This window comes from Telluribacter roseus (genome assembly GCF_017355915.2).
Lineage (GTDB): Bacteria > Bacteroidota > Bacteroidia > Cytophagales > Spirosomataceae > Telluribacter.
The window spans coordinates 1-57,671 of record NZ_JAFEUV020000022.1 but is presented as its reverse complement, the minus strand read 5'-3'; the positions used below and the strand labels follow the sequence as shown (position 1 = coordinate 57,671).

38 protein-coding genes (1 of these 38 running past the window's edge) are annotated in these 57,671 nt (G+C 47.2%); 22 read left to right on the top strand and 16 right to left on the bottom strand.

Going from position 1 to position 57,671, the window contains the following annotated elements; genetic code table 11:
- The 3 genes from porU to JTN23_RS24430 all read left to right on the top strand — a co-directional run.
- Nucleotides 1-2,118 carry the 3' portion of a type IX secretion system sortase PorU gene (gene porU / locus JTN23_RS24440; protein WP_247237741.1) on the top strand. Its footprint begins 1,293 nt before the window's first position, so 2,118 of the gene's 3,411 nt are visible here — the last part of the coding sequence; its start codon lies off the left edge, out of view; the stop codon is at nucleotides 2,116-2,118.
- 109 nt (nucleotides 2,119-2,227) lie between these two features.
- A complete protein-coding gene (porV, locus tag JTN23_RS24435; RefSeq protein ID WP_247237740.1) occupies nucleotides 2,228-3,421 on the top strand; it encodes a type IX secretion system outer membrane channel protein PorV in 1,194 nt (397 codons plus the stop codon).
- Nucleotides 3,422-3,517: 96 nt separating this feature from the next.
- Nucleotides 3,518-4,801: a M16 family metallopeptidase gene (locus tag JTN23_RS24430; RefSeq protein WP_247237739.1), complete on the top strand. Its 1,284-nt coding sequence runs from the start codon at nucleotides 3,518-3,520 to the stop codon at nucleotides 4,799-4,801.
- A 194-nt stretch (nucleotides 4,802-4,995) separates the two neighbouring features.
- On the opposite strand, the gene JTN23_RS24425 is transcribed toward JTN23_RS24430, so the two are convergent.
- Nucleotides 4,996-5,736, bottom strand: a complete 741-nt coding sequence (locus JTN23_RS24425; RefSeq protein ID WP_247237738.1) for an MIP/aquaporin family protein — start codon at nucleotides 5,734-5,736, stop codon at nucleotides 4,996-4,998.
- A 155-nt stretch (nucleotides 5,737-5,891) separates the two neighbouring features.
- Between JTN23_RS24425 and purB the strand changes: the two genes are divergently transcribed.
- Nucleotides 5,892-7,247, top strand: coding sequence for an adenylosuccinate lyase (gene purB, locus JTN23_RS24420; protein ID WP_247237737.1), 1,356 nt, complete (start codon nucleotides 5,892-5,894; stop codon nucleotides 7,245-7,247).
- Nucleotides 7,248-7,648: 401 nt separating this feature from the next.
- Complete coding sequence (locus tag JTN23_RS24415) at nucleotides 7,649-8,386, top strand: hypothetical protein (protein ID WP_247237736.1); 738 nt, start codon at nucleotides 7,649-7,651, stop codon at nucleotides 8,384-8,386.
- A gap of 92 nt (nucleotides 8,387-8,478) precedes the next feature.
- Here JTN23_RS24415 and proC read toward each other — a convergent pair whose 3' ends face one another.
- The 11 genes from proC to JTN23_RS24360 all read right to left on the bottom strand — a co-directional run bounded on the left by proC (nucleotide 8,479) and on the right by JTN23_RS24360 (nucleotide 20,914).
- A complete protein-coding gene (gene proC, locus JTN23_RS24410) occupies nucleotides 8,479-9,282 on the bottom strand; it encodes a pyrroline-5-carboxylate reductase (protein WP_247237735.1) in 804 nt (267 codons plus the stop codon).
- Between the two features lie 189 nt (nucleotides 9,283-9,471).
- Nucleotides 9,472-10,608: a TlpA disulfide reductase family protein gene (locus JTN23_RS24405; protein ID WP_247237734.1), complete on the bottom strand. Its 1,137-nt coding sequence runs from the start codon at nucleotides 10,606-10,608 to the stop codon at nucleotides 9,472-9,474.
- A 68-nt stretch (nucleotides 10,609-10,676) separates the two neighbouring features.
- Nucleotides 10,677-12,173, bottom strand: a complete 1,497-nt coding sequence (gene gatB, locus JTN23_RS24400) for an Asp-tRNA(Asn)/Glu-tRNA(Gln) amidotransferase subunit GatB (RefSeq protein ID WP_247237733.1) — start codon at nucleotides 12,171-12,173, stop codon at nucleotides 10,677-10,679.
- A gap of 147 nt (nucleotides 12,174-12,320) precedes the next feature.
- Nucleotides 12,321-13,412: an alginate lyase family protein gene (locus JTN23_RS24395; RefSeq protein ID WP_247237732.1), complete on the bottom strand. Its 1,092-nt coding sequence runs from the start codon at nucleotides 13,410-13,412 to the stop codon at nucleotides 12,321-12,323.
- A gap of 139 nt (nucleotides 13,413-13,551) precedes the next feature.
- Nucleotides 13,552-14,946 (bottom strand): NAD(P)(+) transhydrogenase (Re/Si-specific) subunit beta, encoded by a 1,395-nt coding sequence (locus tag JTN23_RS24390; protein ID WP_247237731.1) that lies wholly within the window; start codon nucleotides 14,944-14,946, stop codon nucleotides 13,552-13,554.
- A gap of 42 nt (nucleotides 14,947-14,988) precedes the next feature.
- Nucleotides 14,989-15,273 carry an NAD(P) transhydrogenase subunit alpha part 2 gene (locus JTN23_RS24385; protein WP_207503451.1) on the bottom strand — a complete coding sequence of 95 codons (285 nt, stop codon included), beginning with the start codon at nucleotides 15,271-15,273 and terminating at the stop codon, nucleotides 14,989-14,991.
- Between the two features lie 50 nt (nucleotides 15,274-15,323).
- Nucleotides 15,324-16,463: a Re/Si-specific NAD(P)(+) transhydrogenase subunit alpha gene (locus tag JTN23_RS24380; protein WP_247237730.1), complete on the bottom strand. Its 1,140-nt coding sequence runs from the start codon at nucleotides 16,461-16,463 to the stop codon at nucleotides 15,324-15,326.
- A gap of 212 nt (nucleotides 16,464-16,675) precedes the next feature.
- Nucleotides 16,676-17,527: a phytoene/squalene synthase family protein gene (locus JTN23_RS24375; RefSeq protein WP_247237729.1), complete on the bottom strand. Its 852-nt coding sequence runs from the start codon at nucleotides 17,525-17,527 to the stop codon at nucleotides 16,676-16,678.
- Between the two features lie 93 nt (nucleotides 17,528-17,620).
- Nucleotides 17,621-19,105, bottom strand: a complete 1,485-nt coding sequence (crtID, locus tag JTN23_RS24370; RefSeq protein WP_247237728.1) for a bifunctional phytoene desaturase/3,4-desaturase — start codon at nucleotides 19,103-19,105, stop codon at nucleotides 17,621-17,623.
- A gap of 160 nt (nucleotides 19,106-19,265) precedes the next feature.
- Complete coding sequence (locus tag JTN23_RS24365) at nucleotides 19,266-19,778, bottom strand: RNA polymerase sigma factor (RefSeq protein WP_207503447.1); 513 nt, start codon at nucleotides 19,776-19,778, stop codon at nucleotides 19,266-19,268.
- Nucleotides 19,779-20,065: 287 nt separating this feature from the next.
- Complete coding sequence (locus JTN23_RS24360) at nucleotides 20,066-20,914, bottom strand: NAD(P)H-binding protein (RefSeq protein ID WP_247237727.1); 849 nt, start codon at nucleotides 20,912-20,914, stop codon at nucleotides 20,066-20,068.
- Between the two features lie 146 nt (nucleotides 20,915-21,060).
- Here JTN23_RS24360 and gldB point away from each other — a divergent pair, with 146 nt between their 5' ends.
- The 8 genes from gldB (at nucleotide 21,061) to JTN23_RS24320 (ending at nucleotide 33,667) form a co-directional block, all read left to right on the top strand.
- Entirely contained in the window at nucleotides 21,061-22,086 is a 1,026-nt protein-coding gene (gldB, locus tag JTN23_RS24355) for a gliding motility lipoprotein GldB (protein WP_247237726.1), read from the top strand.
- Between the two features lie 61 nt (nucleotides 22,087-22,147).
- Nucleotides 22,148-23,965 (top strand): ABC transporter ATP-binding protein, encoded by a 1,818-nt coding sequence (locus tag JTN23_RS24350; protein ID WP_247237725.1) that lies wholly within the window; start codon nucleotides 22,148-22,150, stop codon nucleotides 23,963-23,965.
- A gap of 132 nt (nucleotides 23,966-24,097) precedes the next feature.
- Nucleotides 24,098-25,882 carry a MutS-related protein gene (locus JTN23_RS24345; protein WP_247237724.1) on the top strand — a complete coding sequence of 595 codons (1,785 nt, stop codon included), beginning with the start codon at nucleotides 24,098-24,100 and terminating at the stop codon, nucleotides 25,880-25,882.
- Between the two features lie 11 nt (nucleotides 25,883-25,893).
- The gene (locus JTN23_RS24340; RefSeq protein WP_247237723.1) at nucleotides 25,894-26,586 is read left to right on the top strand and encodes a response regulator transcription factor; all 693 of its coding nucleotides are present in this window, start codon (nucleotides 25,894-25,896) and stop codon (nucleotides 26,584-26,586) included.
- Nucleotides 26,576-27,934: a sensor histidine kinase gene (locus JTN23_RS24335; RefSeq protein ID WP_247237722.1), complete on the top strand. Its 1,359-nt coding sequence runs from the start codon at nucleotides 26,576-26,578 to the stop codon at nucleotides 27,932-27,934. The genes JTN23_RS24340 and JTN23_RS24335 overlap by 11 nt, the downstream gene beginning before the upstream one ends.
- 107 nt (nucleotides 27,935-28,041) lie before the next feature.
- Entirely contained in the window at nucleotides 28,042-29,358 is a 1,317-nt protein-coding gene (locus JTN23_RS24330) for a TolC family protein (protein WP_247237721.1), read from the top strand.
- A 47-nt stretch (nucleotides 29,359-29,405) separates the two neighbouring features.
- Nucleotides 29,406-30,524: an efflux RND transporter periplasmic adaptor subunit gene (locus tag JTN23_RS24325; protein WP_247237720.1), complete on the top strand. Its 1,119-nt coding sequence runs from the start codon at nucleotides 29,406-29,408 to the stop codon at nucleotides 30,522-30,524.
- A gap of 8 nt (nucleotides 30,525-30,532) precedes the next feature.
- On the top strand, nucleotides 30,533-33,667 hold the full coding sequence (locus JTN23_RS24320; protein WP_247237719.1) for an efflux RND transporter permease subunit: 3,135 nt from the start codon (nucleotides 30,533-30,535) through the stop codon (nucleotides 33,665-33,667).
- 76 nt (nucleotides 33,668-33,743) lie between these two features.
- On the opposite strand, the gene JTN23_RS24315 is transcribed toward JTN23_RS24320, so the two are convergent.
- The gene (locus JTN23_RS24315; protein ID WP_247237718.1) at nucleotides 33,744-36,047 is read right to left on the bottom strand and encodes a DUF7133 domain-containing protein; all 2,304 of its coding nucleotides are present in this window, start codon (nucleotides 36,045-36,047) and stop codon (nucleotides 33,744-33,746) included.
- Between the two features lie 721 nt (nucleotides 36,048-36,768).
- Nucleotides 36,769-36,969 (bottom strand): helix-turn-helix domain-containing protein, encoded by a 201-nt coding sequence (locus JTN23_RS24310; protein WP_247237717.1) that lies wholly within the window; start codon nucleotides 36,967-36,969, stop codon nucleotides 36,769-36,771.
- A gap of 1,920 nt (nucleotides 36,970-38,889) precedes the next feature.
- On the opposite strand from JTN23_RS24310, the gene JTN23_RS24305 reads away from it, so the two are divergent.
- The 8 genes from JTN23_RS24305 (at nucleotide 38,890) to JTN23_RS24270 (ending at nucleotide 52,421) form a co-directional block, all read left to right on the top strand.
- Nucleotides 38,890-40,161: a site-specific integrase gene (locus JTN23_RS24305; protein ID WP_247237716.1), complete on the top strand. Its 1,272-nt coding sequence runs from the start codon at nucleotides 38,890-38,892 to the stop codon at nucleotides 40,159-40,161.
- 3 nt (nucleotides 40,162-40,164) lie between these two features.
- Entirely contained in the window at nucleotides 40,165-40,857 is a 693-nt protein-coding gene (locus tag JTN23_RS24300) for a hypothetical protein (protein WP_247237715.1), read from the top strand.
- 786 nt (nucleotides 40,858-41,643) lie between these two features.
- Nucleotides 41,644-42,744, top strand: coding sequence for a DNA/RNA non-specific endonuclease (locus tag JTN23_RS24295; protein ID WP_247237714.1), 1,101 nt, complete (start codon nucleotides 41,644-41,646; stop codon nucleotides 42,742-42,744).
- Between the two features lie 89 nt (nucleotides 42,745-42,833).
- Complete coding sequence (locus tag JTN23_RS24290; protein WP_247237713.1) at nucleotides 42,834-45,350, top strand: alpha/beta fold hydrolase; 2,517 nt, start codon at nucleotides 42,834-42,836, stop codon at nucleotides 45,348-45,350.
- A 10-nt stretch (nucleotides 45,351-45,360) separates the two neighbouring features.
- Nucleotides 45,361-46,785, top strand: coding sequence for a DNA/RNA non-specific endonuclease (locus tag JTN23_RS24285; protein ID WP_247237712.1), 1,425 nt, complete (start codon nucleotides 45,361-45,363; stop codon nucleotides 46,783-46,785).
- Between the two features lie 74 nt (nucleotides 46,786-46,859).
- Nucleotides 46,860-49,655 carry a TIR domain-containing protein gene (locus JTN23_RS24280; protein WP_247237711.1) on the top strand — a complete coding sequence of 932 codons (2,796 nt, stop codon included), beginning with the start codon at nucleotides 46,860-46,862 and terminating at the stop codon, nucleotides 49,653-49,655.
- A 120-nt stretch (nucleotides 49,656-49,775) separates the two neighbouring features.
- Nucleotides 49,776-51,119: a TRAFs-binding domain-containing protein gene (locus tag JTN23_RS24275; RefSeq protein WP_247237710.1), complete on the top strand. Its 1,344-nt coding sequence runs from the start codon at nucleotides 49,776-49,778 to the stop codon at nucleotides 51,117-51,119.
- Between the two features lie 21 nt (nucleotides 51,120-51,140).
- Entirely contained in the window at nucleotides 51,141-52,421 is a 1,281-nt protein-coding gene (locus JTN23_RS24270; protein ID WP_247237709.1) for a toll/interleukin-1 receptor domain-containing protein, read from the top strand.
- Nucleotides 52,422-52,506: 85 nt separating this feature from the next.
- Here JTN23_RS24270 and JTN23_RS24265 read toward each other — a convergent pair whose 3' ends face one another.
- Both JTN23_RS24265 and JTN23_RS24260 read right to left on the bottom strand, forming a co-directional pair.
- A complete protein-coding gene (locus JTN23_RS24265; RefSeq protein WP_247237708.1) occupies nucleotides 52,507-54,174 on the bottom strand; it encodes a serine protease in 1,668 nt (555 codons plus the stop codon).
- A gap of 125 nt (nucleotides 54,175-54,299) precedes the next feature.
- The gene (locus tag JTN23_RS24260; protein ID WP_247237707.1) at nucleotides 54,300-55,295 is read right to left on the bottom strand and encodes a TIR domain-containing protein; all 996 of its coding nucleotides are present in this window, start codon (nucleotides 55,293-55,295) and stop codon (nucleotides 54,300-54,302) included.
- 400 nt (nucleotides 55,296-55,695) lie between these two features.
- Here JTN23_RS24260 and JTN23_RS24255 point away from each other — a divergent pair, with 400 nt between their 5' ends.
- On the top strand, nucleotides 55,696-57,609 hold the full coding sequence (locus tag JTN23_RS24255) for an NB-ARC domain-containing protein (RefSeq protein WP_247237706.1): 1,914 nt from the start codon (nucleotides 55,696-55,698) through the stop codon (nucleotides 57,607-57,609).
- Nucleotides 57,610-57,671 lie beyond the last annotated feature (62 nt).

The window sequence follows — 57,671 nt, the reverse complement described above, 5'->3', positions numbered from 1 at the left end:
CAGCACCGACGACAGCATGATGGGCTGGATGTACTGGTTGTTACCACGGATCAGGTATACAATGAGTTTGCGTCCGGGCGGGCTGATGTATCGGCTATTCGCGATTTTGCGCGGCACCTGTATCAGCAGGCGCCCGACAAGCTGAAGTACCTCCTGCTGCTTGGCGACGCTACCTACGACTACCGTAATCGCAGCCGCACCCAGTCGGCCGCTCAGCAGCAGGGCTGGGTACCAGTCTACGAAAGCCGTGAGTCGCTGCACCCGGTATTTACCTACTCCTCGGACGATTACTTCGGCTTTATGAAAGACCGGGAGGGATACTGGCAGGAATCTACCTCCGGCGATCATACCCTCGATATAGGCACAGGTCGTCTTCCCGTCAAAACAGCTGATGAGGCTCGCGTTGTAGTGGACAAGCTCATTCACTATGACACCTCCCCCCGTACCCGGGGTGCCTGGCGCAACCGCATCGGCTTTGTGGCCGACGATGGCGACGGCAATATTCACCAGCAGCATGCCGACGAACTAGCAGGTATCACGCAGCCCTACCTGCTTCCCCAGCGCCTGTTTATAGATGCCTTTCCGCAGCTTACTACTCCGGAAGGCCCCAAAGCGCCTGAGCTCAACGCGGCTATTGGCCGAAACATCGAAGAAGGTACCCTGATCCTGAACTATACGGGGCACGGTGGCATCAGTGGCTGGGCTGAAGAGCAGGTGCTGACGCTGGCTGACATCCAATCCTTGCGGGGGTACAACAACATGCCCCTGCTCGTAACGGCTACCTGCGAATTTGGCCGCTACGATGATCCGGCCCTGGTGTCTGGGGCGGAGCTTATGGTACTGAGTCCACGGGGAGCGGCCATTGGAGCCGTTACTACTACGCGGCCCGTTTTTGCCAGTACTAATTTTGCCCTGAATAAAGCCTTCTACGAAGTACTCACTACGGTAGGTACCAGCGCACGCATGGGAGATATAGTCAGGATCACGAAGAATAGGAGCCTCAGCGGCAGCCTCAACCGTAACTTTACCCTACTGGGCGACCCCTCCATGCGGCTGGCCAGGCCAGAGTACGAGATACAGTGGGAAGCGATCGCAGATACACTGCGTGCCCTGCAAAAGGTAAAGCTAACCGGCAGGGTTGTTCAAAAAGGCTCCGCGTCGGCCGTAAGTACCTTTGAGGGTACGGCGCGCGTCACGCTGTTTGATAAGCCTGTCAGCTTCCGGACCGCCGGCTCCGAAAGTACCCCAGCGACCTATAGCGAGTACCGTAGCCGGCTTTTTGATGGTCAGGTTAGTATCAGGAACGGCCGGTTCAACGTGGAGTTTGTAGTACCCCGCAACATCGACTACCGGTTGGGCAAAGGGCGGATCAGTGTGTACGCCGTCAGCACGGACAGCCTCAGCGATGCTGCCGCGCAGCTAGGAGTGGTGGTAGGTGGTAGCGAAAATAGTCTGACAGACCGTACCCCGCCCCAGATCAGGGCGTATCTCAACGACAGCAGCTTCCGCGATGGACAGGTAGTACCTGCTTCCTCGGTGCTATGGATTGAGGCCTCTGACGAAAGTGGTATCAACGTATCGCAGGCCGGGCTGGGGCACGAGCTGCTGGCTACCCTCAATGATTCGACTACTTTTGTACTGAACGACTATTTTGTTGCCCATACCGACGACTACCAAAGAGGTACGATTCGCTTTCCGCTGGAGGGGCTTCCTCCGGGCCACTATACCGTACACGTAAAAATATGGGATACGTATACTAACTCTTCCGAAACCACGTTGCGTTTCATAGTTGGCCCCGAGTCTGGAATCAAACTAGTGCGGGCCCATGTATTCCCTAACCCCTTTCAGGAGCAGCTGTCGTTTGAGTTAGAACATACCCGTGACAGTGAAGACATTGAGGTCTTCTTTCGGATCTTGAGCGTATCCGGCCAAACACTATGTACCTACCGCTGGATATATTATACAAGTGAAAAAATGATACGTGAGGCTATTCAGCCCAAAGATCTATCCTCACTACTGCCTACAGGCTTTGGCATGTACCTGTATGAGCTATCGGTTCGTTCTGTCAAAGATGGAAGCACCGACCGGCGAAGCGGTAAGCTGCTTATGGCACGGTGATTGAAGTGAATTGTTGTAAAAATTTTAATTATTCTGTTACTTTCGTCGTAATTTTGACTTCCCTGTCCGAGCGTACCCCGTGGGCCTCTGCCAGTAAAACCAAAGAAACATGAAACGTTTTTTCGTTAGCTTATCTTTATTACTTTTCTGGGCAGGCAGTCTACTTGCTCAACCGCTTACCACCGACACCACTCGGCGCATTCCATACTCAGTACTTAATTTCCTCAACTTTGCTCCTGATGCCCGTAGTGCTGCCTTAGGTGATGCCGGTGTTGCCCTCAGCCCGGATGCTAACGCTACCTTCTGGAACGCTGCGAAACTTCCTTATGCAGAAAAAGACTTTGGTGTATCTGTGTCTTATACCCCATGGCTTCGTAACCTGGTAGATGACATGTTCCTGTCCTATATTTCGGCCTATAAGAAGGTAGGTAATGGACAGGCCGTAGCATTCTCTATAAACTACTTCAATAACGGCGAGATCGACCTTCGTAACAACCAGGGCATGAACATAGGCTACTTTGTAGCTCAGGAACTGGCCGCTGCGGGTACTTACAGCCGCCAGCTTTCTCAGAACTTCTCGATGGGTCTGACGCTGAAGTACATTTACTCTAACCTGGCCGGTAATGCCGTGGTGAGTGGCTTCTCGGTACGGCCGGCTCAAACAGCCGCTGGTGATATCAGTGCCTACTATAAGAAAGAGTTTTCGAACCTCGAGACCGGTAGCAACCTGACCTGGTCGTGGGGAGCTATGATCTCCAATCTGGGAGGTAAAGTATCTTACGGTAGCGAATACAGATCTTTCATTCCAACCAACCTGAAGATAGGTACTGGTATATCGTACACTGCCGACGGCCGTAACCGCTTCAACTTCCTGCTGGATGCCAACAAACTAATGGTACCTACTCCACCGGTATGGCAATACCAGGGAGGACAATACGTAGCCGTACGGGGCCGCGACCCACGCGAACTACCTCTGATGAGTGGTATTTTTGGCTCCTTTGCTGATGCTCCTGACGGATTCAGCGAAGAGCTTAAAGAGATTTCTCTGTCGACGGGCGTAGAGTACTGGTACAACAATGTGTTTGCTGCTCGCTTTGGTTACTTCGGCGAAAGCCGCATGAAAGGTGACCGCAAGTTCTTTACGGCTGGTTTTGGCCTTCGTTTTCAGGAGATGTACGCACTTGACTTTGCTTACCTGATGCCGGTACGCCAGGGTAGCCCACTGGCCCAGACCCTGCGCCTCTCACTCTCCATGAGTCTGAACAAAAAAGGAAAAGCTGGCCTGGATGCCGTGGATGAATAATCAGAACTAAATCTGCTACGGCAGAGTTTTTATACTAGTACGAATGACGTCCCCTTAGGATGTCATTCGTTTTTTATAGCCTTCTTGACTACGCCTATGCAACTAGATAGAACTATCGCGCCCTCTTATCGCATTATCCGATCCATTCACCTGCCCGACGCCGAAACCGTTACGCTTGACAATGGTATCGTTTTACATGTTATTAATATTGGTGACCAACCCGTCGTAAGGCTGGAATGTATATTTGATGCCGGTACCTGGTACGAGTCACAACCCGGTGCCTCCTACTTTGCCATCAAAATGCTGCCCGAAGGTACCCTGACCCGTAGCTCCGCCGGTATCAGCGAAGCTTTTGACTACGTTGGCGCCTTTACGGAAATGACCCACTCGGCCGACCGCGCCGGTATTATGGTATACTGCCTCACCCGTTTTCTGCCCGAGGTACTTCCCCTGGTACAGGAGCTGATTGCCGCAGCTACGTTTCCTGAGAAAGAGTGGGAGGACCTTCAGAATATCACTTTACAAAACCTGCGCGTTAACCAGGAGAAAAACGCCTTCCTGGCTACCCGGCAGCTACGGGCCAGCCTGTACGGTACCGAGCATCCGTACGGTCGCAGCCAGAGTGAAGAGCAGATTAATCAAGTGAGTCGCGAAGCGGCCCAGGCCCATTATGAGCAGCATATCCGCAACAGCAGTTACCGGATTATCCTGTCGGGTCAGGTCGGACAGCAGGAGATACAACTGGTAAACCAGTACCTGGGGCAGGTACAGGGCCTTACTACGCCCTCCGAAGCGGCGCTCGACTCGTCGGTATTACCCGCCGGAGGAGGAGCCTCGCTGACAGAAAAAGCTGAAAGTTTACAGTCGTCGATCCGGCTGGGCAAGCGACTTTTAACTCGCAAGCACCCTGACTACTTCAAAATGCTCGTGACGAACGAGATTCTGGGAGGATACTTTGGGTCGCGGCTCATGAAGAACATCCGGGAGGAGAAAGGCCTTACCTACGGTATTTCATCCAGCGTCATTACACTCCGGCACGATGGCTACTTTACCATTGGTACGGATGTAAAGAAAGAGTTTACGCAACAGACTCTGGACGAAATCAGAAAGGAGATACACCTCCTGCAGACACAGCCCGTGCCGGACGATGAGCTACAAAACGTAAAAAACTTTATGGCAGGTGAGTTTGCCGGATCGCTCAACACGGCTTTTGAGGTAGCGGATCGTCAGAAAATACTCCTGCTGGATGAACTACCGGCTGATTTCTTTGATCGGTATATTGACCAGATACATGCTACTACCGCCGAAGATATCCAGCGGATCGCAAATCAGTACCTACAACTAGACGATCTGACGGAGGTAGTAGTTGGGGGAAAGTAGTGGTTAGCTGTTAGTGGTTAGTTATTAGTTGTTAGCCTTTAGCAACTCTTTATAAAGTACCATACTACAATGCCCGGATCTGTCATACAGATCCGGGCATTGTAGCTTTAGGAGAGTGTCTCACTGGCCAGAGATAATACAACCATGGGAAAGTAGTACCAGTACCTAACAGCTAAAAACTAACACCTAACAACCTACTGCAGCGCAAATACCTGCAGCATAATGGCCGCAATAGCCGCGCCTACCATAGGTGCCACTACGGGTATCCAGGCATAGCCCCAGTCGGAGTGGCCTTTCTGCGGAATGGGCAGTATGGCATGCGCTATACGCGGGCCAAGGTCGCGGGCGGGGTTGATGGCATAGCCCGTAGAGCCTCCCAGCGACAGCCCGATACTCCACACCAGCAGACCTACCAGGTAGGGGCCCAATCCGGATGGGATGGCACCGCTCTCGGGAATGGCTCCTGCCCGGCTGATCGCCACGATACCAAGGATCAGCACCCAGGTAGCCAGTAACTCGCTGATGAAATTGGGGCCGTTGGTCCGGATAGCGGGTGCTGTCGCAAAGCAGGCCAGTTTATCTCCCGGATCGGGCGTGGCCTTCCAGTGCGGCAGATAGTACACCCATACCAGAATAGCCCCCAGAAACGCTCCTATCATCTGAGCGGTAATGTAGCTGACCACCTGGCTGTAATCGTTGTGCAGCACCGCAAAACCCAGCGTAACGGCCGGATTGATATGTGCATCAGGACTCCCGAAGGCATTGGCAGTGAATACTCCCATGACGACGGCAAAAGCCCAGCCGGTGGTGATCACGACCCAGCCACCGCCTTCCCCTTTTGTTTGTTTGAGTACTACATTGGCTACTACGCCATTGCCCAGCAGTAGCAGTACCATGGATCCAATAAGCTCACCGATAAAGGGAGTAGTTTGCATAAATATTAGTAGGGTTTAGAATGAATTTTCGACAAATATGAGAATTGTATTAAAATTTCCACAGCAAATACCAGGAAGAAGATTTTCCCGCAAAAACCCTAAAACACAACCCACTAAATCCCCTACCTTTGTATACTAACATTATTTTAGTAACGATGGCTTTAAATCAACTAACGGCTATATCTCCCGTAGACGGACGGTACCACAAGCAAGTAGCCGAGCTTTCTGCTTATTTTTCAGAGTATGCTCTGATCCGCTATCGGGTATGGGTAGAGGTCGAGTACTTTATTGCACTTTGCGAACTCCCCCTCCCACAGCTAGCCAACTTCAATAAGAGTCTGTACCCTAAGCTACGTGATATATACGAAGGATTCAACGAGAATGACGCTCTTCATATAAAGAACATTGAGAAGGAAACTAATCATGATGTGAAGGCGGTCGAGTATTTTCTTAAAGAAAAATTTGACCAACTGGGGCTGAGCGAGGTGCAGGAGTTTATCCACTTCGGACTTACTTCTCAGGATATCAACAATACGGCTATTCCGCTGTCGCTGAAAGATGCGCTGGAAAAACAGGTAAAACCCCTCTTCCGCCAGGTCCTGTTTGTCCTGAAGCGGATGTCGATTGAATGGCGTAATGTACCCATGCTGGCCTTTACCCATGGTCAGCCGGCTTCGCCTACTCGTGTAGGTAAGGAGTTTCTGGTATTTGTAGAGCGGATCGAGCGGCAGTTTGAATTACTGGAGTGTGTACCGTACTCAGCGAAGTTTGGTGGCGCTACGGGTAACTTCAACGCCCACCACGTAGCCTATCCGGATATAGACTGGATGAGCTTTGCCCACCGCTTTGTGGAGAGTCTGAGTCTGAAGCGCAGCAAACACACTACCCAGATTGAGCACTACGATAACCTGGCAGCCCTGTTTGACGGCCTGAAGCGACTGAATACGATCCTGGTGGACCTGAACCGCGACCTCTGGACGTATATTTCCATGAACTACTTCAAGCAGAAGATCAAAGCAGGTGAAGTAGGATCGTCGGCCATGCCTCATAAGGTCAACCCCATTGACTTTGAAAACTCCGAAGGTAACCTGGGTATTGCCAACGCTCTTTTTGACCACTTCTCGTCGAAGCTACCCGTATCACGGCTACAGCGCGACCTGACCGACTCGACGGTACTGCGTAATATAGGAGTACCCATCGCTCACCAGATCATTGCCCTGAACTCACTGCTGAAAGGATTGGGCAAACTGGAGCTAAACGAACAGGTACTGAAGCAGGACCTGGAAGATAACTGGCCGGTGGTGTCGGAGGCGATCCAGACGATCCTGCGTCGGGAGGGATATCCTAAGCCTTACGAAGCGCTTAAGAACCTCACACGTACGAATGAGCGGATTACCCAGGAATCTCTCTCACGCTTCGTTGAGACCTTGGACGTATCAGAATCCGTACGTGAAGAACTACGCCGGATTACGCCGTTCAACTACCTGGGTATTGTAGAGGATAATCGTTGAGCAAGCTCAATAAGTGAAGAGTGAAGAGTGAAGAGTGAGAAGTGAAAAACGTTTTTCATTCTTCACTTCTCACTCTTCATTATAAAACTACCCTTTCGATAATTCCTGCGCCCTGTTTTCTGCTAAAGCCGGATCGCCGTCGCGGCCCGGAACTGCCGGGGTGGCAAGCTACCTGGCTTTTGCCCCAATAAGCAATTTTAGTCACCCTGAAATGCGTATGGAGTAGTACGCATTAAAAAGATTAACCTCCCGCTTGTCATCCAAAACTATTTTCAATAACTTCCAGAAGGGAACTGACAACTCATAAGGGAATATATCATTTTAGATTTTCCTTCAAGATAGTCGGACGCCCAATACCGCTGCTGCAACTTTGACTCCACACTTCAAACAAGTTCTGCAATATGCTGCTCCGCCTCCTGTTCATCCTACTCTCTCTGTTTACCATCAATACTCTGGCCTTTTGTCAGCTTGATCACACAGGCAGGTCAGTAAGTGGCCCATTCATTGCTAAAAATTATAAAGTATTTGAGAACGACAAAGGGAAACTTGTTACCACTTTCGATATATACCGAAGAAACGATGGCTCTGTTTTGGAGAGGGTCTTTCTGGGAAGCCCTTACATGAGTTTTCCTATATGGCAGTCAGGAACGGTAAATATAGATGGCAAGGGAGAAGACGTTCCCTGCCAAATCGCCTACAATTTGTTTACTGATGAAATCCTGTGCCGGTTCCCTGACTCAGATAAAGAAACCCCCGTAATACCGATTGCATTCTCCATCAATGGAGTACCCTTTGTAAGTCTACCAATCAAATTTCTAGGTACAACGACACGAACCTATTTCGCTGTATTTAATACGGGGACAACCAAATTTCTGGTCAATTACCGCCGGCAACATGAAACCAACTGGAAGAGTAAGGATGCTCGTGACTTCGATGGTGAATACGTAACCGTTGAGCGGTACTACATCCGGAAAGGCAGTGCCGACCCGGTAGAAATTAAGCTGACCACTGAGTCACTGCTGGCGGCATTGCCTGAGAAAGCCAACCAGTTAAAAGATAGGCTTCGGTCTAAGAAGAAGTTAACCAAAGATGAAGTAATAGCCGCTCTGGCGTATTACGACACCTTAGTGATTGAGTGAATAAAAGGAGCAAGGGAGAAAAGCAGGAAAGCAGGAAGGGTACGAAAGAAGATCAACTACTTTCCTCCCTTCCTGCTTTCCTCCGCTTTTCCTTATCCCTTTGATAATTCCTGCGCCCTGCGCTCTGCGGCCAGTATACCCTTAGCCAGTGTTTCGGCCAGTGCTCCCTCTTCAAACTGCCTCAGAGCCGCCTCGGTAGTACCTCCTTTGGAGGCTACGGCTTTTATCAGTTCATCCAGCGATTTATCGGCATTATTGATCAGGTGAAAGGAGCCCAGCATGGTCTGCTTTACCAGCAGCGAAGCCACCGACTCCTCAAAGCCCATCTGCTTACCGGCCTCTACCATGGCCTTGACCAGGTAAAAGAAATACGCGGGGCCACTACCACTAAGTGCCGTAACGGCGTCCAGCTGGCTTTCTTCTTCCAGAAATACAGAGCGTCCCGTGGCATTTATGAGGTTTTCGACCCGGCGAAGCTGCTGAAGATCTACTTCCGGCGAAGACGCGTAGGCCGTGATACCCATACCCAGCATGGCTGGAGTATTAGGCATAGCCCGTATGACTAGCTTGTGCTGCAAAGCTTCCTGAATGGTAGCAATGGTGATACCGGCCATGATAGAGAAAACAACCTGCTGCGGCTTTATTACCTCTGCCAGTGCTCCCTGTACCGATACAAAGTCCTGCGGCTTGACAGACAAGATCACCAGATCGTACTCACCGATCTGCGGGCCGATGATGCCCGTCAGTACGCCCGGCTGAAAGCTACGCAGGCTCTCCATACGCTCCGGGCTTTTCTCCACCAGCAGGAAATCTTCTTTTTTGACCAGATCAAACTTCAAAAAGGCACGGGCAAAGGCCATTCCCATATTACCGCACCCAACTATGGCAATCTTCATGAACAAAAGAGGGGTTAAAATTTCAGGACTACTTCTGCCGCAATGATCTGTGGCTCAGAAACAGGCGGCAAGATACGAAAAGCGCTTGTGTGAGTCGAAGAAACTCACAGAGAATGAACCGGCAGGGCACAAAAAAACGGTACTACCTGTGTAGTACCGTTCATGAATGTATATTACCTGTACGAAATCTTACTTCCCTTCTGCTCCCAGCAGCTCCGCCAGCTTGTTTTCAAGAGAAGCGCCGCGTAGGTTCTTGGCAATTACTTTACCTTCCTTATCGAGCAGGTAGGTTGCCGGTATGGCGTTGACACCGTAAGTCTGGGCTACTTCCGAGTTCCACTTTTTCAGCTCTGAGCCGTGGTGCCAGGGCAGGCCATCTTTCTTGATCGCCCCTACCCACGCATCCTTACTGCTGTCCAGAGACACACCATAGATGGTAAAGCCTTTGTCCTTGTACTTGTTGTACATCTTTACCACGTTGGGGTTTTCCATCCGACAAGGGCCGCACCAGGCCGCCCAGAAGTCGATCAGGACGTACTTACCACGTAGCGAAGAAAGGCTGATGGGAGTACCGTCAGGACTGTTGAGCGTGAAATCAGGCGCAACATCACCTACCGATATACCTTTGATCCGCTTAATGTAGCCAATGTACATCTGCGCTAACTTGGAGTCCGGGTTTTCTTTCTTGAATCGCTCTGCTACGGCATTCATCATTTCGAAATCACGCTCCGGATTCAGCAGGTTATTAGCGGCAAAAATGGCCACCATAGAGGTACCCATCTCCGGGATCAGCGCCTTAATGTTAGAAAGGTGCTCCTCTTCGGCTTTCTGAAAAGACGCCTGTATTTCCTGCGCCTTCTTGGTATCTTTCTTTTCGTTGGCCTTGGCAAACTCCTCATTCCACTTGTTCACCTTCTCTACCATCGTCTGGTTCAGGTCTACCAGCTTAGCGTAGTACTCCATGTTCTTAGAGCCTTTTACGTCGGCCTTGCCGGGCTTACCGTTGGGGTCCTGTTCGTAGCCGTCAGCTACGACATTGAGCTGCTCTCCCCCCTCTACCAGCAGGACAACCCTCTGCCGATTGGCTACGTTAAGAATATAAAAATTACCGCCATCCTTCTCAGTAGCCCTGATGGTAAAGGTACCATCGGCCGCCAGTGTGGTGGAGTCTACCGGAGTGGGCGGGTTGGTTGACAGCTGCAGGTATACTTTTTCGCCCGCGCTGCCATTTTTTATTTTTCCGGCAACGGAGAATTCTTTGGGAATTTGTGCCTGGGCTATCGCCCCCCACAGCACCAGTCCCATCAGATACATCATCCTTTTCATACGTCTGCTTCTTGTTAGATATATGGGTGTAGTAGCGTAAAGATCAACTCTTTACCCGGCCACTTGTTCTACTTAAGTTTTTCAGCCAGCAATTCGTTCACCAGCTTAGGATCGGCCGTTCCGCGTGACTTTTTCATGACTTCTCCGACAAAAAGTCCGAGCAAGCCTTTTTTGCCTTTGCGGTAGGCAGTTACCTTGTCCGGCATGGCGGCCAATACCTCATCTACCAACGTTTCCAGCTCTCCGGTATTGCGGTTCTGCAGCCAGTTATTTGCTTCGGCCAGCTCGCGGGGCGACTGCTCCGCATCTTCCAGCAGGGCCGGGAAGGCTTTCTGGGTAGCGGTCGAGTGGCTGATCACCCCTGTTTCTACCAATTCGATCAGTCCGGCCAGCACGACGGCCTTCAGGGGGAAAGCCTCCATATCCTCGCCCGTTTCATTCAGGTAAGACTTCACAGGACCCATCAGCCAGTTAGAAGCCGTCTTGTAGTGCGTAGTGTGACTGCATACTTCTTCAAAGTAGGCAGCCATTTCCTTGGTATCGGTTAACTGAGCGGCGTCGTAGGCAGGTATACCGTACTGGCTCACAAACTTCTCACGCAGCTCATTGGGCAAAGCGGGCATTTTGGCTTTTACCTCCTCCATCCACTCATCCGACAGTACTACGGGGCACAGATCCGGATCGGGGAAGTAGCGGTAGTCGTTCATGGTTTCCTTCACCCGCATACCATAGGTCTGTCCCGAATCAGCGTCGAACATCCGGGTTTCCTGCGTGATGGTACCTCCGCTCTCGGCTAGTGCAACCTGACGGCGCCACTCGTACTCGACCGCCCGCATAATGTTGCGGATCGAGTTCATGTTCTTGATCTCTACCTTGGTACCAAACTCCTCCTGTCCCCAGGGCCGGATTGAGATGTTGACATCGCAGCGCAAGGAGCCTTCCTCCATGTTGCCATCACAAACATCCAGGTACCTTACCAGCTGACGGATCGCTGTCACGTAAGCCCCCGTTTCCTCGGCCGAACGCAGATCGGGCTCCGACACCATCTCGATCAGCGGCGTACCGGCGCGGTTGTAGTCCAGTAAGGTAGCCGTATCGTTGCCGTCGTGTACAGACTTGCCCGCGTCTTCTTCCAGGTGGATGTGGTGCAGCCGGATGGTCTTTTCTATGGGTTTTCCGTCTGGGCCTTTAGTTGTGATCAGGATACCTCCGCCCTGGCAGATCGGCGCCTTGTCCTGCGAGATCTGGTACCCCTTAGGAAGGTCAGGATAGAAGTAGTTTTTGCGGTCGAATATGGTACGGCGCGTAATGGTACAGCCACAGGCCAGCCCCATACGCACGGCGTACTCGAGAGCCTTCTTGTTGAGCTTGGGAAGGGTACCCGGCAGGGCCAGCGTCAGCGCACCAATATTGGTATTAGGCTCGGCCCCGAAACGATTTATATCAGTAGTGAATAATTTGGAGTCGGTCAAAAGCTGACAGTGTACTTCGAGTCCGATTACGGTTTCGTACTTTTCTAAGAGTTCGTCCGTTACCTCGGCCGGTTGTAGTGTTGTAGAAATCATGCTTACATTATATACGCTTCTTACAAAGATAATGGTTTGCCCGTAGAAAGCGAAGGGGTTAGCAGAGTTGGAAAACGACAGAGGCTGCCCCACTGGCTGGTGATATGACTACCTACAGACAGCCATACAGCAGGGATTAACAGTACCTCACCTGCATGCCTCTACCAGTACCGACAGCCACGAATCATATTCCTTAAAGCCCTCTTTCCTAAGTACCCGAACTACATCTCTGTAATGGGGATGGAAATAAGAAGCCAGAGTAAATAAGTCTACCGAGCTTTCCGGCTCGTACAACCTTCCAGGCTGGTAGTGCTCCAGCCCTGCTTTGGCCCGTTGCCGGTCCAGCTCTACTTTCGTATTCACCCACTCCTTATGCACCTTCTCTTTTCTGGCGTAAGGTACTACATAGTCTATGGATTTTTGGATACTGCCCCCCTCGGGGCTTTGGTAGGTAAAGGGGCGGAAGTGGTCTTGCTTGTCTCCTAGCTGCTCCACAGTAAGGGCATAGATTAGGAGCGGGTCCAGGCCCGACACGTGGTAGCTCAGGGCGTCGCGTTCGATCAGGTCCCGGCTGGTGCCGTCAGCGTAGAGGGCCCTATCAATGTACGTCTTAAACTGCTCCTGCGCGTACGCTACATACTGGGGCTTTTGCAGCACCAGGCCGATGGTACCTACCAGTTTGATGTGCTTGGCTTTCCAGTTGTTTTCGGGAATACGGGGAAAGGCCATCTCCGCCTCCGCAAGCTTGGTCAGCCATTGGTCTACCTGACGTTTCTCCTCTTTGGAGAAGTACTTCTTAAGTACCTGGTAACTATACACCAGTGGCTCCAGCTTATTCTCATTAATAGGGTTACCCGTAGGCTGGTAAGTATCTACCCAAGCCAGCAGGTACCCCTTTATTTTGTTAGCATAGACAGCCTCTTGAGTACCGTACCAGGCCGATAGCCATACCGCTACCTTATCCAGGTCTTTGAGGCTCTCGGTAGTCTGTATTCGGTCGGGATTAGTATCCAGTAGCCCCTCGTAGTAGATCACGCGCCGGGGACGGGGCTGGTCACTCAGGTACTGTTTCGCCTCCTGCTCCACGGGTTTCCACAGGGCCTGTACTTCTGGGTTAGTTTTAACTAGTATCGTTACTTCCCGTTGCTGCGGAGCAGTTAGCAGCAGCGTCTGCCGGACCTGGGCCTCCGCACAGATGGATAGAAGCAGCAGAAAGACGAGGTACAGGTAATGCTTCATGAAGTTAGAATAGTAGGTATGTAGCAGCACCAAAGGCCGGTGAGGACACCGGTCACACTGAGAAATACAGCGCCTACACAAAAAAGCGTGCGTTAGGGTTTCTCCTACCGCACGCTCAATACTTTTATTTCATCAAGATTTACATCTCTTTCAGTTCCCCCACCATCTTCGTCAGGGTAGACTTGGCGTCGCCGAAGAGCATGAGGCAGTTGTCGTAGCCGAAGAGTTCGTTTTCGATACCGGCGTAGCCTGCTGCCATGGAGCGCTTGCTCACGATCACGGTTCGGGCCTTATCAGCATTCAGGATAGGCATACCAAAGATTGGACTGGCCGGATTGGTACGGGCGGCCGGATTTACTACGTCGTTGGCCCCTACTACCAATACTACATCGGTGTTGGAGAAGTCGTCGTTGATCTCTTCCATCTCGATAAGCTTGTCGTAAGGTACATTGGACTCGGCCAGCAGTACGTTCATGTGGCCGGGCATACGACCCGCTACAGGGTGTATGGCAAAGCGTACGTTCACGCCTTTCTTTTCGAGCAGGTCCATCATCTCCCGCACGACGTGCTGGGCCTGCGCCACGGCCATACCGTAGCCGGGTACCACGATCACCGACGAGGCCGAATCAAAGATCATGGCGGCTTCTTCCACACCTACTTCTTTGATGACCATTTCGCTACCACCACCCGCAGCAGCAGCGGCACCCGAAGTAGCCCCAAAGCCACCCAGCAGTACGCTCACCAGCGAGCGGTTCATGGCCTTACACATGATCTGAGTCAGGATGATACCCGAAGCACCTACCAAAGCTCCCGTTACGATCAGTACAGAGTTGTTCAGCACGAAACCAGTAGTACAGGCCGCCATACCCGAGTAGGAGTTGAGCAGCGAGATTACCACGGGCATATCGGCCCCCCCGATGGGAATTACCACCAGTACCCCCAGTACCAGCGAGATAGCCGCCAGTACCAGCATGGCCGTTACCAGGTCGATTTCAAGTGAAACCATTACGCCGCATACTATGGTCACGATCAGGAGCACCAGGTTGAGCAGGTGCTGACCACCAAATACGATAGCGTTACCGCTGATCTTACCGCTCAATTTGCCATAGGCCGCCAGCGAACCGGTGAAAGTGACACCACCAATCAATACACTAAGGAGGATACTAATAAGCGTTACCAGGTCAGTAGAAAGGTCAGGCTGCTCCACGGCGCGGGTCCAGTAGTCGGACATGGCTACCAGAAAGGAAGCCGCGCCCCCGAAACCGTTGAAGATCGCCACCATCTCGGGCATCTGGGTCATCTCTACCTTGCGGGCCCAGATTAGACCGATAGCTCCACCGATTACAATACAGGCCAGGATTTCGGGCAGCGTCAGCGCCTCTACGTAGGTAATGGTAGCCAGGATAGCCAGCAGCATCGCCACCGACGACAGGGTGTTGCCCTGGCGGGCTTCCTGCGTACGGTTCAGCTTCTTGATACCTACGATAAAAAGTACCGCCGATATCAGATACGTAAGTTGTACAAGTATGTTCATGTGGGGAATTGCAGGATTATTGGTAAAACAGAGGAGACTGCACTAGGCCTTTTTCTTTTTGAACATCTGGAGCATGCGGTCCGTCACGGCGTAGCCACCTACCACGTTGATGGTAGCCAGTACCAGCGCCAGCATACCCAGGTACTTGCTGATTTCGCCTTCGCGTACGCACAGGATAGCTCCTACGATGGTGATACCCGATATGGCATTGGAGGCTGACATCAGGGGCGTGTGCAGGGTTGGGGGTACTTTGGAGATAAGCTCAAAGCCACAGTAGCTGGCCAGCACCAGTATATAGAGCAGGAATATAAAGTTCTCGAGGGTCATGTTTCGGGAGTGATTGTGGTTGTATGATGTACTTCTCGCGGGGTGGCGGATCAGACTCTAGCCTTGGCCAGGATCTCCTTCGTGAACGGATGCACGAGCTCGCCCTGGTAGGTGATAAGGCTACCTTTGGTAACGTCTTCGTCCATTTCCCACTTGAAGCCATCCTTATTAGCCAGGTGAAGCAGCAGCGTTGAGATATTCTTGGCGTACAACTCACTGGCGTTGACGGGCAGCAGCGAAGGTAGGTTAGACTCTCCAATAATGGTCACGCCATGCTTCACGACCGTCTTGTTCAGCTCGCTCAGTTCACAGTTTCCTCCTGACTCCACCGCCATATCCACGATCACCGAGCCTGTTTTCATACTCTTTACCATTTCCTCAGTAATCAGGATCGGGGCTTTTTTACCTATCACCAGCGCGGTAGTGATGGCTATATCAGCTTCTTTGATGCGCTCCCTGATGAGCTGCTGCTGCTTCTGGAGGTAGTCGGCCGATACTTCGCGGGCGTAGCCCCCTTCGGTCTTGACGCCTTCGGCACCTTCCACCTGCAGAAAGCGGCCACCCAGTGACTCTACCTGCTCTTTGGTTTCGGGACGCACGTCAGTGGCCTCTACTACGGCGCCCAGACGCTTGGCGGTAGCAATAGCCTGCAGGCCCGCTACTCCGGCTCCGAATACCAGCACCCGGGCGGGCGTAATGGTACCCGCGGCGGTCATCATCAGCGGGAATATCTTACCCAGAGCATTGGCACCCAGCAGTACTGACTTGTAGCCCGCCAGGTTGGCCTGCGAACTGAGCGCATCCATCTTCTGGGCCCGCGAGATACGAGGTACGGCATCCATAGAGAAGGCAGCGATCTTCCTGCGGTTGAGCGCATCCACTACTTCCGGGATGGTATAGGCGTAGAGGTAGGAGATCAGTACGGCCCCCTCCTTCATGAGAGCCACATCGGCTATGTCCGGCGCATTGACCTTCAGGACAATGTCACCCTCGGCAAAGGCCGAAGCCGCGTCGGGCACGATGAGAGCACCTGCCTGCAGGTATAAGTCATCCGAAAAATAGGAGGCTTCGCCGGCACCTGTTTCGATCAGACAACTGAATCCGGCTTTCTGAAGAGATTTGACCACGTCGGGGGTTAGAGCCACACGCCTTTCCAAAGGCTTCGTCTCCTTGGGGACTGCAATTTTCAATGTTTCCAGACAGAGTTTTGGTTAGAAAACTAATACAGCTAGTTCAACGGGAATTCTACTCATTCTGAACCAGGTAAATGTTCAGCTACACAGGGTTAGCACCTGCGCATACAGCCATTAAGCCCGGGGTGTTAGCCCAGGGCTTGTAACCAGGTAGTCCCAGATGGTAGTGTTAGAGACGTTGAAAGTGTGTAGTTAACCTTAAAGACTCCTCAAAAAAATGCAGGCATCAAGGCATTCATCCTGAATTTGAAGTAGGTATGCGCCAGAAGCGCCAGTTTTTTACCGTCGGCTACCCGTATGCGCTCTTCCTGAATACGGGCCGCGGGTATCTTTTTGATCTTATCGAATAGCGTTCGGTAGTAGACATAAGCCAGGTATACTCCTTGGCGAGCCCCACGGGGCAGCATCAGGATTGCCTGATAGGCCGCGTCAAAATCAGCTTCGATATCCTTCTCAATTTCGTGCTTGGAATCCGGATCAAAGGTTGTGAACTGTACACCGGGGAAGTAGACACGACCGCGCTCAATGTAGTCACTCTTCATGTCACGCAGGAAGTTTACTTTCTGAAAGGCCGCTCCCAGTTTACAGGCCCCATCCCGCAACCGCTCAAACATATCCCTGTCGCCCTCGCAGAACACCCGCAGACACATGAGTCCTACTACCTCAGCCGAGCCGTAGATGTACTTGCAGTAGTTGTCAGAAGTGTAATCCTGCTCATACAGATCCATTTCCATGCTATCCAGGAAGCATTCTATCAGTTCATGTTCGATCCCATACTGGTTGGCTACCAGCTGAAACGCATGCAGTACCGGATTAACACTGATCCTGTCCTTGATGGCACTGTAGGTATCCTCCCGAAACTTATCCAGTAGGGCTTTCTTATCGAAATCGTGGAATGTATCTACAATCTCATCGGCGCAACGCACAAATCCATATATGCCGTAAATAGGCATGTGAAAGCGGCGGTCCAACGTGCGGATTCCCAACGTAAAGGACGTACTGTACTGCTCGGTAATAATCCGGCTACAGTGAAATGATGTTTGGTTGAATAGCTCCAGCATAGAACGTCGGTTTTGGGAGGAGATGACCCAGATGATAGCTAATGATACTAAAACCTAAAACTCACCTCTTTGTTTAATCAACTTTAAACAAAATTATAAATTATTCTCCCTCTTCACCTCACGGGCTACAACTATTCCTGAAATTAAGGAAGGAGGTACTCCCGGACCGGGTACAGTCAGCTGCCCGGTATAGTACATATTCCTGATTTTCTTACTCTTAAGGGCAGGCTTCAGTATAGCTGTTTGCATCAGTGTATTGGCCAGACCGTAGGCATTACCCCGGAATGAGTTATAATCTTTTATGAAATCACTATGAGCATACATGCGCTTATACAACACATGAGGCCGAACCGGCTCCCCAACATACGCCTCCAGCCGCTCCATCACCAGATTATAGTACTTCTCACGTATGGCATCTGTATCACCACTAAGGCCAGGAGCTACCGGAATCAGGACAAATAGGTTTTCGTACCCTTCGGGCGCCACCGAGGGATCAGTCTTAGAGGGGGCTGATACGTAAAACAGCGGCTTAGAGGGCCACTGCGGGCTTTCGTAGATTTCGGCCGCGTGTACCTTGAAATCTTCGTCAAAGAAAAGATTGTGGTGTTCCAGGCGGGGTACTCTCTTATTTATACCCAGGTAATAAAGCAATGATGAAGGGGCCATAGTTCGCTTGCTCCAGTACGTTTCATCATATGTACGATAAGTATCGCCTAAAAGATCATTCTCTACGTGATGATAATCAGCTCCCGCTATCAATATATCCGCTTCATATATACCCGAATCGGTATGAATTCGCCGTGCCTGCCCCTTATCTACCTCTATACGAGTTACATTCTGATTCAGCAGCAGCTTTACTCCTTTCTCTTCCGCCAGCGCTACCATACCCTTTACAATCTCGTGCATACCTCCCATAGGGTACCAGGTACCCATGCTCATCTCGGCGTAGTTCATGAGGCTGTACATTGCAGGCGTGTTTTCGGCCGTAGCTCCCAGGAACAGTACCGGAAACTCTACCAGCTGCAAAAGGCGGGGATCTTTAAAAAACTTACGGACGTGCTGGGCGAATGACTGGAATACATCCAGCCGGGCTACATCGTAGAGAAGCTTGAGACTTATAAACTCAGTAAGGCGGCGGCTAGGCTTCCAGACAAACTCGCCAATCCCGACTTTGTACTTGTAGGCAGCCTGCCGCAGAAACTCGTCTAGGCGCTCTCCGCTACCCGGCTCCATCGACTCAAATAGCTGACGAAGCCCCGTTAGTCCGGCGGGCAGATCCACGGCTTCATCCGGACCAAAAACTACCTTGTAAGAAGGGTCCAGACGAACCAGCTTGTAGTAATCAGAAGGTTTTTTGCCAAATCGGGCGAAGTAGTCTTCAAATACATCGGGCATCCAGTACCAGCTGGGCCCCATATCAAATACGAAGCCTTGCTCACGAAACACACGGGCGCGTCCGCCGGGAATGCTGTTTTTTTCGAGGATAGTAACATCGTAGCCGTCGTGGGCCAGTTGTGTAGCTGCAGAAAGGCCGGCAAAACCAGCCCCGATTACCAGTACTCGTTTAGGAGGGGTCATATAGGGTGTATGTAGTACAGATTCTAAAGCATGAAAAAAAGTTAGACAGAATTCTATCTAACTTTTCCAAACCTTCCTCTTTTTAACCAAAAACTACCTCATTGCAGTCCTTCAGATGGCTCTGAACTGACCGCTCAATGCTTTATGTCTTTGTTGTTAATCAGTCGAAATGAGAGTAAACTTTTAGCTTTCCTTTTAGCTCCTTTCTTGCGATGTGAATACGATTCTTTACAGTTCCTATAGGTATATCCAGTTTGGCGGCTATTTCGTGGTACTTGAAGCCCCGGAAGTGCATCATGAAGGGTACCCGATAGGCCGAATCCAGATTTTCGATAGCCCGGTTGATATCATCCATGGCAAAGCTGGTGTAGGCACCGTTGTCAGTGCTGCTCTCCATGGAGTTGATATAATGCAGGTTATCGGTAGTATCGATGAAGGTGTTCTTACGTACCATCCGCTGATAGTTGGTAATGAACGTATTCTTCATGATGGTGTACAGCCAAGCCTTCAGGTTTGTTCCATCCGTATACTTGTCGCGATTAGTAAATGCCTTAAGAAGCGTGTCCTGTAACAGATCATTCGCATCTTCCGAATCACGGGTCAGGCGCATAGCGAATGGTTTCAGAGACTTCGAAACCCGATGGATGTTATATGTGAATTCTATAGCCGTCATAACAAACAAAGTATAAGGTTTATATTTTGTTGAATCAAATTTAATAATCGTTAAACAAATATGCCAATTTCTGTTAAACTTTCTTGCCAAAGCGCTAAACAGGCAACCCCACACTCCGATGTACTTTAAGGTATGCTTTCTGAGATTGAATTATATAAAGCATTAATTTACCTTATACAAGTCGCGACAGCCTTATTATGTACAATGCCTTATATGTTCAACTTTTTTTCGGTGCGGCTCCACACATATTTGTAAAAACCATACCTGAGCAGTGCCAGCACGAGCTTCTACATCTCATAAAAGAAGCTCAGAGGATCCGGAAACAGGTAGGAGTAACCGGTCTGAGCCATTAGTTTATCACCTGATACACTTTTGTAAGGCTCATTGCTTTCAGACTCTAAAAAAGTGGGCAACTCCCAGCCAAACTGGCGACAGGAAGCCTCGTAAACCATTTTTCGCGTAGGATGTTGCGGCGCAACCACATTAAAAACACCTTTTTTTACGGGGTTCTTCAGGAGGTAGGTAATGACGTTCACGACATCATCCCGATGTACATAATTCACAGGGAGCTCTCCGGTTGTCAGATTCTTCTTCCCCCGAACGTACTTTCCCGGAATGCGGTCATAGCCCATCAGGCCTCCGCAGCGGAGTATTACAACGTCACATTTACTCTGTAACCCATTCATTATCAACTCGGCCTCTACCATTGATGGCACCGGTGACTGCTCGGGTACCAGTACGTCTTCCTCCCTTACTTCGCGGTTCAGTTCGGGGTATACAGAGGTAGAGCTAATGTAAATTATCTGCTTCACCTCACTATTTTTTATGAGCTCCACTAGGTGTTTTACTTGCTGAGTATGAAAATCCTCACCTTGTTTCGCCAGACGGGGTGGAATGTCCACAACGATAAAATCACTGTGAAAAAGTGTGGAATAGTGGGTTCCTTTGGGTTCAGGATCAAGGCTGAACAGTACCGGGGTAATCCCGGCGGCACTCAGTAGCTCCAGTTTGGAGGGGGTAGTTGTACTGCCGATAACCTTATAATGCTCCTGGCTGGTCAGGAGGTGCTTAGCTAGTGGCAGCCCAAGCCAGCCACAGCCTATAATACTTACTGTCGGAGAAGAAGTGTTGTGCATTGGTACTAGGTATGTGTGTCAGTTTTTTGAAAATATAGGCTAGACGGGTGAAGTTTCCCCACGGATACTTTGGTGTTAGTCAGCTCCACTGCAACTTTTTTTGTACTTTTGCACGTTTGATTACTGTGCATTTCGACCACGCGCGTATGAAGTTGTTTCAACTCCTCTATTTAGTCTTAATCATTTCATTAGTAGGGATGGTAGGCTGTAACCAGCTTACCGAAAAAGGGCCCGATGTAAGCCACATTCAGGCCAATGTATCTATTCAGGACCTGGAAGATGAGCTCTTTGCGAGTCAGTCGGTACAGGATGTTGAAAACTTTCTCGCTAAGTACCCCTTCCTGACTAAGGTCTACTTCACCGAAGTACCTTCCAGCGAGGCGTCGCCCGACAAATCGTCGCTGGCGGCGCAGCTCTATGAGAACATACGCAATAATGCCCTGCGGGGATTTAAACAACAGATCGATTCTATATTTACCCCTAAGGCTCAGCCGCTTCAGGAGCAGCTGGAAAGTGCCTTCAGGCACGTCAAGTACTACTATCCCGACTTTACAGTGCCAAAGGTAGCTACTATCGTCACGGGATTCACGGGTAACGACCTGTACGTTTCCGATAGTCTGATCATTATTGGGCTGGACTACTTTGGTGGCGAACGGGCGCTGTACCGCCCCCAGGTATACAACTACCAGTTGCGCCGCTACCAACCCGAGTCAATAGTACCTTCCATTCTGTTTTTCCTGGCCGACCGATACAACCAGATAGCCCCTGACGACCGTACACTACTGGCCGATATGGTTGGGTACGGTAAGTCGTTTGAATTTGTAAAGCATATGGCTCCTCAGGCTCCTGACAGCCTCATCATTGGTTTCAGCGAGGAGAATCTGACGCGCACGTACAACAGCCAGACGGAGTTGTGGGCATTCTTCGTGGAAAATAAGCTCCTGTACGAAACCAGCGACCTCAAGAAACAAAAGTACGTAGGTGAGCGCCCGCTTACTCCCGAAATAGGACCCGAGGTACCCGGAGGCATTGGGCGGTGGATCGGCTGGCGCATTGTAAGCCAGTACAGGTCCAAGAACCCGGACATAACGCTACCCGAGCTGATGAAGATAGCCGATGCCCGCAAGATACTACAGGACTCAGGATACAAAGGACAGATTGATGATGAATAGATTCGTACGGGCAACAGCGGCTAACGAGTGACCAAAAGATTACAAAGACTTCTCTACTAACATGGCAAAACGAAGACGATTAGACGACGATGATGATTCGGTCACCGCAAAAAAAATAAGCTGGAAGGGCATACAGAATACCCTCAAGATTTTCAGGTATACACTCCCGTACAAGGGGTTGTTTATCGTAGGCTTTATCTTCCTGATCCTGTCTACGGGTACTTCGCTGGCTTTTCCTAAGCTGGTAGGTAGTATTGTTGAGGTTATTGAAGGCAGGTCATCCTATACCATCAATCAGATTACTGCTCTCCTGATCGTCCTGCTGGTATTTCAATCGGTCTTTGCATTTCTGCGCATCTACCTGTTTGCCCGCGTCAGTGAGCGGGCCATGGCCGATGTACGCCGCGACGTATACAGTAAAATCATCACACTGCCCGTGGTATTTCTGGAGCAGCGCCGCGTGGGTGAGCTCACCAGCCGCATTACATCTGATGTTACCCAACTGCAGGATGTACTATCATTTACCGTTGCCGAGTTTTTCCGGCAGATGGCTACTCTGCTCGCAGGGGTGGTACTTATTTCCTATACCTCCTGGAAGCTGACCGTATTCATGATGGCTACGTTTCCGGTACTGGTAATTGCTGCCATGGTATTTGGCCGCTACATTCGTAAGCTCTCCAAAAAAGCACAGGATGAACTGGCTGCCGCCAACGTGATCGTGGAAGAAACCCTGCAGTCGGTGAATATCGTAAAGGCTTTCACCAACGAACGCCTGGAAGTAGCCCGCTACCAGACGGCCCTGGGCCGGGTAGTGGACAACGCACTTCGTGCCGCTACCTTCCGCGGTGGCTTTGTCTCCTTTATCATATTCGCTCTTACCGGAGGTATTGTGGGGGTAATCTGGTACGGTGCTTCACTGGTGCAGGCGGGTGAGATGGGTATATCTGATCTGTTTACCTTTACCTTGTACACTGCCTTTATCGGAGGAGCCATCGGAGGTATGGGCGATATTTACGCTCAGATCAACAAGACCATCGGCGCCTCGGAGCGCCTGCTGGAGATCCTAGCAGAGCCTTCGGAGGTGGATATTACTACAACTCCTGCCCTGGCACAACAGAATACAGTACAGGGCCAGATCAGCTATCAGAACGTGCAGTTTGCCTATCCGTCCCGCCCGGATGTACAGGTACTTAAAGGGATTAGCTTTGACGTCAACGCGGGTGAAAAGATAGCACTGGTCGGATACAGCGGTGCGGGAAAATCTACTATTGTACAACTGCTGATGCGCTTTTATGAGCCGCAGGGCGGCGAGGTACGTATTGATGGACGTCCGATATCAGCCTACGAACTGACGGAGCTACGCCGTAACATTGCCGTAGTACCACAGGAGGTGATGCTGTTTGGAGGTACTATTTACGAAAACATAGCCTATGGTCGCCCCGATGCTACCGAAGCCGAGGTCAGGGAAGCGGCCCGCAAAGCCAACGCGCTTCAATTCATTGAGTCTTTCCCCGAGAAGTTTCAGACGGTAGTAGGGGAGCGCGGTATCAAACTATCGGGCGGACAGCGTCAGCGCATTGCCATTGCCCGCGCTATTCTGAAAGACCCTAAGATTCTGATCCTGGACGAAGCTACCAGCTCACTGGATGCCGAGTCGGAGAAGCTGGTGCAGGAAGCCCTGGACGAGCTGATGAAAAACCGTTCTACCATTGTGATTGCCCACCGTCTGGCTACGATACGCAAGGTAGATACCATCTACGTAATCCGGGAGGGACAGATCGTGGAGTCCGGCTCACACGAGGTACTGGCCATGATCGAGGATGGCCTGTACGCCAACCTGATCAAGCTGCAGTTTGAAACGGCAGAGAGCCATTCATAGAGTAGCTATCGGTAGTTAGCTACTAGCTGTTCGTTCTGAGATAGTTATTTTTAGCAGTATAAATCGTTCGAAAGGGCTGGCGTAGTACCCAGCCCTTTCTATTTTTGCCCATCATACACTTTGTACATAGCCATGACCTCTCCCCGTACTTTTTTTGAGACGCAATTACAGGAAGCCCGCGAAGCCGAAGCCAAAGCCCAGCGGCAGTTTAATAGCCTCGCCATTGGCCGCCTTACGGCCTTTGTAGTAGGTGTAGCCTCGGCCTGGGCGTGGAACCGGAGCGGCGACTCCATTTGGGGAGGAGTGACGCTGATAGCTCTGGTTATCTTTCTGGTACTGATGCGTCGGCAGCAGGCCGCCCGTATTCAGCGTGATTTCCAGCGCAACCTCCAGCGCATCAACGAAGACGAGCTGGACCGGCTCTCGTTCAAATTCAAGAGAGAAGATACCGGCGAGCAGTACCAGGAGCGGGACCACCCGTACGCTACGGATCTGGATATATTTGGGAAGCATAGCCTCTACCGCCTCCTCAACCGCACCCGCACCGCCGAAGGTAGTCGCCGTCTGGCGCAATGGCTCACCCAACATGCCCCGCTGGAAGAGGTAACGAGCCGTCAGGTGGCGGCCGCCGAATTCAGAAAAGAGGCCGAGTGGCGGCAACAATGGGAGGCTACGGCGCTACTGCACGAGCATGCTGCTCAGCACGTGGGCGAACTACGAACGTGGGTAAATGAGCCGCTGGCGGCTCCCTTGCAGCAATCCCTTCGCTGGCGGTGGTGGCCGGCCGTTACGCTGACGCTGGGCGTACTGGCTCTTACGGGAGTACTACCCGGCTGGCCGTTCTGGCCGAGCCTGATCGCGCACGGCTTTATTCTTAAGCGATTCAATGATCAGCTCCAGTCCCTGACTAACCGCACTACCTCCCTCGGACATACCCTATTGGCTTACGCTGATCTACTACACCTGGCCGAAACGGCGCCGTACCAATCGCCCTGGTGGGCGGAGCGGCAGTCTGCCATCAAAGAAGCGTCTACTTCACTGCGCTCACTAGGCGGCTGGTTTGCCCGCCTGGACTACCGCCACCATCCCTTCTTTGTGCTACTGGTAGGCCTGCCCTTCTTATGGGACTTGCACTGTCTGGCGGCTATTGAGCGCTGGAAACAGCAGTACGGTACTCAGCTACACGCCTGGCTCGAAGCCCTCGCCGATGCTGAGGCTCTCAACAGCCTGGCCGGATTTGCCTTCGCCAATCCTGACTATACCGAGCCACACCTACTGGCCGAAACTACCGTACACATTGAAGCTGATACCATGGGGCATCCGCTCATACCCGCCGACAAGCGCGTGAGTAACGACTTCAGCCTCAAAGGTACCGGGCAGACCATGCTCATCACCGGCTCCAACATGTCCGGCAAGAGTACCTTTCTGCGTACAGTAGGTCTTAATCTGGTACTGGCGCAGCTAGGGGCGGTTGTGTCCGCTCAGCGCTTTGTCTGTACCCCCGTGCAGGTATTCAGCAGTATGCGCACACAGGATTCGCTGGAAGAGAGTACCTCTTCTTTCTACGCGGAGCTGAAGCGCCTGCGGCAGCTTCTGGTGCTGGCCGAAGACGCGCAGGTACCTGTATTATATTTATTAGACGAAATCCTGAAAGGTACCAACTCCGCCGACCGTCACCGGGGCGCCGAGGCCCTGATCCGCCAGCTCCACCCCAAGCAGTCAGCTGGGCTGGTGTCCACGCATGACCTTGAACTGGGGCAGTGGGGCGCTACGCAGACCTATGTGCATAACTTCCACTTCCGCTCCGACGTACAGGATGGGCAGCTGACCTTTGACTATAAGCTTCACGGAGGCATCTGCCAGAGCTTCAACGCCAGCGAACTAATGCGGATGATGGGTATTAGGGTAGACCTGTAATTATACTGACTATGGTTAAATTCCTTTTGGTTGAAGATGACGATCGGGTTGCCTCCTTCATCAAAGAAGGTCTGGTAGAAAAAGGATTCCTGGTTGATGCTGTTACTACCGGCTACGAAGCCATAACTAACATCAGCATCAACGACTACGACGTTATTATACTGGATATCATGCTCCCGGATATCGATGGCTATGAGGTATGCAAGATTACGCGCAAGCGCAATATCAAATCCATCATCATTATACTGAGCGCGCTGGGTGACTACGAAGAGAAGATAAAGGGCCTGGAAGCAGGAGCCGACGACTTCATAGCCAAGCCTTTTCATTTCAGGGAACTCTTAGCCCGGGTCAACGCCCAGCTACGCCGTAAGCAACTGGAAAAAGGAGTATTTGAATTCAATAAATATGCTGATCTGGAAGTGGATGTAGAGCTAAACCGGGTAACCCGGAGCGGAAAGGAAATAAATCTGACCCCCCGGGAGTTTAATTTACTACTATACCTGCTGCGTAACCGCGAACGGGTACTCTCCAAAGTGGAGATTGCGGAGTCGGTATGGGATATACATTTTAGTAGCAGCACCAACGTGGTGGAAGTGTACATCAACTACCTCCGCAACAAGATCGACAAGGATTTTGAAGACAAGCTGATCCACACAATAAAGGGTAGAGGTTACCTGCTAAAACTCAAACCGAATGAATCTTAAACGGAAACTGGCTCTACGGTCGACGCTGGTATGTGCGCTTACCCTGCTGTTTGTTTTCTCAGGTACTTACTACTTCTTCAGCCAATACATCTCACAAGGGTACTATACACGCCTCAACGACCGGGCTCTGACTACGGCTTTCTTCTTCCTGGAAAAAGATGAAGTGAGCAAGCATACGTATCAGGATTACGAAAGGAAGTACCGGCAGCCGCTTAATGAAGAAATCGTACAGATCTACGACGCCAGCAATACCAATACGTTCGTAGAGACCCACCCCGAAATCAGGCTCAGTGATAGGCTACTGAACCAGATACGACAGCGAAAAAAGGACGAGTTCAAGATAGGACAGCGCCAGTTCTTAGGTGTTTACTATCACGACAACGAAGGAGATTTTGTCATCGTCACGTCAGGGATTAACCGAAGGGGGATTGACCAGATCAACAACCTCCGAAACTACCTCATTTTATTTTTCGTCATAGGTGTCGCTCTCAACTACCTGCTCAATATACTGGTAGCTAACCGTACCTTCAGGCCATTCTCCCAGATCCTGCAGAAAGTTAACGCCATATCTACCGACAACCTCAACGCCAGGCTTCCGGCTATGCCCGGTACTAATGATGAGCTCAGCCTTCTGACGAGTACACTCAATATGTTTCTGGAGCGGCTGGAGAAAGAGGTGAATAACCAGAAAATGTTCCTTAAGAACATCTCCCACGAGCTCAAGACCCCCCTAACCGCTATTATAGGCCAGGCCGAAGTAACCCTGGATCATTCGCATACTGTACCGGAGTACCGGCAGGCCTTACAGAAAATCGTACGGGACACCCATGATATCAGGGCCATTATAGATGGGCTGCTCCTGATCAGCGGGCTTAATACCGGCAGCAAACGGATGCCTGCGGTGCCGTTTCGGATTGATGAATTGGTTTGGGATGTACTGGAAAAGCTGAAATTTAAGTACCCCGATTCTATTATTCATACCTCGCTGGATGTCAGCTCGGAACAGGAGCCTCTGCTGGAAGTTGTATCGCACCGTGAGCTGCTATCTACCGCGCTGCTGAATATTCTGGATAATGCCATCAAGTTCTCTCAGAATGGTAATCCCTCGCTATCCATTTGTATAGAGGAGGGGCGTCCGGCGGTGGTGGTAGAGAATAATGGGCCGGGTATAGCGGAAGCGGACTTAAATCAGGTATATACCCTATTCTACCGGGGCTCCAATGCCAGGTCGGTACCGGGGCATGGGATAGGACTGGCCCTCACGCGCCAGATCGTGGACTTCTGCCAGGCTAGCATCTCTATCCAAAGTACCCCAGATCAAAGTACCCGAGTGGGTATACAGTTCTAGGGAGTATTCTAAGCTACATATAATCCGGCTCTAAGCTACTTCTAATGTAGCGTTGAGCTGGCTCTAAGGTTGGGATTATAGCTTTGCCGCTATAATATCCTTAGAGAATGAAACCATCCCATTTTTTAGTTAGTGTATTCTTTTTGTTTCTGGCAGTTAGTACCAGAACACTCAGCGCCCAAAGTCTACAAACCAGTACCGATACTTTACACCTTACCAAACCGCAGGCCGAAAAGCTCTTCCTCGAGAAAAACCTGCTCTTACTTGCCGAAAGGTTAAATATTCAGCAATCGGAGGCTTTGGTCATGCAGGCCCGGCTGTGGCCTAATCCATCGGTTACGGTTGAGGAGGTGAACCTGTGGGCTACGCCCAACCAGCTATCGCTGGGGGAAGAGCTACCTCCCTACTTCAGCAACTTCGGCAGAAACCGGCAGGTTGCCATTCAGCTGGAGCAGGTACTACTCACTGCCGGCAAGCGCCGCAAGCTGATCGCCATCGAAGAGGTCTCGCGCGATATGTCCGTTTCTTATTTTGAGGAACTGCTGCGGAATCTTAAAGTAGAAGTACGGCGATCGCTGGTGGAGCTACAGTACCTGCAGCTGTATCAAACGGTATTTGACAGCCAGATCTCACAAATCCGGCAACTTCTGGCTTCTTATGAGCGCCAGGCTACGATCGGCAATATCAACCGGGCTGAGGTAGTGCGATTGAAAGCACTGGTACTGGAGCTGACCAACGAAAGCGTCGATCTGCAAAAGCAGATACATGACATCCAGCGGGAGCTCATCGTGATGCTGAACCTGCCCGCCACGGCCTACATCGTCCTGGATACGGCCGACTTTGTACCTGATCTGGCCCGGCTGGAAGGCATCAGTGCCTCCAGTCTGCTGGATCGCGCCCTTAGCTCCCGTCCCGACCTGGTCCTGGCCCGGCAGGAAGTGACCTTCCAGAACCGCCAACTGTCGTATCAGCAAGCCCTGCGCAAGCCTGACCTGACGCTGGGCGTCAACTACGACCGGGGAGGTAACTTCCTCAAGAACTTCGTTGGCTTCGGGGTATCAGTAGACCTGCCTGTATTCAACCGGAACCAGGGTAATATCAAGTTTGCCCAACTAGGCCTGGAGAGAGCGGGTGTCCTGCGCAACGACAAGGTAAAGCAAGTTGAGGCTGAAGTTGTGAACTCTTTCAAGAACCTGCAGACCAACCTCAGCTTTTACAACTCCATTGACCCCGCCTATGAGGGTGAGCTGGATCAGCTCCTGCGTAGCTACACAACCAACTTCCGCAACCGGAACGTAAGCATGCTGGAGTACCTGGACTTCTTTGAAGCCTACCTCGATAATAAGCGAACGATCATTACAACCCGAAAAGAACTCAGTCAGACGTACGAAGAGCTACAGTACATCATTGGCTCCGAGCTATAATCAAGCCTAAACTACCATTAATCACTAACTAGTAATCCACAAATACTATGATACTTCCTCCTTATATCAAAATAGGGAATGCCAGTTTCCTGATCGGTCTCCTGCTACTGGGAGCCGGATGTGAAAATGAAGGTACCCAAAAAGCACCCCTTGAGAAAAAAACGTACTGTGTTCCGGCGGGCCTGAAAGAACGGCTAGTAATAGATACCGTACATATGGCCCCGGTAACGGAGTCGCGGCGGTTATCCGGCAAGGTGGATTATAACCCCGACCGTGTACTCCATTACATAAGCCTGGTAGGTGGTGTTATTACCAGAACGTACTTCTCACTCGGTGATCAGGTAAAGAAAGGCCAGGTACTGGCCGAAATACGCAGCGTTGAGCTAAGCTCGCTGGAGTCGGAGCGTAAGAGCCTCGAGTCGCGCCTGACGGTAGCTGTCCGCAATGTGCAGGCTACGCAGTCGATGTTTGAAGACGGTATTGCTTCCGAGAAAGCTCTACTGGAAGCCAAAAGTGAAGAGAGCGTGATCAGAGCCGAACTCGAAAAGACAAGGGCTAACCTGGCCTTGTTCAGCGCCAGCGAACAGCGTGACGTATTCCAGATCAAGGCTCCGGCCAGTGGCTTTATTGTCAATAAGAATATCAACGATGGTATGCAGATCGCAGCCGAGGGGGAGCCTCTCTTTACTATCTCGGACCTGAATCAGGTGTGGGTGACGGCCAATGTGTACGCCAGTGATCTGGAATTTGTCAAAACGAATATGCCTGTATCGCTGCAGACCACCGCGTATCCCGGTGAAGTATTCAGTGGTACCATCCAGGCCCTATCGCAGGTATTTGACGCCAACGAGAAGGTACTGAAGGCTCGGATTGTGATGAATAACCAGGCTCTGAAACTCAAGCCCGGTATGTTCATAGACGTAATTGCCAAAAAACAGACAACTGCTCAGGCCCTGCTTGCCCCCCAGAAGGCACTCATCTTCAGCAATAACCGGAACTACTTGGTGGTATACGGCTCGGATTGTCAGCTGGAGGCGCGTGAAGTAGAGATTCTGACCAGGGACCATCAGGACATATTTATTTCGGGAGGTATACAGAACGGTGAAAAAATCATAGCTCAGAACCACCTCCTGATATTTGAAGAATTACAAAACGCTAAGAAGTAGGAGGCAACATGCAAAAGCTAGTAGAGAAGATTGTCGCCTTTTCATTAAAGAATTCCCTTCTGGTATTTTTTATGACAGGCGTATTATTAGTTGGTGGTATCATTAGCTATATCAATACGCCCATTGAGGCTTTTCCTGATGTGACCAACACACGGGCGCGTATCATTACCCAATGGCCCGGCCGCAGCGCCGAAGAAGTAGAAAAATTCGTCACGCTACCTATCACCAAAGCCGTTAATACCATTCCCCGCAAAGCGCAGGTCCGGTCCATATCGCTTTTTGGTCTGTCGGTAGTCACGGTTATTTTTACGGATGAGGTCGAAGACTTTTACGCCCAGCAGTACGCGGCCAATCGGCTTCAGGGCGTAGACCTGCCCGAAGACGCCGAAGCCGAAATAGAACCACCCTACGGTGCTACCGGTGAGATATTCAGGTACGTAGTGAAGAGTGACCGCCCCATTAAGGAGATCACCGCCATTCAGGACTGGGTGATTGAGCGCGAACTGGTATCGGTTCCGGGTGTGGCCGATGTGGTGAGCTTCGGAGGTGAGGAGAAAATATACGAGATCCAGGTAAACCCTACGGAGCTGGCTAACTACAACCTGTCACCCCTGGATGTATTTGAGGCAGTTTCGAAGAGCAACGTCAACGTAGGAGGTGATGTCATTCAGCGTGGCGACCAGGCCTACGTAGTGCGTGGGGTAGGTCTGCTGGAGAGTGTTGAAGACATTGAGAACGTCCTGATCGAGGTACGTGGGGCTACTCCCATTCTGGTTAAGCACGTCGCGGATGTGACCATCTCGGCCAAGCCGCGTCTGGGACAGGTGGGCCTCAACGATGAGAAAGACCTCGTAGAAGGAATTGTGGTGATGCTGAGAGGTGAAAACCCCAGTGAAGTGATTGAGCGCCTAAAAGAGCGCATCGATGATCTCAACGACCGGATCCTACCCACTGATGTCAAGATCGTGCCTTTCCTAGATCGGAACGAATTGGTGGACGCTACGGTAAGTACCGTTACCCATAACCTGGTAGAAGGGATTTTTCTGGTATCCGTCATTGTATTTATATTCCTGTTCAACTGGCGCACTACGGTCGTAGTCGCGGTCGTAATTCCACTGGCGTTTCTGTTCGCCCTGACCCTGCTCCGACTGCAGGGCTTGCCCGCCAACCTGATCTCGGTCGGGGCCATGGACTTTGGCCTGCTGCTGGAAGGAACCATGGTACTGGTAGAACGGATCTTTGTGGGCCTTGACGATAAAGCCCGGACACTGGGTATGGAGCGTTTTAACAAAATATCCAAGCTGGGTATCATCAAACGCAGTTCCGCCAGCGTAGCCAAGCACATCTTCTTTGCCCAGATCATCCTGATTGTGGCTCTGCTACCCATCTTTACCTTCCAGAAGGTAGAAGGAAAGATGTTTACTCCGCTGGCATTTACCTACGGATATGCCCTGCTGGGAGCCACCCTGCTAAGCCTTACGCTGGTACCAGCACTCTGTAAGGTACTTTTGTCCAAGAATGTGGTAGACCGCGAAAACCCCATTACCAACCTCTTCCGCAACGTTATCTTTGTGATGTTCAAATGGGGGTACCGGTTCAAAACGCTCACCATTGCTCTCTTTGTAGGATTGCTGGTACTGTGCGGCGCTTTCTTCAATAGCCTGGGTTCCGAATTTATTCCTAAGCTCAACGAAGGAGCTATCTATATACGGGCGACCCTACCCAACAGTGTAAGTTTTCCGGAGTCGGTACGACTGACCAATGAGATGAAGCAGCAATTACAGACATTCCCGGAGGTCAAGTTCATTCTGTCACAGACGGGCCGTCCCAATGACGGAACGGATCCTACCGGTTTCTTTAATAATGAGTTTCACGTGCAGCTCACCCCCGAAAAAGAGTGGGAACGTAGCCTCAGCAAGGAGGAGCTGATCGCCGAGATGGAAAAAGCACTGGGTATATATCCGGGCGTTACATTCGCCTTCAGCCAGCCTATACAGGATAACGTGGAGGAATACGTAGCCGGGGTAAAGAGTTCCCTGGTAATCAAGATCTTCGGAGATGACCTGTACAAGCTGGAAGATCTTGCGGATCAGGTCGCTGGCTCTATCCAGGATGTAGAGGGCATCGAGGACCTGACTGTTTTCCGGAACATCGGTCTCCCGGAGCTGACCATCAAGCTGAATGAGTCGCGAATGGCTCGCTACGGAGTATCAATGGCTGATGCCCAGGCCGTAGTTGAAATGACTGTAGGTGGAAAAGCCGCCAGCCACTACTACGAGAACGAACGGATCTTTGACATACGGCTCCGCTTTAAGGAGAACTTCCGGAAGTCGGAGGAAGAGATACGCGACATTCTTATTCCGGCGGCAGAGGGCGCCAAAGTACCCCTATACGAGATTGCTGATATTCAGTTTAAAACGGGTCCGGCCTTTATCTATCGGGAAGGCAACTCGCGCTACATAGCCGTAGGCTTCTCGATACGCGGCCGGGATCTGGGTAGTGCTGTTGAGGAGGCACAGCGAAAAGTGGCTACAACGATTGATCTGCCGGGGTCCTATAAAATGGAGTGGGCGGGAGAATTTGAAAGTAAGGAAAGAGCAACCAGACAGCTCATGTTCATTGTGCCGGTTTCACTGCTCATGATCTTTTTCCTCCTGTACCTAAACTTTGGCAACTTGAAAGATACCCTGCTTTCTGTCATTACGTTGCCTTTTGCCTTTATTGGTGGGTTTATTTCCCTCTGGATCAGTGGCACCATCTTTGGTATCTCAGCCGGTATCGGATTCATTATCCTGTTTGGGGTCGCCACCATTGACGGTATTATTCTTATTGCTACCATGAAGGACAACCTTACTAAGGGAATGCCGTTAAAAGACGCTATATACAGTGGTGTTTTCAACCGGATCCGGCCTGTACTTATGATAGCCCTAATGGGGTCTCTGGGGCTCCTGCCAGCGGCGCTCTCTACCGGGATGGGCTCTGAAATCCAGAAACCGTTGGCCGTTATGATTGTCGGTGGCTTACCCATACTGATGCTGCTATCTATGATCGTACTTCCGCAGGTGTTCTACCTGGCTTACCGAAAGGAAAGCAAACCGGAGAAAAAACGACAGATGATGCATGCTGAAGTGCAGGAGTCATAACAAACATGAGTTATAATAAAAAAGAGGCACTACCCGTATCTGTCGGGTAGTGCCTCTTTCTTTCATGGCAATGGATCTACTTGATAGGCTTATCCAGCTCCTCCCAGGTCCAGGGAGTAGTACGACCGGCCGTTTCTTCCCTCACTTTTTTTACTTCTTCGGGCTTCACTATGATCCGTGCTAAGTACTCCGGATTCACCCGACCTGGAAAACCGGCACCGGCCAGGGCCAGATCGTATCGGATATAGCTAAGTACAGCCGCAATCCATTCATCACTGTTGCCCCCCATCGGCGGCATCATATCCGGATAGGTCTTACCTTCTACCGGCCCGGTTAGCCCGTGCAGCAGGATCTTGATCTCTTCGTTCTTCTTGGGTGTCATACGCCGGAAGTTACCCGCCAGTACCGGCGCCAGGTTTGTAGGTGATCCTTTGCCTTCGGCACCATGGCAGGTAGCGCAGAGGGATTTAAAGGTAGTAGCCCCTTCCATCACCATCTTACGAGTGGCAGCATCCAGCGCGCCTAGCCGGGCTCCGTACGTTCTGACATCTTCATTCTTCTGCAGACTAGCCTGAACGCTGGTCAGCATTTCATTATCTGCATTCATAGCCAGCAGATCCTTCGCAATGGTCCTGGCCTTAGGCGACTTACTCCGGTCCAGCGACAGCAGTAGTTGGATACGTACATCATAGCTGGGATCTGCTTTCATGGACGCCAGCTTACCTAGTACCTCTTCGTCGTTTTTCTTCAGGAAGGGCTCAGAGTTCCATATAGCGGCTCTACGGAGTTGCGCATCTTCCGCCTGCATCAGCTGGAATAGTAGATCTTTGTCAACTGATTCCAGCCCTTCGAGTGTCCACAAAGCATGGAGCTGCCCCAGCGCGGAAGGAGTTTGGGGTAAGGTACCTTTTTGTCCCAGAGCCATTTGCCGTAAGGCCGGTACCACCGACTTATCGCCACGAAGTACTATTTCTTTCTGAGCATTGTCACGCCACCAGCCGTTGGGGTGGTTGAGGTAGGTAACCAGCTTAGCTGTAGGCTCGTCCAGCATACGGGGCTTAGGGCCGCGCTCCATGCCCTCGTACACCAACCGGTAGATGCGTCCGCGCTGCTTGTTCTTGTCCAGGCCCAGTCGCTGGATCTGCGGGCGCAGGTAGCTGTCCTTGCCGGTCCAAGTAGCTTCCTGAATAATACCCCGATTCATATCTACTATGTACAGGCAGCCATCAGGACCGGTGTAGGTATTGACCGCCCGGAAGTTCATGTCAGACGAAGCGATAAATTCCTCCTGATTATAGACATTTTCCAGCGTAGTCTTTCCGGCTTTATTGACCACCCTGGCTCGACGGATGATACGGGCTACCGGCTCACTGATGAGGTAATCACCCACCAGCGTTTTGGGCAGGCGATCGCCGCGGAAAATAGACTGTCCATTACCCGCTGTAAAGTGATTGAGGGTACTATCGGGACGCAGTCGTTTCAGCCCACCCTGAATGTCGGGCGTCTTGATAATAGGCCATACGGGACCAAAAGTCTCCTCGTCGTACGCGTCCTTGAAATCCAGCTGTCCGTAACTCGGGTTGATCTGAAAACCGATACCCGCATTCTCAGCGCCGGCCCGGCTAAAAAATATCCGCCCATAGTTATCGTGGGTGAGGCCCCACTGTCCGTTGGAGCCGCTCAGGAGCGAGTCAGCCTGAATCATGCCGTTCTTGTACTTAAATCGAACCGGGTCCACCGTCACATAAATCCAGTTGTCGAGGTTCCAGTCCAGGCCACTGCGCTGGTGCTCCATGTTACCGGGCGCTTTACGACCTACCTTGTACACGTGCCGCTTCTGATCGGCCACACCGTCGCCATCGGTATCTTTATAAGCATACATATCGTAGGTATCAGTTTCGTTAACCAGCAGCTCATTTCCTACCGTCAATATCATGCGGGGCAGCATCAGCTTGTCTATGAATACCGAACTCTTATCCATTTTACCATCGTTGTCAGTATCTTCCAGCAGCATGATCCGGCTACGGTTTGTATGCTCGTCAGTACCCTCTACGTCCTGCATGTAGGTTTCCATCTGAGCCACGTACATACGGGCATTACCATCCCATGCTATGGCCACCGGCTCGGTCACCATGGGTTCGCTGGCCACCAGTTCCATACGGTAGCCCTTCGGCAGTCGGAATGACCGGAGGCTTTGTTCAGGTGTCAGCGGTAAAGGGGAGGGGTTCTGGTCAACGGTCCGGGGTGAGGCAAAGCCCGATTCTTCCGGAATCATAGTACTCGTCTGCCCCTGCTGGGAGGTAGTGACGGAGCGGGTACAGGTTACGGCTAGAAAAGCAGCCGCTACCAGACTGCCAGCCAGCCAATGGTTCTTTTTCATAAGCAGTAGGTAAAGGGGAAATAGGTGACTAACTCTATTATGCTCAACATCACATTTGGGAAGAAACCTGGTGCGTCTAACCCAAAGTATTACGTTAAAGAGTCTTCCACCTATCTTTTACCTTTTACCTGTATTATTCTTACATATATATTTATTGCTTCCTCCAGATTATCATCACAAAATACTTATAAGCAAAACAGCCCTCCACGTGGTGGAGGGCTGTTTTGTAGCAATAGGGTACTGAGGTTGACCAAAAATCCAAAGACTTACATATATAAGTAAAGGATGCTCTCGGTAACAACTAATAATAGTGTGGATATTATGCCAGAAGGCCTATAACAAATGTATAGGTTTGTGCTACTATGCACAATACCGTATTTACAGTATTCTCAGCCTATTTTCATTAAAATCTCGATAAATTCTGGCACGAAACTTGCTCGATATACGACTAACAATATAGTGTGTATAGTGTCAGAGAATCAGCGGTTTTTAGCTGCTGATTCTTTTGTTTTATAGCATATGCATATAGCCAGCAGCAACCACTTACAACTGGTTACTCTCAGTACCCTGTCTGATCAATATCTTACTCTGGACGAAAGACAGCTGACATTGTACTACCGCAGTCTTCTTCAGACTGTTTGAAAGGAGCTACTGCCTTACTATACGCTCACTACATTAAATACATCTATTATGTGACAGCATATGCAAGGGCTTCGGCCACCTACTCGGCTGTATTCTCAACAATCTCTACTTTTAGGTTCAGTACTTTACAAACCTTCGCTAGCGTCTTAACGGTTGGATTCGACTTCCCATTCTCAATTTTAGAGAGCCCTCCTTTATCCAGTTCTGTCGCTTTTGCTAATTGTCCAAGGCTTATCCCCGCTTTCAAACGATGGTGCTTTATTATTTCGTAATTCGTCATAATAACCATAGATAAAGAATTTGAGTTTGATGTGAAATTATTTAGTAGAACATTGCTATAAACCTACCATCGCACAAGGAATATATATATCTACACAAAAAGTCTGGAATGTATCTGACTTTATATTCAGATTGGTGCAGTATGCCTGAATTTATCTATCCATAAAATAGCGTAAATCAAACAGAGTTGAATCTAATCCTTCTTGCAGTATTTTATGTTAGTAGCAGGCAGACGCCTTAATAGGAAGACAGGTGCTTTCATGACTTTGACATTAGTGTGTATAGTACACGAACTTACAAAAACACATATCTCCCTCAAAGGAAATATTATCTAGCGGTATTAATCCGAGCAACATATATGGTTATAATACAACTAAGTTGCTTGATAGGTACTGAATAGCGCACCAACCAAATTACATCACCTCTACATTCACTGTATATAGCTAGCAGACTTTTTAGCCATATCTAAGGCCATTATTATTCTTAAAGCTCAAAAAGTGCCCACAATGCTTTATAATCCGACTTTAAATAGGCACCCTCTCCTTCTGACATGGCCTAATTAACCACTAAACAGGCAAATAAGAATGTGCAGCAGGTAAGGTCAATAGCATGAGTATCATATATTTAACATGAAGTATTCAGATATTCAAACGACTAACCAAATCAAGAATTACTTATAAAATTCGGAAGCTTATAAATTATAGAAAGCTTAGTTGGTCGGATAGAGCAAATTAGCACGCTTCGTAATTCTGACGTCAGAAATTTTACCAATCTAACCCGCCAATTTTACGGCATAAACTGAGTCTACTGACCATCTACACTTAAGTGTGTAATGACGTTTAAACCAGCTTTCTGCACTTACCACCAGCAAATATAGAAATCGACTAATTAAGCTGTTGATCTCTTAAATAAACAACGTTATTAAAAATACAACTAAGCTAAAACCCATACGTTAATAATATATTTTATAGCGCTACATTGTTGGGAGCCAACTATGAATACACTAAATAATTAACTGTTAGTAATTATTATATGTAAGTAAATAGAGCTGTAAAGTATGCAATGTATGCGACTAGATTTGTCAGTCCGAGTAGCGTAGAAGACAGTTAAGGTGCTAGTCCTTGACTCTTATCGGACTGACATAAGTTTACAAATTAATTCACCTATCAATAAATGTGATATTCTCTATATTATTCAATACTATTATTTAAATAGCTCGTAATTGGCCAGTACAGCTATAATTGTTAAATAAGTCACAGTAAATAGTAATAATAAAGAATACTACTTTAGATATCATTACAAGAATTATATAGCTGAGTAGTATCAAAAATAATCAGCCTACAGAAACATCTGTAGGCTGATAGTACTATATCCTCGTATCTGTACCAAACCCAAACATTATGCTATGTCAGGTGAGATATCAAAAGTTACTCAATTATATAGAAGGCGACATACAGCTACAAACTAAAGTTATCAGATGGTAAGTTATTGTGTTTGTTAGCCACCAGATAGGCCTGAGGCTTCGATTCATAGCTCCTGCTTCCACCTGTATGAAGGCCCCAACAGCATACTAGTCTCCCTTAGCTCAGGGAGCTAACACAATAAGTACTTGCTTTCGTAGGTAGTAGAGTAGGTGATATAACTGGAAAAGAAGAGGGCTTTACTCTTGACGACTAAAGCAACAAGCCCCTTAATTCGTACGAATCAAGGGGCTATCTGTTGTGGTGGTGATGGACGGAATCGAACCTTTGGCATTCATATTTCTTCTCCTTCTTTTATTAATCTTTGTTTTCAGCGTTATAATAGACAAATATATTAAATAGGATCAAGTAATATACTACCTACATAAGGAATATTGTGTAAGCTATTTTGTAAACCGATAGAGATGAGATAGTTTTGTATAAACTAAGTGACTTATTTAATGGCCTCTGTCAAGTACTACCTCAAAAAGCCTAAGCCCAATGGTACCTCCTTACTCTCCCTTTATTTCCGATACGGAACAGTGCAGGTTGTTATCTCAACCAACCTGTTTATAAAGCCTAAATCATGGGACTCTAAAAATCAGAAGGTAAGAGCCAGCCATGAAGGCTACTCTGAGCTGAATGCCAATCTGGAGAAGTGGAGAAATGAAGTACAGAAAATCTACCAGCAGCGCCTCTTTCATAACCTACCCATTACCCCGACCGATTTAAAACCGCTATTTGAACGGGAAATCCGGGTAGATAAGTATGAGTCGGCTCCCCCCTCCAAAACGAAATCAGGACTGCTTGACTTTATAGATAAGTACATTCAGTCTGTACAGGCCTTTAAAAATGCCAATACCATCCGGACGTACAGATCCCATCTGAAAATGCTTACCGAGTTCCAGGAGGCAAACTTCAAGACTTCCATTCAATTTGATGACGTCACGCTGGACTTATACCATGACCTGAAGAAGTTTATGGTCGAGGTGAAAGAATACAATGACAATACCCAGAACAAGCATACCGGCATCCTGAAGTTCTTCCTGAATGAGGCCACCGAGCGGAAGGAAAACAGTAGCCTGGAGTATAAGAGCCGACGCTTTTCGACGCCCCGTAAACAGGTAGATTCGATTTACCTGAATGAGGAAGAGATACAACTGCTGCTGAAACTAGACCTTTCCTCTGAACCCCGGTTGGAGAAGGTACGGGATTTATTCATTGTAGGTTGTTTCACCGGGCTTCGATTCTCAGACCTTACGTCCATTCGGGCGGAGAACATTTCACCAGATTTTAAGTACTTCAAAACAAAGACGGTTAAAACGGAAGAGTACCTGGAAATACCTATTCACCCGGTGGTAAGCAAGATCATGGAAAAGTATATGGGCAAGACGAGCAATTGCCTGCCACCCAGCATCTCCAACCAGAAAATGAACGAGTACCTGAAGGAAATCGGTGAACTGGCAAACCTCAGTGAGAATGTAGCGTTGTTTAAGAAGAAAGGAATGACCCGGACCCAAAAGAAGGTTAGCAAATTTGAGCTCATTACCTGCCATACCGCCAGACGATCCTTTGCGACCAATGAGTACCTGGCAGGCACACCCACGTATACCATCATGGCTATTACTGGCCACCGGACCGAAAAAGCATTTCTGACCTATATCAAAGTAACCAAACGACAATATGCTCGTCAGCTTTCAGACATTTGGAAAGAGCGATTTAAAGAACAGTGAGCTATGGAGGAGAAAAACGAATTTAAATCTGAATACTCTGAATTACGTAGAGTTCAGGAAATGATATTCGGCAGGAAGAAACAGGGATTACCCATCAAGCCCTATTTTGTGTATGAAGTTGGAGAGACGCATCACCCTTATCATTTATGCTTTCCAAATAAGCCTACAAAACAGCGGTACGAGAATGATATCTTCAACCTACTGATTACCTTGCCATCCGTAGGAGAGGCCATTAACTGTATGAAGTACCATTTGGGGCAATATCCGTCACGGGATGAATTTCTTGAATTTTTCCAGCATGAGCTCTCCGCCAGAATTGAGAAACACAAGTCATCTACCGATTTGGTAATTACTTATAAAGAGTGTCTGAAGTGGATAGAGGGACAAATGATCCCCCAATCACCTATTCTGGACCAGTCTCACCTTCTCGACAGAATACAAACAAGCCAGAGGGAAGCTTTAATCGTGCTATTTAAGTATCTAATCAGTCATATGGACAATTCAACACCGCCGGTATATGGCTTCAGGGGTAGTCACTTGGCTATAGCCATGCTTTTAAAGCACTACACTTCCTTCGATAATACCACAGTTGGTACTCTTCAAAAAGAGGTATCAAAGTGTAATGTAGAAAAAAAGATGACTCCAGAGCTGGAAGCAGAACTCAAAAAGTTTTTTCAGCAATGGGTTGAAAAATAACAGAAAGTAATCTGCTTATAAGGCTATCTAATGATATGCCTTCTTATATTAACCCTTTTCTTACTTTTTGTACATGGCGCTTTATCCTTATAATGAAGCCTTCTTGGATTCGATAGGCGCTGGTATACTTCCGATGTACAATCAAATTAGCAACTACCTCCGGGAATATCTTGCTTTTCAAACTGCCACGTTGATTGCCTTCCAGATAAAAGGAATCAGGCAGGTGTTTAGCTATGAATTCTATAAGTAGGTCATATGCGTCAATGAGATTGGCCTGAATGTAAAGACGGTCATTGTAGCAGTACACGTCCTCCTGACGTGCGAGAGCTTTTATTTTATAGTAAGGCAAAATGCTTTATATCACTTCATCCTTACCCAACAGTATGGCTGCCGCCAAGGTGTAGTTATCTACCAGGGTGAAGTATTATGTCTGCGCTTGGATATTGTGCTTCCACAGCCCGCCCCTTTCCATTATTTTTTTGTTGGTGAAGATTAAATCAAAACTAGATTCTCCTGTAGATTAGAAGGAGGCTCCTCCCTCTATTTGAATACTTTGGACTCACCATTAGTGATAAGTTACTACCAATAATTAGCGTCTTTACATATAGCCTAGCAAAGGTAGTCCTTTTTATATTCTGCCCTCCTTTCACTAGTCCCCTAAATAACTGAAACAGGATTCGACTATTCCTCAGACCGTTAGATAAATTTAATTTGGATTAAGTAAATAGCTTTTTACTTTTAAGTTACACACCTGGCAATTATTCCACCATATAAAGATTAATCCCTATGAGCTCTAGTGTAACTTCAAATGGTTCCCGCGTTATCTCAAAAGACTACACCTTAGTTGATCAACCTCTATCTAGTAATCAAGGAGAAGGTAATCACATGCAGGTGCATGTACCTATTCGTATTAATGTTACACTTGAGATTATGCCCATTACAACTCAAAATGGGCTATCTAAACCTACTATTCATCCTCCTCAGGAACAAGTACATGAGTCGTTGGATGGCTTTGAAGTGGAAGACGATGTTCTTGAAAGAACAATAAATTATAGTGGTAGGGAAGGTTATCGACCTGACTTTCTAGATACCGATGAACAATTTCATGTTCCCTTACCCAAGCTATCTGCTGTTTTAGAGAAGGATGCGGCCATAGTCAGCACTCCGACGAACGGTTCCATATCACATGAACTCAAATACATGCACTTTTCTGTTGTTATGAACCGGAGGAGGCGTATGCCATTTTTCACTGCGGTCAATATTGATGGTCGACAACTACGCCGTATCCCACGATCAGATAAATGGTTTAAAGATCCTCGTATTAATCAGCAGGCACAATTTGGTAATGAGCTATATGCCAATAATGATTTAGATAGAGGCCACATGGTGCGAAGGCTAGACCCAGTTTGGGGTACCGTAGAAGAGGCTACCATCGCAAATGACGATACTTTTCACTATACTAATTCCTGTCCACAGCATAAGGACTTGAATCAGCGTACTTGGAATGATTTGGAAGATTATATCCTGGATAATGCAGATGCTCATGACTTCAAAGTGTCTGTATTTACCGGTCCTGTCTTCCGGGCTGATGATATACCATACCGTTCAGCTAGGATACCTCGCGAGTTTTGGAAGGTCGCTGTGCTGATTAATAATCAAACTAAGAAACTCTCAGCAACAGCTTATTTACTAAGCCAGGCTGATATGATTAATAATCTGGAATTTGTGTATGGAGCATACCGAACTTATCAGATTTCTATTGCGCAAGTAGAGGCTCTCACAGACCTTGATTTTGGTGATCTGAGAGAGTTTGACCCTATCGGTTCAGGTATAAATGAGAGTGTGGATATTCGAATAGTTGAGCGTCCACAAAACATTATCTTTTAAGTAATAGTCAATAGCGTTTCCCTCTATATAGCCCATCTTTAAGTATGCCCGATCATAAAGAGCGCGTAGCGGCTATGCTCCGTCAGGCTATGCAACCAGTGCTTGTACCTAAGGTCTCCGAGTTCGGGACAGAATCTTTTACTGAAGGACTTGAATCGTTTGAAAGAGATTCCGAATTGGAAGTGATTTCGTTCAAGGATAAAACAGAAATTATCCTAGATAAAGTCATTGGTAGTAATCAGGAAATGGATCTGGGGTTGGAAAGTCTTGAGAAAGTAAATCGTGGTGACGAGCTTACTGACGAAGAAATGAATTTCGCTGAGGCAATTATTCTGCCTCAGTTTCGCCCCTGCATTGACATCATTAATGATAGTTTTCAGGATTACCCTTCTCCCTGGGAGCTGCTGGTCAACTATAAACCTGTTATTGAGCAGGCAATCCGATCGGTTGGTAGAGTTGATCTACCTAATTCCCCTTCAATTCCCTACGGCGGCACTTGCTTTGTTGTTGGAGAGGATCTATTATTGACAAACCGACATGTAGCCGAGTTATTCACCAAAGGTATAGGTACCAAGCAACTAGTGTTCAGGCAGGACATTGGTACAGCTGTTGATTTTAAACAGGAGGTACTACCAGGAGAGCCAAAACTCCTAAGAATAAAAGAGACAAAGCTGATTCATCCCTACTGGGATGCGGCTTTACTTAGGGTAGAAGGTCTTCACCAGCAAGCTCTGACTTTAGCAAGCGATGCCCCATCTGTTATTCAGGGAAGAGCTGTTGTAGTCATCGGTTATCCCATGCTCGATTACCGAAATGACTTCGATCTACAACACAAGATCTTTAGGAGAGTATACGGAAAGAAGCGCTTGCTTCCTGGTACGCTCATGAGCCATGAAGTTGTTAAATCGTTTGGTAACGAAGTAGAGGCTTTGACACATGATAGCTCTACACTGGGTGGCAACTCTGGCTCCCTGGTACTAGATCTGGAGACAGGCAAGGTACTGGGTTTACATTTTGCGGGGCGATATCTAAAAGCGAATTATGCTGTTCCGTCCTGGCAACTAGCTTGTGATGATAGGATGAAGGGGGTACTGTTTGACGGTCCAGGCCGTCGTGCTGATTTTGTGCCACCAGGTTGGCTAAAAATATGGGATACATTAACTGAAGTGCCAGCAAATCCTACTCCCACAGCTCCGCCCAGTCCACAACCTTTACCTGACATCTCTGCATCTGAAACAGCTAAGCTACCTGCCGTTGCTGACTGGTTCGAACGTACCTCTAATGATGAACTGACGGCGGCTCTTCTACGTGATCCGGAGGAGACCAGAGCCTTACTGTACCGGACCTTACATGAAGAAGAAGCCAATGCTCTGATCCAAGACTTAATCGGCAATAAACCTGCTTGTGAAACGTTTCCGCCATTAGAAGCCGCAAGTCCAATTGCTGAAAGTATATTCAGGCCCAAAGTTGATCCAAACTTACCAGAAATTCTTTTTCTCCACGGAATTACGGGGAGTCATTTAAGTAATAGTGGGGGCTTAACCAGCCGCGTATGGCTGAACCCGTTATCATTTTTGGTTGGAAACGTTGCCGAAAAGCTAACCTTAGCTAATGACGGCTTCACTGATAATCAACCAGGCTCTCACCTGTTGGCAGATGAGCACATCAGATATGTATATGATCGGGCCGCACGTACGTGGCGCCAACAAGGATTTGTAGTTCACCCATTTGCTTTTGACTGGCGCAAGAGCATTACTCATAGTGCGGATAGGCTGCATCTATATATTGAAAATCTACAACTCGAACGCAATTTACGTCGCCCTCTGGTAATAGTAGCCCATTCAATGGGCGGCTTAGTGGCAGCACTGTATGCACAGCGGCATACCAACTGGCGTGACCGTATTGGACAGGTATTTCTTTTGGGCTCTCCCATCCGGGGCAGCTATGCTCCTATTGAGACCGTACTGGGTACTTATCCCTTCGTTCGTAAATTGGCTTTGGTATCCAGAAATGATAATATAACAGATCTCAGGCAAATGGCACGAACGATGCCTGGCCTGTTAGATATGCTTCCCGATCCAGAACTGTTTCCTGATGCATCAATTGTGTATAAGCAGGCTTTCTGGCCCGACCAGATTGTACCGCTTCAAAACTGGCTGGTGCAGAGCCAATATCTGAAAAACCTACTTCGGGAGAGCCCACTATTAACCCGTGCAACTGGTATTGTGTCACTTGCTCATGGGACAGTAGGATCACTGCTCTCGCAGAATGGAGGAGTAATAGCCGGACCGGCAAACGTAGTGGGCGATGGTACTGTACCCGGAAAATCAGCGGTCCTACCTGGCAGAGATAACTATAAAGTGAACTCCGTTCATGCGCTCATCCCCCGAGATCCGGCTGCTATTCAGGCAGTGAGTGATCTTATCAGAAGTGGTGGATGTTCGTTGCCATTAGTTTCAGATAAGGATGATCTTAACCAGACAACTCCTGAAGCAGAGTCATTGGCACTAGTTCATCAAGAAGCCATAAGCAATGACATAAAAGAGCGAATAGACAGAGGTATATTCACACAAGCAGATTTCGATTGGCTGGTAAGCCCTTTATGATACTTAGTTCATGAGTAAAGTATTTATTTCTTACCGTAGGTCAGATGCTCCAGATACTACTGAACGTATTTATGACCATTTGATACGCAGGTATAGTAACCGGAATGTTTTCAAAGATGTAGATTCTATGACGCCAGGAGTAGATTTTAGAACACACGTTAAGTCTACTATTTTGAACAGCAAAGTGATGTTGGTAATAATTGGACGACATTGGCTTGATACCAAGGATGATCAAGGAAAAAGGCGGCTTGACGACCCGGAGGATTATGTAAGAGTAGAGATTGAAACAGCACTAGCAACGCCGATGATCCTTGTAATTCCAGTTTTAGTTGTTGGTGCAAGTATACCATCAAAAGCAAGTTTACCAGCTTCACTTCAACCATTAATATATAACAATGCCTGCTCCGTACGTCCTGACCCTGATTTCCGTGACGATTTACAAGATCTAATAAAAGTAATCGATCTTCATGTCCGCTTTAATCTAATCAAGTACTGGAGTCGCTTATCGCAAAACACAAAAATTGTTGGTATTGGAGGTTTTATAGTAGTTGCCAGCATTGTAGCTTTTACTTTCCTAAACAAGCTTGATAAAAGTTCAACCACTATGGAGCCTATCTCTACTAACGTAGTTGACACTGAGGAGCCTAGTTCTACTTACCCATTTGACACTATAATCCCTTATAATACAAAGTTTATTGGTAAGATAGAGATTCCTCTACCTGTAGTTACCAATCAGATAAGCGCTGGCGATTTACTTGATGGTAAAGTTTTTGATTATATTCATTACTCTCTTGTAATGGATGAGCGCAGAGCAATGCCTTTATATACAGCCTATAACATTGATCGAGAAAAATTTATAAGTTTTAAACGTAATGATAAGTGGATGGTGGACGATCGTATTCCAAAATCTTTACAAACTGATTCTGATCTATACAGATCTAATGACTGGGATCGTGGACATATGGTTCCACGAAGGGCAGTTATGTGGGGCGACAGCCTGGAAGCCACACAAGCTGCCCTCTCAACATTCTTTTATTCGAACACCATACCTCAACATCAAAACTTTAACCAAAATAATTGGTATGCACTAGAAAACTACGTTATCTCAGAACTTCGGCCAGAGTCCAAGCATGTAAGTGTGTTTGCAGGACCAGTTAACCGCATAACGGATATAGAATATAGAGGCAGAAGAATTCCGCAATCTTTCTGGATGATTGCGGTTGTAAGTGATGAGAATGACTCCCGTCATTTATTCGCATACGCATATCTAATGGATCAGTATACATTGCAGCCAAATGAAAGGTTCACTCCTATTGAACGTATACAAGATTTTAATCCAGAAAAATACCAGGTAAGTGTAGCTGCTATAGAAGCTGTAACACCATTGAGGTTTGGTATACTTAAAGATTTTGATACACTTCAAAATAATTTATAGCCTAACATTAATTGATCTTTTATCCAAAATGATTTAAAGTTTAAAGTGTTTAACTATTCAATGTGATATAGATTATGAAAAACAGGCTATTAAAACGTATCATAACTCAAATAAGTGGTTATGATGCCTTCATATCATATCGCCATGCTGAATCGCGCGAATATGCTGAAGAACTATATAGCCAGTTAACAAACAGAGGGCTAACAGCTTTCTTAGATGAATCAGATGAGGACTCAGGCACATCAATAGAAAAGTTCAAACGTATTGCATGTAAAGCACGCTCATTTGTACTAGTGGCTTCTCCAGAAGTATATAAATCAAAAAATGTTTACGACGAAGTTCAGGCATACTTCAGTGAAAGAATCGACAAATGGTACCGGCGCCCTTTCTCAAGAATAATATCGATTAACGTTGACCAAGCACTTAGTAAGATACCATCAATGCCAGAGGAGTGGAAGCGACTTAACGATTATGTTTATGAACCAGAGACAATAGAAGCACTTGTAAATGCTGCTCCCTCTAAATCAGTAGTAGAGGAGGTTGCAAAATCAAGTGGCTTCATGCGTACATGGACACTATTCCTAATTATTTTGGGCTTGATAACTATTTGTATAGGAGGAGGTATTGGATGGGCCTCCATCAAACTTAATGATTTGTTTATCGAAATCGCCAAGGCTCAAGAACAAATACAAATAATAAGAAACGACTCATCGGCTCAAGCACTTAAACTATTTGAAATAGATACTACACTTAAAGCTAGGGAAGCTAGTTTATTAACGGCACAGAATAAGCTGGATACTCTTAATGTAAGTCTGGAGACTAAGCAGAAGCAGCTAACAAAATCTCAAGAACTTTATAACATAACATGGAATGAGGCGCAGGCTTTAAATATTGGTCAGTTAGCTCTTAACGAGATTGATAGAGACCCTACGCTTAGTTTTAGATTAGCTGAAATATCTTTGAAAAAAAAAGTTAATCCCATTGCCATTAGTGTACTTATTAGAAACTATAATAGTAATAACGCTTTATATAGCCACTTATATAAAGACATAAGATGTGCCGATATACATCCCAACGGAAATTTATTTTTGGTAGTATACTCTTCATCCGAACAAAATGTTGAATTAGTCAATTTGAACAAAGGGAAAAATATAGTACTAAATCACGGAGATGAAAATGTAGTTGGTGTTAGATTCGTTCGGGACAGCATCTTAACTTGGACGAATAAAGGACGGGTACACTTATGGAACTTTTCAGGTAATGAGCTAACAAGAAATATCAGAGTTATTCCTTCCATTGAAAGCGATGACACTTTATATGATAAACGTTTATCAAATATGGTCTTTATGAAAGGTCTCGAAGATCCAAAAATTTCATCAGATGGAAGATATGCGATATACCCTGGAAATAGAAGGAAAAAATCTGGCAGGGTGGACCTCTGGGACCTTATAGATGGGAAAAGAACTACTTTCAATTTAAATAAAGATTTGTATCCAACTTATAGATACATCTTAGATATATCATCAAATAAAACGTTTATCACAATATGCTATCAATGTAACCAATATAACGTTTGGGATTTTTATGGGAATCTAAAATATTCTATACCTGTAGAATCCGGGTATGATTACCCAAATGCTAAGTTCTTAAAGTCAGGAAAATGGTTGGTAGTCTCAAATGGACGCGGAGTTGAGGTATGGCAAGGCCCCACTCTGTTAAAACGACTAAAAAGCCATAAATCAAATGTTAATTTAATTAATATCTCGCACAATGGACGATATTTGATTACTACTTCAAGTGATGGTACAAGTCATCTATATATTATAGATGAAGATTCTAATATCATAAACTACATTAAAGATATAATTATTGGAGAGGAGATTGATGATGTAGCTTTTTCCTATGATAATACTTGGATTAGTTTTTCAATAGTCAATGGTACAGTTGAGGTCAGAGACCTTGAAGGTGACAATTTGTATAGAATGTTAGGGCATAGCAGTAACCAGTATGTAAATGGATCTAAATACTTGGCTTGGACAAAAGATAATAAAGCTATCTTATCAGTATCAAGTCATGACCAAACAGCAAGATTGTGGCAACTCGCATCTAAGCCAATCCGTAAATTTTTAAATAATGATTCGGATAGCGTAAAGTACACAGGTCGTATAGCTTTTAACTTAAAGGGTAACAAAGTTGGTTTAGGCGCTAAATTCGGCAATAGGTATGGCGTTGAAGTTTTCGATATAAATGGCACAAAACTTAGACATTTAAATGGTCATAAGTCCCATATAGAGACTATTGAGTTCAATGATGACTCAACTATGCTAACGCATTCAACCGATTGTATAAAGCTTTGGAAATTAAATTTAGTTATTTTAGATGTGAAGGCAGAAGAAGGTAGCGCTTTTCTTGGAAAAGCATTTTTCGACAAGTATTTTAAAAGAATTATTCTTTTGAATGATGACTCTACTAAGATAAGAGCTTGGTCTATGAAAGGCGAAAAGTTAATACCTCCATCCCAAGAGACATTAAAGCAATTAGGACATGATAGATCTTACTCAGTTAAAAAAAAATTTTATAATTCATTCGATATAGCAGAATGGCAGGTAAGTACCAGAGGAACAGGATATTTTGTAAGATCCTCGTCGTCGCCTATTTCCATATGGCTAGACTCCGAGATAAAAAGAAGCATCTTTCACTCTTCAACACCAAATAACCAAGGATATATTGTTGTTTTCGGCAGTAGTGGCTGGGAATTTTTTCTATTAGATGAAAAAAAAATAATAGAATTCCGTAATAGAACAGAAGTCTCACGACCGATATGGCAGATAGACAATAATACGCTCAATAAATATGGAATCTTACGGTAATGTAGCTACTAAATTGTACAACTTAAATATTTATGTCGTGCCTTTTTGCGCTTTATTTTTTTGTGTTTTATAAATCACATTATAAAGAACTGATTCATGAACCCTCTCTGTTTTGTACTCATGCCCTTTGGCCAGAAACATGATGCATCTGGTACAATAATTGACTTTGATAAGGTCTACAATGAACTTATTGCCCCGACGATTCGCGAAGCTGGTTTAGAGCCATTACGGGCCGATGAAGAAATGACGGGTGGTGTCATACACAAACCTATGTTTGAGCGGCTGATTCTTTGTGAATACGCTGTCGCTGATTTGACAACGGCCAATGCTAATGTATTTTATGAATTGGGTATTCGGCATGCTGTTCGCCCGTGGAGCACCGTTATGATCTTCGCGGAAGGATCAAGATTACCCTTCGATGTCGCTTTATTACGTGCTATGCCTTATACGCTTACTGCTGCCGGCGTGCCAGCTAAGGATGACGGGACAAAATTGGCCTTGGCCAAACGACTAAGGGCCGCACGAGACCGGGCTGCCGATAGTCCGCTGTTTCAATTACTCGATGGCGGTGGCTATGATGCGGGTGCTCCCCTATTTCAAATACTCGAAGGCATGAAGGGGTTAGACATAGCTCGGCTCAAAACGGATGTTTTTCGCGAGCAGGTTGCTTATTCTCAGCAGCTCAAAAGCAACTTAGCCGATGCTCGTCGAGCAGGACTTGAAGCTATAAGAGGTATTGAAAATAGATTAGGTGATTTGACAGACCTTGAAACAGGCGTTGTTATTGATCTGTTTTTATCATACCGTGCAGTAAAGGCATGGCCAGATATGGTCAGATTTTTCGAACGAATGCCCCGATTGCTACAAGATACTGTAATGGTGCAGGAACAATATGCATTAGCTCTTAATCGTAACGGGCAAGATGAAAAAGCTGAATCGGTTACCAAGGAGTTGTTAAAAAAAAGGGGCGCAAGCAGCGAAACGTATGGAATTTTAGGCCGTATCTACAAAGACCGCTGGGAGCGACTAGTTAAGGATGGTAGCTTGGTACGCGCTCGTGGTGAGTTAGAAAAAGCAATTAATGCATACTTACAAGGCTTCGAAACAGATTGGAGGGATGCTTACCCCGGTGTGAATGCCTGCACGCTTATGTCATTAAAAGATACTTCCGACGAACGTCTCTTTAAAATACTTCCTGTTGTTTCCTATGCTGTTGAGCGAAGGCTATCCGGTGGTTCACCCGATTATTGGGACTATGCAACCCTACTTGAGCTAGCCGTTTTAAGACAAGATGAAGTGACTGCGAGCCAATATCTGAGCGATGCTTTAGCTAACATTCGTGAGCCCTTTGAGCCTGAGACGACCGCACGTAACCTTCGCCTGATACGGGAATCCAGAGAACGAAGAGGGGAAGAGGTTTATTCATGGATGAGTAAAGTAGAAGAAGAATTACATAAAGTTTAAAATGCCTTAAAACAGACCTTCATGCTGCCTATTCACAAACGACCTTATCATGCTTTCTTAAGTCACGCTCACGCTGATAAAGCACAAGTTGACGCTATTCAAGTCTGGCTTCGTGAAAAGGCGGGCCTTTCAGTTTGGTATGATACAATATCTATGAGTGCGTCAAACGTAATTTTGTCAGAGATAGGAAAGGCTATACAAGAATGTCGATCTATTTTAATTTTTCTTACAAAAAAGTCGGTTGAATCAAATTGGGTGGAACTTGAGTATAGTATCGCTCATGATCAGTATAATTATTCAAACAAAAAATTTAAAATAATCCCTATAATTTTAGAAGAATGTGCTGTTCCATCTTCCTTAAATCCATTTAAACGAATCAACCTGATTAATAAGAATCTAGATGCTGAAACTTCTAATCAGCTTCTATTGGCGCTTTACTTACAAAACTATGAGCTAGAGCTAACCAAGGTACGGGATGTATATATTAGCCGCTCTTGGAGAGAGCATGAACAAAACTTGCCCAATTTTGTCTGCAGGAAATTAGCCGATTGTGGTTTTAGGCTCATTGGCGATTCTGAAGATCAAAAGGGTTTCAAAGAGGGCAACCGCGTTGAAGAAATAATATCAAGTTGTGGAGGGCTCGTAGCAATATTACCTAATAGAGGAGCTGGTCAGACATCGAAATACATGTTGAAAGAGATAGAATTAGCTAGATCGATGAGCCTGCCTTACCTAGTCGTTTGTGAAGATGGAGTTGAAATATCAGATGACTTATATAGCAAAGCTATAGACTTGATACGTATAAATTTATCTGAATTAGATACAGACAATTTGATTACTAAAAGATTAAAGTTTGCGGCTGATGAACTTTCTGACTTGTGGCAAGGGCCAGCTAAACCTCATTATGTATTTTTTGCTACTAATTTCGATAAAAATAACTCTGTACGTAATCAGGTTATTAGACGATTAATAGAACATGTAACAGCTATGCCATGTAATATAGGAGAGAGAATACGGGAACCCAATATTCAGAATAGTATCACACAACAAATTAAAAATGCGTTTGCTGTGATAGCAGATATATCAAATGATAATTTGAATACCTGTGTAGAAGCAGGCATTGCTTTGGGGGCTGACGTGAATTTACATCTAGTAGCTTCTTCTCTACCGTCTGGTAGTAAGCGTCCGTTCATGTTTAGACATCAGCAAATTTGGCATTATGAAAATGATGCAGAGTTGATTGGTAGTATTCATAACATTATATATCCTTATAGGAGACGAATTATTAACTATGAGATATAAAGTAGCGACAAATGGTATTGGTTTGTAAAGGCCTACCGCTAATATATATTTGTCATACTACGAATTATGAACCCTTCATAAGTACTTAAGAGGTACTACTATCTACAGTCATTTTTAATGCTTCCTGTATAGCACCTATCCATATACCTTCGTTGGCTGGATAAGTACCAGGCTGTCCGTGAAGCCGGGGCATTCGGTCACTTCCTGCGTGGTGAATACCAACCAACCTCCATTGATTATCAAAAACCGGGCTTCCTGAACTACCCGGATCAGTTGGCGTACGATAGTGAATTTTTGGAGATTTATGATCGAGCAACAAGTTGTCCTGGAGTGAAATCTGTAAGGTGCCGCCTTTGGGATGTCCTACAATATACAGCCGCTGTGTATCATTGATCTCTGGTATTTCTGATGCAATTGGGTAGCATTCAATATGCTTAGTTAGTTCTCTCAGCCTAGGCAGATCTTTATCCGCAAAACTAATTACTGTTGTATCTAACTGATCGGGCCTGGACGACCACAAAATCTTACCAATCCTAAATTCTTCCTGTGAGTTAAGGCTTTCGAATGTTATAATGGTTTGGTGTGAACGAAGGCAGTTAGTCACGTGCTTATCGTCACTAACAACATGAGCATTAGTTAGAAGTACTAGATCATCGTTTAGCACAGGACTAAGATCACTGCCTTTTAATAGGAAGCCAGTTCCAAAGCCTTGAGTAGCATCTATTCCAATACGGGCTACGCACAAACACCTGGCAGCGCCGGTCATGTACCAACGGTAAGTATTATAACCGGTATTGCCGAACACTCTTTCATAGGTCGAACTGACCGAAGATTCATCCTGCTTTTGTTCCCGCCACTCCTGCTGAGTCATACTAATTTTCCCGCCCTCCCGGCTAAGCAACTCTGACTGAAGAAGAGGTAAGATCTCATTGCCAGGATCCGACTCAATACTAAGTTGCCACACTTCTGTTAGTTGTCGAAGGGTACTTACAATCTCAAAAGCATCTACCCTTTCAGAGTGGACGTACCGGCCAATCCATTCTAAAGCTTCCGAAAACCTATCTAATGCAAGGCAGGCTTCAGCGGCAGTAGCGTAATCCCAATAGTAAACAGCTTTAGATATATGACGTTCTTCCAATTCTGTTAAGATATCCTCAGCTATTGCAGTAGCATCAGATAACCCTGCTAATTTTACACCATCTCTTTCAGCTCGTTGATGCAAAGCGACAATATTGATACCATGCCAGAGATGAGTGTCAGGTGCTGTGGTATACACACTTGAATATGCCAAGATAGCCTGCTTGAGAAATTGCTGATTTTGTAAAGTCGCTGGATTTTTGGCGTTTACGTACAACTGCTTGTAAGCTCGCCCTAGTAGACCTTTTGCTTCGATATTTTCCTTAGCTGCTTTTGAATCAAGGGCAGGTGCATTGCTAGTATCAGAAATCAACTGACTCAATAAAGCCAAAGCAGCGGTCAGATTATTCTGATCAAGCAAGGACTGAATATATTGCCGACGAATACGAAAGGTTCCCTGACCAGTCTGTATTAATGCATCAGCTACCTGCTGCATTAAACTAAAATAACGTTTGTTGCGAAGTAGTTGCAGAACTTGTTCTGCTTCTTGTGCCGGAAATGGCTTATCTGTTTGATAAAGCTGTGTAATGAGCTCTTCACAAAGAGTAGCAGCACCCGGTTTATCAAAAGAGTTAAGTTTATCCCGAAGCTTATTGGTAAAATCGGCTGACATCATTTTGGCAGATTTTCACATTTGATGTTATGAGTATTAGAGGAACTATCAGAATCTATGAATAAATTATTAAGTATCAGAGTAGGAAGATGGTACATTCATTACACACCAATATTTGAATATTACAATTATTGTAAAGTGACAGCGATGCTTCTTCTTAACAAGATTAAGTAATCTTGTTGCTCAGCAGGAGAAAGTAAAGATAATGATATTTCTGGATCGTGTATTGTTAATAAATGAGCTAATGGCGATTTTCTCCATAACTCACCTCCAATCTGAAGCCAGTACAACTTTATTAAACCTCTATTACTCAGATCAAGTAATACAGGTAATTCATTTTCTTGTATGAATGAGGACTCGAAATAAGCATCACTTACCAGCAGGATGGCAATACGCGTCTGTTGCATGGCTAACTGTATTTCATCCTTGAAAATATCTCCTGGTTGTAGCTGCCAATCATCCCAAATTATAAGTCCAGTGATTTTCTCCAATGGCCTAAGTGCATTTCGGAGCTTTACAAGCCATTGTCGGTCTTCATGAGCATAACTTATAAATAATTGATTCGTAGATTGAGGTTTATCCGTGAGCTGCACCTTGATGAGCTTGAGTAAGTCACTGACTAGCTCCTTGGCTTGGAAAGAGTCTTCAACAGGTTTATATAGCGCTTCGATGAATTCGGCTTTGGAGAAGCCACTGTATGGTAGAAGTTCCCACTTATGTACGCAATCATTGTATACAAAAGTGGCATCTCCGCCACTGCCGAGTAATGGAAACACAGGCCTTTGCTCCTGGCTAGCATATAAATAAGTTTCACCTGCCCCCCCTTCTCCTCCTACAATTACAACTGCATCTGCATACTTGATGGCTTCAATCCATTCCCGAACTCCATTTGAAACAGTAATTAAATACCCCCCTTCAAAATCTGGATAACTTGCATTGGCAGGATAATAAGCAGGTCTATCTCTTGCAACTACTTGAATGAGGTAATCAGAAAGTGGTAGTTGTTTAGCTTTTAATCCCGCAGCGAAACCTTTTGCGGCTAGATAATCTACACCTGGCCAACCACCTACTACTAACCCATAGCCTTGTTCTGCGAGGGAGCGGCCTAACTCTTCCGCAAGCATGGCCACATGAGTTGGTAAACCCGACTGCCTCCCTGTTCCAGAGACCAATACCCACTTTATAAAGCTCATAAGCCTTAGATTTAAATGAATATATTTATAAAATACGATTATATCTTACGGATACAGGTCATACCTCTAAATGCTTTATTAAGGAGCTCTTTACGTAGATAGGTAAGTGTAAACAAGCAGCAGTAAGACTTTAATGAGTACTTATCATTAATTACATCCATCACAGCTTATCCTTCTCCAATCTAATTTCATAAAGTCAATGATAGGAAGTAGCTACCATACAAGCAATAGAAACTGATAGATTCTATCATACGGCAAGTAAATTGGTTACTCATTGATCTATAAATAATTATGCTTAGTTTTAGTCTACCCGCCATAGCCACACCAGAAAATGAAAACCTACTCTATATTCCTGGCTTCTTCTTACGAGCTAAAACACGAACGCATCCTATTTAGGGATTTCATCAACCGCGAAAACGACCGGCTAATCAAAAAAAAAGTCCGCCTACGTCTAGAGGTATGGGAGGATATGGATGATGCCTTCAATACCACCTGCAAACAGGAAGACTACAACGAGTACCTGAGAAAGTGTCAGCTCTGCGTGGTGTTATTCTGGACCAAGATGGGCAAGTACACCTGGCAGGAGTTTGATCTGGCTTATGCTCTTTACAAAGAGACAGGCTGGCCCCGCTTGTACGTCTACGAAAAAACAGCTCCACCTACCCGTGACCCACTAGATTGGGAGAAAGAAAGCAAGCAGGCTTTTCTTGATCAGCTACGTCAACCAGGGCAGGAACAGTTTCAGAGCCCGTTTGAGCATTACGCCGAGCTAGAAAACCGCTTCAAGCGAAGCCTGGAGGGTCTGTTCGAACAAGATACATTAACCTACGGTGAACCCGCTCAAATGTTAAGCTTAAGAGGGGCCGAAGAGCCGACCATCTTTATAGGGAGAGAAGAAGAGCTGAAGACGATCCGGGAGCGGCTTAAAGACAGCGGCAAGTTGATGCTCATTAATGCCGAAGGAGGCATTGGCAAAACAACCTTAGCAGCTCGCTACTGGAATGAAAGCCGCTACGACTATCAGTACCAGGCCTGGATCTTTTGTGAGAACGGTATCCTATCGGCTCTCAAAGAGCTGGCTCCCCAGCTAGAAGTAGAGCTCATAGGGCTGGACGAGCCGCAGCAACTACTTGCGCTTAAACAGGCGCTCCTAAAGGTTCATGATGGATTTTTGCTGGTGCTCGACAACGCTAACGACGAAGAAGACATCCGGCAGTTCCGCCGGGAGTTCGAAGGCTTTCACTGGCACGTGCTCATCACCAGCCGCTGTCAGGGGGTACTGGAAATGCAGCAGGAGCTGCCCATCATGCACCTGCCACCCGATAGAGCCAAAGAGCTATTCCTACGTTACTACCAGGAGGAGAGTCCAGATTTTGATACGCTAGTTGACCGCCTGCTACGAGCAATCAACTACCACACGTTGCTGGTGGAGATCTTTGCTAAGAACCTGAGCGAAGCCGCTGAGCTGGGTGTGACCCTTGTAGACTTTCTGCATCAGCTGGAAAGCCAGGGCCTATACCTGGGAGAGAATAGCTTCAGCATTCAGACCAGGTACACAGACTATGTAAGAAAGCCAGCGGCCACTACCGATGAGATCTTGGACATCCTCTATGACTTTTCCAAGCTCACTGAGGAGCAGCGCTACTTACTAGTGAACCTAGCTTTGCTGCCCGCGCAGAGCTACACAATGCCGTTTCTGATTGAACTACTGGCACCGGATGATAAGAAGGCATTTCGTAGTATCTTAAAGAGCTTGTACCATAAAGGTTGGATAGGTGGAACCAATAAGACTTATCGCCTAAGTTCAGTAGTGCAGGCATTGGTGCTTGAGAAGAATAATGAGACGCGTTGGGAGGATGCGGAGCATCTGGTAGATCGATTGACGGAGCTTCTTAAACCAGAATTAGAAAAAGATGATATCATTGATAAGTTTAAGTGGCTGCCCTATGCTCAACAACTTGTAGATTATCTGTCAGATTGTAAAGAGCCAATATACTTTTCTTTCCTAAGTGGTCTTGCGTTGATAATGAAGTCATTAGGCGGTAGGAATAATTTATTGCGCTCTAAAGGACTACTGGAGAAAGTGCTAAAATTCAATACAGAAAACCTCAATCATTTACCAGAAATCATAGCAACGAGTCAAAACAACTTAGCTCAGGCTTTAGAGGGTTTAGGTGGAAAAGACAATTTAATATTTGCAAAAGAGCTTGTAGATCGTCAGCGAAAAGTGGACAACTGCGGGTGAAAAGAGAAGAGAAGGTTTTATCCTCTTTGGAGTTGCTGAAAAATATGATTTTTCCGACGTTT

What these genes read in the sequence shown, in the direction of transcription:
- porV (WP_247237740.1), top strand. Translation starts at nt 2,228, where the DNA reads ATGAAACGTTTTTTCGTTAGCTTATCTTTATTACTTTTCTGGGCAGGC.
- JTN23_RS24430 (WP_247237739.1), top strand. Translation starts at nt 3,518, where the DNA reads ATGCAACTAGATAGAACTATCGCGCCCTCTTATCGCATTATCCGATCC.
- JTN23_RS24425 (WP_247237738.1), bottom strand. Translation starts at nt 5,736, where the DNA reads ATGCAAACTACTCCCTTTATCGGTGAGCTTATTGGATCCATGGTACTG.
- purB (WP_247237737.1), top strand. Translation starts at nt 5,892, where the DNA reads ATGGCTTTAAATCAACTAACGGCTATATCTCCCGTAGACGGACGGTAC.
- JTN23_RS24415 (WP_247237736.1), top strand. Translation starts at nt 7,649, where the DNA reads ATGCTGCTCCGCCTCCTGTTCATCCTACTCTCTCTGTTTACCATCAAT.
- proC (WP_247237735.1), bottom strand. Translation starts at nt 9,282, where the DNA reads ATGAAGATTGCCATAGTTGGGTGCGGTAATATGGGAATGGCCTTTGCC.
- JTN23_RS24405 (WP_247237734.1), bottom strand. Translation starts at nt 10,608, where the DNA reads ATGAAAAGGATGATGTATCTGATGGGACTGGTGCTGTGGGGGGCGATA.
- gatB (WP_247237733.1), bottom strand. Translation starts at nt 12,173, where the DNA reads ATGATTTCTACAACACTACAACCGGCCGAGGTAACGGACGAACTCTTA.
- JTN23_RS24395 (WP_247237732.1), bottom strand. Translation starts at nt 13,412, where the DNA reads ATGAAGCATTACCTGTACCTCGTCTTTCTGCTGCTTCTATCCATCTGT.
- JTN23_RS24390 (WP_247237731.1), bottom strand. Translation starts at nt 14,946, where the DNA reads ATGAACATACTTGTACAACTTACGTATCTGATATCGGCGGTACTTTTT.
- JTN23_RS24385 (WP_207503451.1), bottom strand. Translation starts at nt 15,273, where the DNA reads ATGACCCTCGAGAACTTTATATTCCTGCTCTATATACTGGTGCTGGCC.
- JTN23_RS24375 (WP_247237729.1), bottom strand. Translation starts at nt 17,527, where the DNA reads ATGCTGGAGCTATTCAACCAAACATCATTTCACTGTAGCCGGATTATT.
- crtID (WP_247237728.1), bottom strand. Translation starts at nt 19,105, where the DNA reads ATGACCCCTCCTAAACGAGTACTGGTAATCGGGGCTGGTTTTGCCGGC.
- JTN23_RS24365 (WP_207503447.1), bottom strand. Translation starts at nt 19,778, where the DNA reads ATGACGGCTATAGAATTCACATATAACATCCATCGGGTTTCGAAGTCT.
- JTN23_RS24360 (WP_247237727.1), bottom strand. Translation starts at nt 20,914, where the DNA reads ATGCACAACACTTCTTCTCCGACAGTAAGTATTATAGGCTGTGGCTGG.
- gldB (WP_247237726.1), top strand. Translation starts at nt 21,061, where the DNA reads ATGAAGTTGTTTCAACTCCTCTATTTAGTCTTAATCATTTCATTAGTA.
- JTN23_RS24350 (WP_247237725.1), top strand. Translation starts at nt 22,148, where the DNA reads ATGGCAAAACGAAGACGATTAGACGACGATGATGATTCGGTCACCGCA.
- JTN23_RS24345 (WP_247237724.1), top strand. Translation starts at nt 24,098, where the DNA reads ATGACCTCTCCCCGTACTTTTTTTGAGACGCAATTACAGGAAGCCCGC.
- JTN23_RS24340 (WP_247237723.1), top strand. Translation starts at nt 25,894, where the DNA reads ATGGTTAAATTCCTTTTGGTTGAAGATGACGATCGGGTTGCCTCCTTC.
- JTN23_RS24335 (WP_247237722.1), top strand. Translation starts at nt 26,576, where the DNA reads ATGAATCTTAAACGGAAACTGGCTCTACGGTCGACGCTGGTATGTGCG.
- JTN23_RS24330 (WP_247237721.1), top strand. Translation starts at nt 28,042, where the DNA reads ATGAAACCATCCCATTTTTTAGTTAGTGTATTCTTTTTGTTTCTGGCA.
- JTN23_RS24325 (WP_247237720.1), top strand. Translation starts at nt 29,406, where the DNA reads ATGATACTTCCTCCTTATATCAAAATAGGGAATGCCAGTTTCCTGATC.
- JTN23_RS24320 (WP_247237719.1), top strand. Translation starts at nt 30,533, where the DNA reads ATGCAAAAGCTAGTAGAGAAGATTGTCGCCTTTTCATTAAAGAATTCC.
- JTN23_RS24315 (WP_247237718.1), bottom strand. Translation starts at nt 36,047, where the DNA reads ATGAAAAAGAACCATTGGCTGGCTGGCAGTCTGGTAGCGGCTGCTTTT.
- JTN23_RS24310 (WP_247237717.1), bottom strand. Translation starts at nt 36,969, where the DNA reads ATGACGAATTACGAAATAATAAAGCACCATCGTTTGAAAGCGGGGATA.
- JTN23_RS24305 (WP_247237716.1), top strand. Translation starts at nt 38,890, where the DNA reads ATGGCCTCTGTCAAGTACTACCTCAAAAAGCCTAAGCCCAATGGTACC.
- JTN23_RS24300 (WP_247237715.1), top strand. Translation starts at nt 40,165, where the DNA reads ATGGAGGAGAAAAACGAATTTAAATCTGAATACTCTGAATTACGTAGA.
- JTN23_RS24295 (WP_247237714.1), top strand. Translation starts at nt 41,644, where the DNA reads ATGAGCTCTAGTGTAACTTCAAATGGTTCCCGCGTTATCTCAAAAGAC.
- JTN23_RS24290 (WP_247237713.1), top strand. Translation starts at nt 42,834, where the DNA reads ATGCAACCAGTGCTTGTACCTAAGGTCTCCGAGTTCGGGACAGAATCT.
- JTN23_RS24285 (WP_247237712.1), top strand. Translation starts at nt 45,361, where the DNA reads ATGAGTAAAGTATTTATTTCTTACCGTAGGTCAGATGCTCCAGATACT.
- JTN23_RS24280 (WP_247237711.1), top strand. Translation starts at nt 46,860, where the DNA reads ATGAAAAACAGGCTATTAAAACGTATCATAACTCAAATAAGTGGTTAT.
- JTN23_RS24275 (WP_247237710.1), top strand. Translation starts at nt 49,776, where the DNA reads ATGCCCTTTGGCCAGAAACATGATGCATCTGGTACAATAATTGACTTT.
- JTN23_RS24270 (WP_247237709.1), top strand. Translation starts at nt 51,141, where the DNA reads ATGCTGCCTATTCACAAACGACCTTATCATGCTTTCTTAAGTCACGCT.
- JTN23_RS24265 (WP_247237708.1), bottom strand. Translation starts at nt 54,174, where the DNA reads ATGATGTCAGCCGATTTTACCAATAAGCTTCGGGATAAACTTAACTCT.
- JTN23_RS24260 (WP_247237707.1), bottom strand. Translation starts at nt 55,295, where the DNA reads ATGCTTGCGGAAGAGTTAGGCCGCTCCCTCGCAGAACAAGGCTATGGG.
- JTN23_RS24255 (WP_247237706.1), top strand. Translation starts at nt 55,696, where the DNA reads ATGAAAACCTACTCTATATTCCTGGCTTCTTCTTACGAGCTAAAACAC.